This window comes from Fibrella aestuarina BUZ 2, from assembly GCF_000331105.1.
Taxonomy (GTDB): domain Bacteria; phylum Bacteroidota; class Bacteroidia; order Cytophagales; family Spirosomataceae; genus Fibrella; species Fibrella aestuarina.
Map to the genome: position 1 here is coordinate 230,687 of NC_020054.1, position 57,671 is coordinate 288,357.

Below are 57,671 nucleotides of genomic sequence, written 5' to 3' on the forward strand. Positions count from 1 at the left end.
CGGCATTGTTGATCAATAAGCCCAACCTGCCAGCCCGTTGCGGCAAAGCTAGCGGTTAGGGGCGTTGGGCAACGATACGGGTCGCCCGGAAACCTACGCCAACAGGTCTCAACTGTTACTCCGATCCTGCCGTTATAGTCCGTTGGCGGGCGAACCACAAGGAAGGCTATTCGAAAAAAAGAAGGCCATTCAGCCACTTTTTCACGTTTACTACATGAGTACAACCCGCTTGTAAGCCTATGAAGAGTCGCCTTTTTTTTGCCTGCTGGCTACTTACCCTCCTGTTTCTGAGCCAATTGCCTACCCAGGCGCAGGACACGACCAGTATCTTATCGCCCGAATCGGGCCAGCAGATTCCGGACACGCTTCTGTTCAGAATTCAGAAAGCCCAATCGATCATCACCGAAGTAAAGGCGGCAGGTCGGCGGGGGTATGGCGTGGCCCGCATCCGCGCCGGTCTGGTTGAGGTGCAGGCCAACGTCACGCCCATTCAGGATGACATTAAACGGCAAGATGCCAACGTCGACGCCAAGAGTCTGGCCAATTACCGGCTCATTCTGAACGACGCGCAAACCAAGCTGGGCGCCTGGCAAACGAGCCTTTCCAAAGCCAACAACGACCTGCAAAGCCAACTCAATCAGTTGCTCACCCTCAGCAGTGACTCGCTCCTGGTGGTGGCTGGAAACGACACCACCGAGAAAAAACTGTACAGCGATCAACTGGTTGGGCTAAAGCTGCAATTGCAGGAGGCCGGCGTACGGACAACCGCACAACTCGACACGGTCAGTCGGCTGCTGGCCAACGTCTCGGGTACGTCGTTGCTCGTCAATGACCTGCAAACGACGCTGAACGAGCAGGCGCAGCAGTCGGTGGTCGACGTCTTTCAGCAGGAGGCCCCCTTCCTGTGGAATGCCCCCACCCCCACGACGGCCGACGAGTCGAAAACCCTTATCCGATCGACGTATCAGGGACAACAGAAAATCCTGACGTACTTCCTGGCCTCGACCTGGGACAACCGGTTTCTGCTGTACCTGCTGACCGCGGGCTTTTTCGTCTGGGTCTTCACCAATTACCGCAAAGCCAGGGAACTGTCGATTGACCCCGACAGCGACACCCTCCACCCCGTTCCGGTGGTGGCTTCGCTGATTGTGCTGCTGAACCTGATTCCGCTGTTCGAGCCCGGTTCGCCATCGTTCTATATTGAGTTGACCCAATTTCTGCTGCTGCTGGTGCTGACGGTTTATTTGTGGCGCCGCATACCCAAACCTGACCTGCGTCTGTGGCTCATCAACGGCGGGCTCTACGTGCTGTTGATCGTGACCAACAGCCTACTCAACGGCTCGCTCTGGTCGCGTGTCTGGCTGATCATCCTGAACCTTTCCTTTCTGTACACGGGCTATCTGTACGCCAAACACCTGCACTTTAGCTCCGTCAGCATCCGCATTATCCGGCCCGTCACGCGGTTGTATTTTGTGCTGCACCTGCTCGCCATCGTGCTGAACCTCATCGGCCGGATCAGCCTGGCCAAAACGTTCAGCATCACCGCTGTGGTGGCGTTGGTTCAGATCACGGGGCTGGTCGTTTTCATCGAAATCGTGCTCGAAGCCCTCGAACTACAGATTCGCATCAGCGCCTGCTCCAAAGGGCTGTTCTCGCGGGTCAACGTTAGCCATTCGCGGGCGTTCGTCAAAAAAGCGCTCATTCTGCTGGCCGTCGGGCTGTGGCTGATGGTTTTCTTCATCAATCTGGGCATCGACAATGATGTCTTCCGCTTTGTCGGGGGCATCCTCAGCAAACCCCGCACGTTTGGCAGCGTCACCTTCAGCCTCAGCAATATCCTGTCGTTCTCCATCATCATTTATCTGTCGAGTCTGCTTCAGCGAAACATCGGCCTGTTTTTCGGCGAAAGTCAACTCCCGCCCACCGACGGGCAGGTCGATCAGGTCAGCTCGATTCTGGCGCTCATCCGGCTGGTGATCATTGTCGGGGGCGTACTGCTGGCGGTGGTGGCGTCGGGCATTTCGATCGATAAATTCACGGTCGTGCTGGGGGCCCTCAGCGTGGGCATCGGCCTGGGGATGCAGACAATCGTTTCCAACTTCGTGTCGGGTATCATCCTGATTTTTGAAAAGCCCTTCCGCATCGGCGACTACATCGAACTGGCCGACCGCAAAGGCCGCATTCTGGACATCGGCATTCGCTCCAGCCGCATGCTGACCGGGCAGGGGTCGGAGGTCATCATTCCCAACGGCGATCTGCTGTCGAACCGGCTCGTCAACTGGTCGTCGCGGGGGACGTACCTGAAAACGGAATTCACGCTCAAGGTAGGTATCGATACGTCGGTCGATTCCCTGCGGGCCATTATCCAGGAAGAAGCAAGCCAACTCGGCGAGTCCATGCAAACCCCGGATATTATGGTCAACAGCATCGGCGGCGACGCCATTGAGTTGAAGGTCGTCATCTGGATCAAGAGCATTTCAAGCGAAGCCAGTCTGAAAAGCGAACTCCTGCAACGGCTGGTGACCCGGTTCAACGACGCCGGTATCAAGCTGCTGTAGCCGCCCCGGCCACCGGCGCTTGATTGGGAAGAAACGGAACGGTCAGCGCCACGAAATAGTCCTGATCCGACTGCTGAATGACCAGCTGATGCTGACCGGGGTAGATCAGGTCCAGCCGTTTCCTGACGTTGGCCAGCCCCACGCCCGTATTGGTGGCTTCGGGGTCATTCTGTTGCTTCGGATGCCGGGCGTTGTGCACCTTGAAATACAGCTGGGTGGCGTCGAGGGTCAGGGTGACGGTAATCCACGACGGCTGCCGCAGGCTGATGCCGTGCTTGAACGCATTCTCGACGAAGGGCGTCAGCAGCATCGGCGCGATAGACACCGGCTGTTGCGGTTCCTGAATCGTCACCCGGATGGCGATGTCGTGCGATTCGTCGATGCGTAGCCGCTGAAGCTCGATGTAGTTGCGCAGGTATTCGATCTCTTTGTCGAGCGGGATGCGGTCGCGGTTGTTTTCCTGCAACATAAACCGCATCATATCGCCCAGCTTCTGAATGCCTTCGGCGGTCTTCTCACTCTTTTCTTTCAACGCCGTCGCATACAGGCTGTTGAGCGCGTTAAACAGAAAATGCGGGTTGATCTGCGCCCGCAGGCTCGACAGCTCGGCCGCCCCCGCCGACACCTGCGTTTGCAACACCACCTTTTCCTTGTTCAGCACCTGCCGCAGGTAGGCGATGGACACCGAGCCGATAATGACCACGATCGAAAAGACGATGAGCGGATCGAACGCCCAGAAGTAGAAGTCCGTAGCGGCTCCCCACAGCGCCGTCGTCACGAGCAGGATACTCAGCAGGTACGTGGCCAGGTTGATTTGCAGGGCCGTTTCTGAGGTGCGGGGTTGGCTGAGGAGCGGGATGAGTTGAGCGTAGACATACTGCTGCAACGCCAGAATCTGCCCGCCCAGGCACAGCATGATCAACACATCGCGCAAACCGCTACCCCGGTCCCACAGGGTTTGGGGTACGTGGCCATTCAGCGCAAAGGTAAGGGCCATGAGGGCCAGCCCCCCCAGCAACAGGTAGCTCACCAGCCGGAAATGGGCAGTCAATTCGCGCGCGATCCGGTACGTCAGAAACTGGTAGTACTGAAAGGCCAGTTCATACGTACCCAGCAGGATCCCCAGCCCGATGGCATCGGCCAGCACGGTTCGTTTTCGGTAGAGTGAATACACCGCCAGCCCGATCACGTTGCCCGCGCCGTCGTGCTGGTAACGCACGTACAGTTTCAGGTAATGATAGACCAACGTAGCTGTCAGCAAGAGCCCGGCCGCTACGCCGGTCAGTAGCCACCCCTGCCGGTCATCGACCTGCTGTTGCAGCTTCGGGAAAGCCAGTTGATGAAAGACAAACCACGCCAGCAGAACCAGCAGCGCTCCACCGATAAGCGGTACGTTGGTATTGAGAATGTGGTCGTAGCCCTCCAGTTGCCGCAGGATGCCCACCGACGCACCCCGCTGACTAGCCACCGCCGACCAGTATAGCCCCTCATAATTGTTGATTTCTCCGATCAGGCGCCTGATGACGTAGATCGTAACCGTTCCGACCAGAAAGTAGGTCTCGAACCGGCGAAAGCGTGTGGTATCCTGCATGGTTTCAGTTGCTTATGGCCAAAACTAGGCAGGCCCGGCAGGCCCGTGGCCCGAATGGGACGAACCACCCCAAAAATGGGGCGAAACCGGAAGCGGCTGCGCGTTTACAGCTCACCCCCGACGAGTTGGCCCGGCTGTGTTCACGGGCAAAAAGGCGGCCTCAACGCAACCAAGTTACGCTTTGGGCGGTTAGGTAGCTGTATTCGCTGCTAGTCGGGGACGCTGTGCAAGGCCCCTGATTGAGACAATAGCCGCACTAGCAGGCGAACCCAAAGCCAGGTGACCTCGGTCGTCTGGCTTTCTTTTTTGGGCGCGGGGCCATTCCGGGACCGCTTACCCAATAACTTAGGGCTGTCAGACAACCGACTCATGAACGTCACGCTTCCATTCCTGCTTTTCCTGCTTGTTACGCCTGCCTTTGCCCAGCCCAAACCCGATCTCACGACGCCCTACGAGCGAAGTGGGGGGCTGCAAACGGCAACGTACCCAGAAATCATCGACTACTACCGGCGGCTCGACCGGCAGTTTGAGCAGGCCAAGCTGATCGAGGTAGGCCAAACTGACGTGGGCAAGCCGCTGCACCTGTTCCTGCTGGCGGCCGACCAATCGTTTACGGCCCGCCCCAACCGGGTGACGCTGCTCATCAACAACGGCATCCACCCCGGCGAGCCGGAGGGCATCGACGCCTGCATGATGCTGGCCCGTGACCTGTTGCAGGCCAACAAGCTGCCCAAAAACGTGCTGTTGGCCATCGTGCCGGTCTTCAACGTGGATGGCTGCCTCAACCGGGGCGTCTCGCGGGTGAACCAGAACGGTCCGGAGACGTACGGCTTTCGGGGCAATGCCCGCAACCTGAACCTCAACCGCGATTTTATCAAGGCCGATGCCGAGAATACGAAGGCCTTCCAGACGATGTTTCAGCAGTTGAAACCGCAGGTCTTCATCGACAACCACACCAGCGACGGGGCTGATTACCAGCACGTGGTCACGTATTTTGCCACACAGAAAGACAAGCTACACCCCGCCCTGTCGGGCTACATGACCCAGACGTTTCAGCCCGCCCTCGACAAGGCGCTGGCCGCTGGCGGTTTTCCGACGGCCCCCTACGTAAATAACCCGAAAGACAAGCCCGAAAGCGGGCTGCTCGGCTACAACGATTCGCCCCGCTACTCCACGGGCTACGCGGCGCTGTTCAACTGCTTCGGTTTTACGCTCGAAACGCACATGTGGAAAGATTACCCGGCGCGGGTGAAGGGCAGCTACGCCTTTGATGAGGCCGTGCTGCGCCTGTGCGAACGCGACGCCCCGACGATTCTGGCCAACAAACAACGCGCCGATGCCGCCGTTACGGGGCAAACGACCTTCGCGCTCAACTACCGGCTCGACCGCAGCCGGGTCGATTCAGTTACGTTTCTGGGCTACGAGGCGGCTTACAAACCCAGCGAGGTATCGGGCCTGCAACGTCTGTATTACGACCGGGCCAGGCCCTTTACCAAACGCATTCCGTACCTGAACCACTTCGTGCCCGACCTGCAACTGACCGCGCCCCGTGGGTACGTGATTCCGCAAGGCTGGCGGGAGGTGATCGCCCTGCTGAAACGCAACGGCGTCAGGATGCAGGCGTTTGCGCGAGACACGCTGCTGCCTGTTTCGGCGTATTACCTCGACGAGTACAAAACGGCCCCGCGACCCTACGAAGGGCATTACCTGCACACGGGCGTAAAGGTCAGGACCGAGACGCAGCGGCTTCCGTTTTACAAAGGCGACTACCTGATTCTGACCAATCAGCCCGCCAACCGCTACCTGATCGAAACACTGGAACCGCAGGCGCAGGACTCGTTTTTCGCCTGGAATTTCTTCGACAGCATCCTCGATCAGAAAGAGTATTTCTCGGATTATATCTTCGAGGACACTGCCGCCGAACTACTCCGTAACGACCCCGCCCTGCGCCAGAAACTGGCCGACAAGCGGGCGTCGGACAAAGTTTTCGCCGAAAGTGCCAACGCCCAGTTGGAGTTTATCTATAAACAGACGCCCTACTTCGAGAAGACCTATAATCGCTATCCGGTCTACCGGCTGGAAGGCGGTCGATAAAGAGTGGGTACGTACCCAACCCGTTACTGAAAAAACAGACCACCATGAACCCGAAGCTAACGTACCTGCTTGCCCCGCTGCTCACGCTCGTCCTGTCTTTCGTTTTCACCAGCCGGGCCATGGGGCAGTCGGGGCGCAAGCCCAACAACCAACTGGTGCGGCTCGCCCGGTTGGTCATCGATTCGACGCAGCTTAATCGGTACAATGCCCTGCTGAAGGAAGAAAGCGAAACGTCGGTGCGGGTGGAGCCGGGGGTGCTGACGTTGTACGCCGTAGCGGAGAAAAAGCGCCCCAACCACATTACGATCCTGGAGATCTACGCGGATTCGGCGGCCTACAAAGCCCACCTGCAAACGCCCCATTTCATCAAGTACAAAACGGGCACGAAAGACATGGTTCGGTCGCTCGAACTCGTCGAAACCATCCCGCTCGTGCCGGGCATGAAGATCAAATAAGCGCAACCAAACGTAGTAGCAGCATTCTACCACGGTTCTCGCTGTCGCCTACGATGTCGTATCTTCGTTGACCGGGTGATTGCCGCCCTAAACACAACTACGCATGAACTACTTCTTTTCCGCCGCCCTATTGTTCATCGGCCTCTGTGCACGGGCGCAGACGGTTTCGGTCGATACGTTTGCGACCCAACTGAAGCAAAGCCCGGCCGCCCAACTGATCGACGTGCGCACGCCCGCCGAGTTTGCCGATGGCCATCTGCCGGGCGCGGTCAACATCAACTCGCAGCGCGACGATTTTGGGCAGGCGCTGGCCTCGCTCGATAAAAGCAAGCCAGTCTTTGTGTATTGCCTGTCGGGCGGGCGGAGCAGCCGGGCCGTGACGCAACTTCGCGAGCTAGGCTACACCGACGTGCATGAACTGAAAGGTGGTTACCTGAAATGGTCGTCGCGGATGATGCCGGTGGAAGGCGTAACCCGCTCGACGGCCGCGCCGCAGTGGACCCAAGCGCGCTTCGACAGCCTCACGCAGGCGCAACCCCTGGTGTTGGTGGATGTATATGCGCCTTGGTGCGCCCCCTGCAAGAAAATGGCGCCCATCATCGACAAGCTCACGCAGGAACTGACCGGGCAGGCGACGATCATCAAGCTAAACGCGGATACGGAAAAGCCCCTGATGGCCGCCTATAAGGTTGATGAATTACCGACCTTATTGATCTTCCGCAACGGCAAGCTAGCCGATCGCCAAACCGGTTTCCGCGACGAAGCCGCGTTACGGACGATGTTGAAGTGAGCGGGGGCAGGCTGACGGGGGAGCTAATTAAACTGGCTCGAGTTAGCACCGATTGCTTGTCATCCCGACGCAGGAGGGATCTTGATGCTCCCTAACTCACTTATAAGGAAACCTCAAGATCCCTCCTGCGTCGGGATGACAAAGCGCGGCTAAGCAGGCTGTTTACCGGGCCGTTTAGTAGTAAGCTGTGCTACACCCTAGATCGCTTTCAGCAGGCCGCGCCGACGGAGCAGAGGCTTGATGTCGGGTTCGGCGCCGCGGAATTTGCGGTAGAGCGTCATGGGGTCTTCGGTGCCACCGCGTTCGAGCACGTTTTTGCGGAACGACTGCGCCGATTTGGGATCGAACAACCCCTTCTGCTTGAACACTTCGAACGCATCAGCATCGAGCACCGCCGACCAGATGTAGCTGTAGTAACCCGCCGAATAGCCACCCGAGAAGATGTGCTGGAAATAGGTGCTCCGGTAACGCGGCGGAATCTGATCGATCAGGCCGATTTTGTCCATGGCCTGTTTCTCGAAGGCCAGCACGTCGGTGGGCGTTTGGCCGGGTTTCAGCGTATGGTACGACATATCGAGCAGGGACGCGGCGAGGTATTCGCTCGTTTCGAAACCTTGGTTGAACAGGCTGCTCTGCTTGATCTTATCCACCAGCGCATCAGGAATGACGGCGCCCGTCTGGTAATGCTTGGCAAACAGTTTCAGCATCTCCGGCTCCACGGCCCAGTTTTCCATAATCTGCGAGGGCAGCTCCACAAAGTCGCGCGGCACCGACGTACCTGACTGACTGCCGTAGTGCACATTCGACAGCAAGCCGTGCAGGGCGTGGCCGAATTCGTGAAAAAACGTGCTGACCTCGTTCTGCGTCAGCAGCGCAGGTACGTTGCCGGTGGGTTTCGAGAAGTTACAGACGATGGACACGACGGGCGTGATTTTCTTACCGTTCTCGACTTCCTGCCGCCGGTAGCTGGTCATCCAGGCCCCACCGCGCTTGCTCGACCGGGGAAAGAAATCCATGTAGATCAGGCCGATATGTCGCCCGTCGGCTTCTTTCACTTCGTAGACCGTCGCCTCTTCGTGGTAGACCGGAATGTCGGTGCGGCGCTCGAACTTCAGGCCATAGAGGCGCCCGGTCAGCATGAAGATGCCTTCCCGCACGCCTTCCAGCGGGAAGTAGGGGCGCAGTTCCTGCTCATCGAGGGCGTACTTTTCTTTGCGGAGCTTTTCGGCATAATAGCGCCAGTCCCAGCTGGCCAGTTTGGCACCGCCCGCCGCCGGGTCTTTATCCATGATCGCCTGCAACTCCTTGGCTTCCTGCTTGGCCACGGGCACCGTCGCCGTCCAGAGCTGATTCAGTAGCTCGGCAACTTTGGCCGGCGTTTGGGCCATGCTTTCTTCCAGCACATAGGCCGCGTGGTTATCGTAGCCCAGCAGTTGTGCCTTTTCGGCGCGCAGGGCGACCATGTTGGCCATGATGGCTTTGTTGTCGCGCTCGTCGTTATGGTTGCCCCGTTCCAGGTACGCCCGCAGGAGTTGTTCGCGCAGCTTCCGGTTGTCGGCGTATTGCAGGAACGGCATGATGCTCGGGTTCTGGAGCGTAAATACCCACTTGCCGTCCAGCTTCCGCCTTTTGGCTTCCTCGGCGGCGGTAGCCACCACCGAAGCAGGCAGGCCGCTCAAGTCGTCCTGCTTGTCGATGACGAGCGTGTAGGCGTTGTTTTCGGCGAGCAGATTCTGACCGAATTTCAGCGTCAGTACCGACAGTTCACCGTTGATTTTCCGCAGCCGTTCCTGCTTCTCAGCCGTCAGGGCAGCCCCGTTCCGAACGAAATTCTTGTACATTTTTTCGAGCAACCGCTGCTGATCGCCCGACAGGTTGAGCTTGCTGCGTTGCTCATAAACGGCCTTTACCCGGCTGAACAAAACCGGATTCAGCATAATATCGTCGCTGTGTTTGGCCAGTTTGGGCGCGACCGTCTGGGCGATCTTCTGCAACTGATCGTTGGTGTTGGCGCCGTTGAGGTTGCCCAGCACCGTGTTCACCCGGCGGAGCAGATCGCCACTGGCTTCGAGCGCTTCGACCGTGTTGGCAAACGTGGGCGCCGCCTTCTGCTGGGTAATGGTGGCGATTTCGGCCGTTTGTTGCTTGATGCCTTCGTCAATGGCCGGCTCGAAATGCTCGGGCTTGATCTGATCGAAGGGGGGCACCCCAAAGGGCGTGGTGTAAGCGGAAAAGAATGGGTTTCCGGCCGGAGGGTCCAGGGCCGGTCGCCCCGATATGAGCGCAGTCATCACAACAGGTAACGCGAGGAGAAGAGTGACTTTCATTTGATGAAGAATCGGTTGTCTTTGGTTCGTTAAATTTACGACATACCGACCCGGTTTCCTGCTCAGGTACGTTATCAACTACCCGCTTTCTCATTCGCCAATCGACGTTATTCCGTCCGGAGGCTCTTTATTGGATTTACCAAGGCCGTTTTAACCACCTGTAGCCCAATGAGTATGGCCGTGATGAGCGCCAGCAGCAGCGCCACCCCCACGAAGGGCTGCCAGCCGATGGGGGTGTGGTAGGCGTAATCGGCCAGCCAGCCCGAGACGGCCCAGTAGGCGACCGGCCAGGCGAGCAGGTTCGCAAGCAGCAGCATCCAGACGTATTCGTTCAGGAACAATACGACGATACCGGGCACCGACGCGCCTAGTACCTTCCGAATACCGACCTCTTTGGTCCGGCGGGCAACGCTCAGCGACACCAGTCCCGCTACGCCCAGCAGCACAATCAGCAAGGCCAGTGCCGTGGCGACATACGCGGCTTTTTCCATCTGAAGCTCGGTTTTGTACAGCTTCGCCAGCGTCTGATCCATAAAGGCATAGTCGAAGGGCGCGTCGGGGAACTGTTCGCGCCAGGTTTGTTCCATCCGGTCGATGGTAGGCCGGGGGTTGCCCGTCGCCAGCCGGAACGAGAAGAACCGGTACAGGGGCCGACTTTGAAGGTGCACGATGGCTAGCGGATCGATTGCCTTGTGCAGGGTGCCAACGTGGAAATTCTGAACAACGCCGCGGATGGTGTAGCGGCGTGGATCACCCTGCATCCGGACCGCCTGCCCCAGCGCCGCCTCGGTCGTCGGGTAACCCAGCGTTTTGATGCTCGCTTCGTTGAGCACAACGCTGGTCGAATCGGAGCCGGCCCGGCCCTGATGGAAGTAGCGACCGCCTTTGAGGGTAATCTGGTAGGTTTGCGCGTACTGTTCGTCGGTGGTCATCAGCTTCACACTCACCGCCTGCGTGGAGTCGCGCCCTTCCGGGAAGAGGTTGGCGCTGTTGCCCACGTTGCCGTTCGGGATTTCGTACGACAGACTCGCCGCCTGAATACCCGGCAACCGGGCAAAGCGGTCGCGGGCGGCTTCCATCCGCGCCACCCCCTCGGGCGACCAATTGCGGGGCAGCGACGACACCGTCAGGACGGCTTCTTTCTTGAAACCTAGATCGGTGTTGAAGAAGAACGTCACCTGCCGCGAGACCACCACGGCCCCCACAAAGACAAACACGGCGATAGCAAACTGAAGCGTCACCAGCCCCCGCCGAAACAGAACGCTCTCCGAGCGGCTTTTTCCCTTGAGCGAATCAACCGACGAATAGGCCGACAGATAGAGGGCGGGGTAGCTACCCGCCAGCGCGCCTACCAGCAACACCAGCACGGGCAGCAGCCAGCCGTACCGCCATGGCAAGGCGCTCAGGGCGGGCAGCGGTTTACCCACCACCTGGTCGAACACGGGGCGCAGTGCTACGTAGAGCCCCACGGCCAGCACCGCCGCCAACCCGGTCAGCACCATCGCCTCGATCAGGAATTGGGCCGTCAGTTGCTGCCGCAGCCCGCCCAGCGCCTTCCGCACGCCAATTTCGCGCAGCCGTACCGCCGAACTGCCCGTGGCGAGGTTCACGAAGTTGACGACCGCCATCAGGAGAATGAAGACGGCCACCAGGGACAGCGTCACGATCATCTTGTGCACCAGTCCGTTGTTGCTTTGCAGGTAATAGTCGGTCAGGGGCGTGACGTAGGCCGTCAGGTTTTGAGCCAGTTCGGCGGGGGCGTTGGTGGCGATGAGTTGCGCCATCGGTTTGACCAGGTCCTGCGGCGTCACGCCCGGCTGAAGTTCGATGTAGTTGACAATGTAGGGGTTGGCCCAGACGGTCAGGTCGGCCCCGAAACTGGCCAAGCTCCCCGGCGACAGAAACACCTCGTTGGCTTCGGCCAGCAGGTTCGATACCGAATTGGGCGGCAGTTCGTCGAGCACCCCCGTCACCAGCAGTTCCTGCTTGCCGCCCTGTGGCGTTTCGATGGTCACCAGTTGGTTCAACACATCGGCCCGGCCAAACAGTTTCTGGGCTTTAGTCGCCGTCAGCACGATGGCGTTGGGCGCGGCGAGGGCCGTGCGGGGGTTTCCCTGTAGTAGCCTGAAGCCGTACATGGTCAGCAGCGTGGAGTCGCCGATCTGCATGGACTCCCGGAAGTGATTAGCTCCTTTCGAGAGGGTGGCACTGACACCGTGGAAACGGTAGTAGTTCGCTACGAGCTGTGGGTACGTCGCCCGCAAGGCCGGACCGATCGGGGCCAGCGAGGTGATGTCCATCCCCATGTTCTCCTGTTTCCAGCGACTCTGAATCAGGCATTGGCGGTCGGCGTTGCGCAGGGATTGGTTTACCTGGTATTCGCCCCAGACGTAGCTGCCAATCAGGCAAAAAAAGGTGAGGCCAACGGCCAGCCCGACGATGTTGAGGGCGGCGTAGACTTTGCGCCGGAGCAGGTTTCGCCAGGCGATCGTGATGTAGTTCTGAAGCATAACGGGTCTGTGCTTACGTGAACGCAAGGTACAGACACGCCTCGCTGACAGGCTGTTAATCTATGTTAAGGTGTGCGTGTGGCCTATTAGTGGCTACGGACATTTCTCAAACTCTTTGCGCTTATTATCGGGAAGAACAAGTGTCAGGTTTGTTGAACTGATCGAGGCCACGGGGAAACGCGCATCTTGAATTGGAAATAGTCCATTGGTAAAACCAGCATAACGAGTCACCAGCACATCGTTTTCAATCCAGTATTTGTAGGGTTGACTTTCTGCCTGCCGACAAGTTTTTACGGTATCGTTCACTATGTACAGATAGTCTTTGTCAAACGTCCAACGGCTGTATGGTCTTCCTGTCGATGACGGGGCATTCCAGGTGCCAATTAGCAGGTTGGGCTCGATAGACAAGCCCTGTTTGTCATGGCAAGCTGCTGTCAATAGCAGTAGGAATAATGCAACGTGCTTCATCTCGCTTCATACATTTCGCAGCTTGAAGACCACGTTCGATACTAAAGCGTTGGAATAGATTCGTTGCAGCCTGGTTCATTCAGCGCGAAGCCATTCTGTGTTATACGCTCCGTCACAAACCCGCACCATCCACACTTACCGTTTCGATATCGCTATGCTCGACGGTGAGGTTGACTGATCGCTCACCTTTGGGGCGGGTTCTGTGGATCCTATTTTTGGGAATTGTGACGAGTTGGCCGGGCTGCAACTCGATCGTTTCCGTTTCCAGATCGATGAGCAAAACGCCTTCGATCATGATGAACGTCTCATCCGAATTGGGGTGGTAATGCCAGTGATAGGGTTCAGTCATCACGCTCACCTTCACGACATGGTCATTGACCGCCGCCAGCGACAGGTTGGTGTACGTCGTAACCGCCTGCGTTAGGTCGCCAAGGTCAAGTACGGTAAGCGAATTGGGCTCCATAATGGGCGTGTTTCTGGCTATTGGCCATCGGCGCAGGGTTGGTTACCGCTTATAAAGCCGATTCCTTCAGCGTTACCGATAAGTTATTGTATTGCAGAAGACCCTGCCACTTCCCCGTGATGGGGTAACGTTGCCCCGTGGTTTTGTTCTCCAGCAGGCAGTCGAACGAACACGTGAGTTGATAGGCATCAATCTGACGGCTAATGTCAATTCTTGATTTTGGCGCAACGGTGATCGTCGAGGCGGCCTCCCGCTCAGGGACATACGGTTTTTGTTGCTGACTAGGGCTGAGCGAATACGTTTCGATTGATTGAACGAGCGAGCTGTTGCCGTACCACTGTTGAGGAACCCGTACCTCGAACTTGCTGAGGTCAATATCTGTCGGCAACTGGGTTGCGGAGGCAATCGTAAACCTGGACGTTTTAATCAGTTCACTGAGGTCTTCTTTCACCTGTTGCGTGACAGTAGTACTGCCCGGATTCTGCACACTTGCCCCTTTCAATTGCAAGGTTACGGTATCGATACGATCACCCGCGCTGAAGAAATACCGAACGTCGCTGAGGGCATATTGAGCGGGTATAGCCACCACCACAGGATCGACCGGTTTCGAGCAGGCTCCCAGCAAACTAACGACAACGAAGCTCAGCGCCAACAACCGGGCGCCCTGGTTCTTACTAAGCCACTTATTCATACGGATGCGTTAAGAGTAGAGCACTAATTGGTATCTATTTATCTCTTCTCAGAAGACAACCGTTGTTACGTCATACTGAATTTCAATTCTTATTATATAGATTAACTGGTATAACATAGACCACCATTGGCTTGCAACGTCATCCTGTTCCGTCGTTGAGTTGTCTCGTTGGGCGGCCTGTTCCGTCCTTACTGCTTCTTCGGTCCAGGCCATATAGTACCTGGTTTGTTCTGGCTGGTTGAATCGGCCGGTAGCGGTTTTATCTGTCCCTCGAGGCTTCGCAATGCCGTCGTCACCGCTTCTTCTGAACGGCTAGTGGGCGTCAGGGTCGGCATGGTCACGGCGTTTCCTTTTTCGGTTCGCGTGGGCATCGCAACCGCCTGCCCCTGTCCGTTGAGCACGGGCATGTTATCGACATTCCCGGATGCGTCATCCTGCTTTTTGTCGGGGCGTTGCTGCGCCCAGGCGCCTGTTGCACACAGCAGACCTACCAGCACCATCAGTCGTTTCATAACCAGTTTCTTGTGTCTGCCAGAAAGGACCCATTTTGCCGCCAAAAGGTTGCTTACAGGGCTTTTTATAATGGGCAGCAACGGGCCTACTCGCTACGCAGGCTTTTGACCGGGTTCATCTGCGCGGCCCGGTAGGTTTGGCCGCTGATGGTCAGGCTGCCGATCAGCAGCAGAACACCCAGACAGACACCCAGCGTTTCGAGGCCGAGCGTGACGTGGTAGGCAAACATGATGAGGATGGAATAGCCCGCCAGGTAACCCAACGGCAGGGCAATCGCCGCCGCCAGCGCCAGCCACTGTACAAACCCCCGCGAGAGCAGCCAGACGATCTGCGCCACGCCCGCGCCCATCACCTTCCGGATGCCGATTTCCTTCAGGCGCGTCTGGGTGGTGTAGTTCACCATGCCAAACAGCCCCAGCCCCGCAATGGAAAACGCCAGCCCGAGCAACAGGCTCATGAAATCGGTGTCTTCATCATGCCGGTGCCGCTCCCGCAGGAAGTCGTCATACCACTGGCCCGCAAAGGGATCGTAGGGATTTACCCGTTTCCAGGTACGTTGGGCCGCGGCCATCACGCTGGCTTCGGCACCGGCGGCCACCGCCACGCTCAGGTAGCGGAAATCGGCGGGCTGGGTACGTAGCAGCAGCGGCTTGATTGTCCACGAAAACGTGGTGAATCGGAAATCGCGCAGCACGCCCACGATGCGCACGTCGGTGCTGTCGTTGAGCCAGAGCGTCTGCCCCACCGCCTCGCGCGGGTCACCCAGCCTGAACGCCCGCACGGCCTCTTCGTTGAGCAGCACCTGCCGCCCCAACGAATCGGCGCTCAGCGGGGGCAGGTTCTGGCCCGCCAGCAGTTGGAGGTTCATGGCGGGCACAAACTGGTTGTCAACCGACCAGGTGAACGTCTGCATGGAATCGGGGCCGTTGCGCTGCCTCTTTACCTGATTCTGGCTACCGTATGACCCAAACAGGCCCGACGTAAACGTTACGCGCTCAACGCCCGCCCGCCGGCCCAGTTCGCCCGCGAGCCGGTTGGCCGTGCCGGCGTTGAGCGGCAGGTTCAGGATGCGGTCGCGGCGGAACCCGTAGTCGGCGGTAGCCATGTAGTCCATCTGTCGTATCATCGTCAGCAGGGCGATCATCGCCACGAGCGAAATGGAGAACTGGGCCACGATCAGCGCTTTACGCAACGAAATACCCCGGATGACCCGCAGGCCCGTATGGCTCCGTAACACCTGCGCCGGTTGGAAACCCGACAGCACCCGCGCCGGTACGAACCCGGCCAGCAGCCCCACCCCCACGCTGAAGAGCACAAATACGCCCCAGAGGGTAACGTCCCACGGCAAGGCACCCAGCATCCACTGCTGCACGAACGCCATCGGTCGCACCCATTCGAGCAGCAGGGTCGCCAGCCCGAGCGCCAGCAGCGACAAAATCACCGATTCGGCCATAAACTGCCCCAGCAATTGCCAACGTAGCGCCCCGGCCACTTTTCGGATACCCACCTCGCGGGCGCGGGCCAGCGAGCGGGCCAACGTAAGGTTGATGTAATTGAACGCCGCCATGAGCAAGGTCAGCAGCCCCACGCCCAGTTCGACCAGCAGCCCGCCGATTTGAGGTTCGTAGGTCCCCAGCATCAGCTCGTTGTAGGATGGCGATAGCCCGGTTAGCGGTTGTACCTGAAGGCTGTAGCCTTTTTCGTGCTGGAACGACAGGTTCCGCAGGACGCGGCCCGTCAGGGTGGGCAGGACAGCTTCGAGTTGGGCCGCCGTGGCACCCGGTTTCAGCAGCGCGTAGGTATACCCCGCCTGATAGGCGCGCCAGTCCTGAAAGACGCCGGGCTGTTGTGTCTGCGTCGATGGGGCCAGCGAAAACAGCAGGTCGAAGCGGAGGTGCGAAGGGGTCGGCATCTCGGCCAGAATACCCGTCACCACGGCCGGGGGCATGCCTTCCTGCGTCAGCACCTGCCCAATGGGGTTAGCCGTACCAAAAAACCGGGCGGCGGTCTGCTGCGTGATCACTACCGTGCCGGGCTGGGTGGCGGGTTGGCCCTGCGCCAGTGGGTAGCTGAAGAGGTGGAAAAAGGAAGGGTCAACGGCGTAGCTCAGCAGTTGCAGCCGCCGGGTATTGCCCGTTATCTCGCCGTAGGTACGCATCAGCCGGGCCGTTTCGTCCACCAGGCCGTAGTCGCGTTTCAGTACGTCGGCCAGCGGCATGGGCGAGGTAGCGTACGGCCATACGTCGTTGTTCTTGTCGGTTACTTCCGTTTGTAACCGCACGATCCGCGCCCGGTTGGCGTGAAACGTGTCATACGTAAACGCGCCCCGGATATGCGCCATCGCCAGCAGACACACCATCAGCCCCGACGCCAGCCCGACGATATTGATAAAGGTAAACAGCTTGTGTTTCCACAGGTTTCGCCAGGCGATCGTGATGTAGTTGCGTAGCATAGCCGGTTGCAGTCATGTCTTGCCAGCGCATCGCCCAAATTAAGTGCCGGACCAACAGGCCATCAGCAACGCACTCATTGTTAATGGACTAGCCTGTCAAACAACACAGCCCATGTCCAGAATCGGACATAGGCTGTACCCTTATGGACAATCGACGTAGCCAGTCGTCGTAAGTCAATCGGCTTATTCCGTTCGCAAACTTCGGACCGGATCCATCAGGGCGGCGCGGATACTCTGGTACGACACCGTCAGCAGGGCGATGAGCATAGCCAGCAGCCCCGCCCCGGCAAATACCCACCAGTGCAGGTCGATGCGGTAGGCGAAGCTTTGTAACCACTGGCTCATGGCCCACCAGGCGACAGGCACGGCAATGAGCACGCCGATGAGCACCAGTTTGATAAAGTCCTTGGCCAGCAGTTGAATGATCCCCAGCACACTCGCCCCCAGCACCTTGCGCACACCGATCTCGCGGGTACGTACCTGAGCGGTGTAGGTTGCCAGCCCCAGCAAACCGAGGCACGAAATAAGAATGGCCATCGAAGCAAACACGTTGAAGAGCAGCCCCGACTGTTGCTCGGCGCGGTAGAGGCTGTTGAACGAATCGTCGAGAAAGGTATAGCTGAAGGGGAAGTCGGCGTTGTATCGGGTCCACGACCGTTGCACGGCAGCAATGGCCTGCTCCGCCTGGTTGCCCGTCGTTTTTACGTAGATCGCGCCCATCTCATCCGGCTGGTAGAAGAAAATAGCTGGTTCGATCTTCTGACGCATCGACGCGAAATGAAAGTCTTTTACCACGCCCACGATGGTGCCCCAGCGTTTCCAGAGGCGAAAGCGTTTGCCGATCGGGTTGCGGATGCGGGCGGTTTTCACGGCGGTTTCGTTCAGAATCACGTGCAGCGAATCGGCGGGTGTACCGGTAAAGCTGGTACCCGCCACCAGTTTCATGTTGAAGAACGCGGTAAAGTCCTTGTCGATCGCGACGGGCCGCATGAACATGGTTTCGCCGGGCTGCTTGCCGTCCCACGCGTTATCGCCGGTCTGCCCGTCCAGATTGACGATGTTGGCGCTGGCGCGGGTCACCGCCGTAATGCCGGGTTGCTTGAGCAGATCGGCTTTGACGGCTTCGTAGTGCGCACTCATGTCGCGCATGAAGAACCCAAACACGTGCGTTTTGTCGTAGCCCAGCTCTTTCGAGCGGATGTAGTCCAGTTGATTGCTGATGATAAACGTTCCCGCAATCAGGATGACCGATACGGCAAACTGAACCACCACCAGCGCCTTCCGGAAAACCGCCTCGCTCAGCCGCCCGGCCACCCGCCCCTTTAACGCCTTCAGCGGCTCGAACGACGACAGCAACAGGGCCGGGTAAATGCTCGACGCCAGTAGCGTGCTGGTGATGGTGGCACCGATCAGCAGCCAGATCGACGAGTCGGTGAAGTCAAGCACGAGCGCCTTGCCCGACACCTCGTTGTAGAGTGGCAGCAGCGCGTAGATCAGGCCAATCGCCACGACGGCGGCCAGCGTGAAGAGCAGCGCCGTTTCGACCAGAAATTGCAGAAACAGCTGCCCACGGGCCGCACCCACAATCTTACGCATGCTGATTTCCTTCGACCGCAGCAACGCCCGCGCCGTGGCCAGGTTGACGTAGTTGATGCAGGCGATGGCCAGAATCAGGAGGGCGATGATCGAGAACATCCGCACCGTTTCGATGCCTCCCACCGAGCCGTCGGCCCGGTACAGGTGCATATCGGGCAGGGGTTGCAACAGGTACGTCAGGTCGGTATCGTCGGGCTTGTTGCGGAGGTGGATGGTCCGCAGCTTATTGGCCAGCCGCTCAACCGACGTACCGGGCTGAAGCAGCAGGTACGTCTGGTAGTTGAACGTGCGAAAATCGTTGTCTCGGGTCAGCCCGTCGGCCTGCGTCCGGTACATGGTGTCGAACCACAGGGCCATCGGCAGCACCATATCGGCCTGAATGCTTGAATTGCGGGGAAAATCCCGGATGATGCCGCTGACCCGAAAAGCGTTGGTCTTGTCGACCGTCAGCACTTTCCCGAGGGGACTTTCTGAACCGAAATACCGCCGCGCCGTACTTTCCGTGAGCACGATGGACTGGTTATCGGGAAAGGGGTTGGCCGGATTACCCTGAAGCAGCGGCAGGTCGAACACGGAAAACAGGCTCGGATCGGCAAAGGTCGTGTGTTCCTCATTGATGACCTTGTCGCGGTATTTGAACAGCGTGAAGCTGCTGTTATGCGCTAGCCGAACACCCTCTTTGATCTCGGGTAGCTCGCGTTTACCCATCTCGGCGATAGGTGCCACGGTCGTGGTCCATATTTGGCGGCTATCACCAGTGCCCGCCCAGTTTTCGAGGCGGTAGATGGCGTCGGCTTTCGGGTAGAACCGGTCGAAGCTCAGTTCATCCTGCACCCAGAGCAGAATCAGGATGCCCACGGCCAGCCCGGCGGTAAGGCCCGTCATGTTGATGAGCGAATAGAACCGGTTGCTGACCAGGCTACGCCAGGCGGTTTTCAAATAGTTTCGTAGCATAACGGGACTCAGTAAGGAGGGGGATGTATAGGCGCCGGGGTTGCGTTTAATGACGTAGGGCCTGACGAAGCCCAGCACGTCGCGCCAGTAGCGCCAGCGCGCCCGGCGTTCGCCAATGCGCTCGGCCTGCCAGGTAAACTCTTCGTGCAGGTCGCCTTGCAGCGCTTCGAGGCGGTGCGGAGCCACAAACCATTCGAGCAGGCGGTCGGCCCAGCGGGGCGGTTGGGGGGACGGGCTCATAGGCTGGTGGCGAGTTTAGGCGTGGCGGGTACGTCGTCCCACAGTTGGGCCCGTACGGTTTTGATATCCTGCAAGGTTCGGTAGCCGTAGGCCGTTACGGTAAACAGCAGCTTCCGCCGCCCGCCCCGCTCGGGTGTGGGATCGCCCAGCCGGGAAGCCACCATGCCTTTTTCTTCCAGGCGATGCAGGGCCGCGTGCACCTGACTGAGGCGCGCCGAGCGGTCGGTTTGTTCGTTTAGTTTGTGGGTAAGGCCCACGCCGTAGGCCTCGCCGTCGAACGCCGCCACCAGCAGCAACACAATCTCTTCAAACTCGCCCAGGTACGTTCGCTTCATGGCTGTCAATTACTTCCATGTTTGCTGATCAAATAGGCTGCCAACTTGAACCGATAGCCATTTCTGGCTCAGAATCGCCCTTTCTATACCCAAAAAGCGTACGCCCCTTGTCCAGAATCGGACAAGGGGCGTACGCTTTCAGCGCGAGGCGTGTTGCTAAAACTTGATTTCCTGCGTCAGGTACGTGGCCCGTTCGTCGCCGTTGATCCTTACGGTGGCGGTGAGCGGTTTCTGATTCCAGTTGACGGTGATCAGGCCGTAGTTGAGTTTGGCGACCATCTCGCCGACGCGGTGCCGGTTGGGCTCTTCGTGCGGTTTCGAGACGTGCGTCAGGCCGCTGCTCGTGATGTCGTAAAGGTCGTAGGTCAGGCCAGGTACGTTCACTTTGGCGAGTTCGGCGATGTGGCGATCACCGCTGATGAGCATGGCCCCTTTGGGTTTTGTTTTGCCCAGCAAATCGAACAGGCGCTGGCGGGACGTGGGGAAGTTGGCCCACTTTTCGTACGGATGATCTTCGGCCAGAAACTGAATGCCGCAGCCAATCACGTGCACGTCGGCATCGGAGTTAGTCAGTTGGGTTTCGAGCCAGCGCCATTGTGCGTCGCCCAGCATATCGCCCGTGGGGTCAGGTACGTTGTCTTTACCGTTTTTCTTCAACGGATCTCGGAAATAACGGCCATCAAGCAGAATCACTTTGACGCGCTGCCCTTTTGGTCCGTAGACATGCGCCGAGTACGCGCCTTCCTGGGTACGTAGCGGGCTTTGGCCGGGTACGTCCAGAAAATCGAGCATCAGTTGCTGACTCTCTTTCCGGCGCGGGTATTCCTTACCGCCGTCGTTGACGCCGTAATCATGGTCGTCCCAGACGCCGATGACCGACGCCGACTGCCGCAGTTGCCCGTAGACGGGGTTGGCTTTCTGGCGGGCGTATTTGGTCCGCAGCGTGTCCATACTTTCTGAATCGCCGTAGATGTTGTCGCCGAGCCAGATCCAGACGTCGGGTTTCTGGGCGACGATATCGTCCCAGAGCGGTTGGGGCCGCTTCTGGTCGCTACACGACCCAAACGCGATGACCGAAATGGGTTTCGCCGACGCGACTGGCGATTCGGCAGATGAGGCGGTTGAAACGGCGGGGCGTTGATTGGGTCGGTTGGTGCGGCAGCCGGTTAGGAGCGCAACCCCCAACAGACCAATGAGGAGGCGTTTTTGCATACGTGAAGCGGAACTAAGAGTCGGCAAAAGTAAGGATAGCGATCAGGCCGGGCTGTTATCAGATTGTGAAGGATTTTTGACCTTCTCGTTGAAGCGTGGCTACGCAATGCTAAGGTCTATTCATTCTCCAGATCTCCCCCTTAGGGTAAATAGCACTTTACGCAGAACAAGTTAAGTTTAGGCAATAAGGCGTTGGTAGGCTACTGATGCTGGGCGGCGAATTGGTAACTTGGGGCTAGTCTCTTCTCCCAACATACCAACTCGCATGAGAACCAAACAACTACTGACCGGCTTGTTTCTGAGCACCTCCCTGCTGGCCCTCGGGCAGGACGAAAAACTCGACGCGGCCACCACCGACAAAATCCGGCAGGAAGGCCTGCAACGGTCGCAGGTGATGGAAACCGCTTTCTACCTGACCGATGTCAACGGGCCGCGCATTCAGGGGCCGGGCTACATGAACGCCGCCAACTACGCCAAAGGCAAACTGGCGGGCTGGGGCCTGCAAAACGCCAAGCTGGAAGCCTGGGGCGATTGGGGCAAAGGCTGGAACGTGGAGCGCTGCTATTTCGCCATGACCGCGCCCTATTATAAGTCGATGATTGCCGTGCCCCGCGCCTGGAGCGGCAGCACCAACAAGCTACAGACGGCCGACATCCTGTTCATCACCGACTCCGACACGATGGCGCTGGAAAACTACAAGGGCAAGCTGAAAAACAAGGTCATTCTGCTCGATCAGTCGTACAAAGTGACGCCGTCCTTCAAAGCCGACGCCGACCGCTACACTGACGACGAACTGCAAAAGATGGCGAGTGCCGAAGCGCCACGGGGTGGTGGGCAGCGGATGCCCGGCGACTCGGCTATGCGCCGGATGATGCAGACGATGCGTACCCGAAACGTCTTTAACCAGAAGATGCGCAAAATGGCGAAGGCCGAAGGTGCCGTGGGCATTCTGAACAGCACCCAAAATAGCAAAGATGGTACGCTCTTCGTGAGCGGCGACTACGCCAACGCCGCCCTCGGTGCCACGCCCGACGACCTGGCCGACCTGTCGATTTCGGCAGAAGATTACATGATGCTTTGTCGCCTGATGAAAGCCAACGTACCTGTCAAGCTGGAGGTAGACGTGAAGACCAAGTTCTTTACGGACGACATCAAAGGCTACAATGTGCTGGCCGACATTCCCGGAACGGACCCCAAGCTGAAAGATGAAGTGGTGATGCTCGGCGCCCACCTCGACTCCTGGCACGCCGCCACCGGGGCTACCGACAATGCCGCGGGTAGCGCGGTGATGATGGAAGCCGCCCGCATCCTGAAAGCGATTGGCGTGAAACCCCGCCGCACGATCCGCATTGCTTTGTGGAGCGGCGAAGAGCAGGGGCTGTTCGGCTCGCGCAATTACGTGACCAACCACCTGGTCGATGCCACGACCAACAAGCTGAACAAAGAAGGCGAAAACGTAGCTGCTTACTTCAACGTCGATAATGGCACGGGCAAGATCCGGGGCATCTATTTGCAGGGCAGCGAAGCGGCGGGGCCCGTTTTCGCGCAGTGGTTGAAGCCGTTCAACGATTTGGGCGCCACTACCGTCACGATCCAGAACACGGGCGGCACCGACCACCAGTCATTCGATCGGTACGGTATTCCAGGCTTCCAGTTCATTCAGGACCGGATCGAGTACAACACCCGTACGCACCACACGAATATGGACACCTACGATCACCTGCAAGCCGACGACCTGAAGCAGGCCGCGACCGTCGTAGCCAGCTTCGTGTATAACGCCGCCATGCGCGACCAGAAAATCCCGGCCAAACCAGTCGCCATCACCCAGCAGTCAGGCCGGTAGGCGTTACTTTTCATAATTTGTTTCCATCAAAAAAGCGGTCAGATTAACGTCTGGCCGCTTTTTTCGTGCAAGAAGACTGCTACTACTTTTTGTCATTCCGACGTCAGGAGGAATCTTAAAGCTACCTGAGGCACAAGTCAGGATGCATTAAGATTCCTCCTGACGTCGGAATGACAAAAAGGCGATAGCACTACACCTAGGCGAAACCTACGGATACAGCAAATACTTCTTCCGCATCTTTTTGTAGTTGGAAAGGCCCGGCTCCCAGCTCTGACGGATCGCCTTCTCGCTCACCCCCGCGATGATCTGCTTTTTGAGGTTTTCGGTGCCTGCCAGCTTATCGAAGTTGCCGATCTCTTTGCTCTGGCTCATATCGAAAAAGCGGGCTTTGTCGGGATAGGCTTTGTAGAGTTCCATGAGCCATGTCAGGTTGAGTTGCCGGGTTTTGCGGAAGATATTAGTGTCGTAGTTCCGCAGGTCGAGGCCGTAGCATTCCTGATCCTGGTGCAGCGGGGCCTCTTTCATGCCCTTGATACTGACTGGCTTAAACGAAAACGGATAGATGCCTTTCAAGGCGGGCGCACCCAGCACCGTAAACGGGATATACGTACCCCGGCCCTGGCTGATGATGGTCCCCTCAAACAGGCATACGCTAGGGTACAGCAGAATCGACTGGGGCGTATTCAGGTTGGGTGAGGGGTTCACCGGCAGCACATAGGGCGTATCGTGCGTGTAGTTGGCAACTTTGATGATCTTCAGTTTGCACTGTGCTTTTCCCGGCAGCCAGCCTTCGCCATTGGCCATCTGGGCAAACTCGCCGATGGTCATGCCGTGGGTGATCGGGATTTTGTGCATGCCGATGCCCGAGTGCAGGTGATCGTCCAGCATGGGTCCGTCGACGATAAAGCCGTTCGGGTTGGGCCGGTCCAGAATCATCAGTTCTTTGTTGTGTTCGGCGCAGGCCTCCATCACGTGCGTCAGCGTGTTGATGTAGGTGTAGAAGCGCGCGCCCACGTCCTGAATGTCGTAGATCAGCACGTCGATCTTGTCGAGTTGCTCTTTGGTGGGTTTCTTGTTTTTGCCGTAGAGCGAGATGATGGGGATCCCCGTTTTGGCGTCGACCTCATCGGCCACTTTGGCCCCGTTGCTCGCATTCCCCCGGAAACCATGCTCCGGCCCGAACACCATCACCACGTTGACACCCAGACTTTGCAGGCTGTCGACGCTGCTCTTGCTGCCGATAATCGACGTGGGGTTGACGACCATCCCGACGCGTTTGCCTTTCAGGTAGGGCAGGTACGTGGCCACCTGATCGGCGCCCGTCACGAGCTTCGGCGCGGCAGCGACGGTTACGACAGAGGTGGTAGTCGGTTGGAAAAAGCCTGCTGACCAGGCAGCGCCCACAAGCAGCGGGACAAGCGCGAAAGAGCCGATTTTCATACAGAGTGAGCCAATAGATGCCCGGCAAATTGCTCAGAAAAGCGCAGGTGTGCAACGCCCGAACGTACCTGACTACTCAGCCTTACCGCACAGGCTCAGGCAATCGGTTGACCAGCCAAAGGCAAAAAAACGCGTTGACGATGAGCGTAAACGGAATGACAGACAGGTTTTTGAAGAATAAAATCAGCACCCATTCCGACGCCTGCCCGTCGAGAAGCTGCCGGGTTTTCAACGCAATGTAGAGGCAGGTTTCGTAGGCGATGTGGTCAATAAACGCGTTGATTACGAAGGCTATACCGGCAAAGAGGAGCACGTTGGCAATCAGAGCGGGCCAGTGCCTGCGCAACCGCTGGGCGATCAGCCGCCAGCTTTCGTTGCGGGTTGCTCCATTCGCCAAAAAACGGCGCAACCGATTCACCCCCCTGCTCATGTTGGCGGCCCCCAGCGCATACAGAAATAACGCAATCCGAACGCTTTCCACGCCGATTTCGAGCAGCAGATCCGCCGTGGGACTGATTGGACCCAGCGCCTTTAGCTGAACGGCGCGCCCAATGGCGGCTACCAGCCCCAAACTGAAAACGGGTACAACGTGTCGTTTGGCAAACTGAATACTGGATACCGTCCAGTCGAGGGATTGCAGGAGGTTGGCGGAGCGACTCATAAGCGTATAACGGCTGAATGACCGCTAAACTACGGCTTATTGGCCAGGTACGTTCTGCCGCTCATCAACGCAGGCATCCTACTGTCCAGTAAGCACTTACGCTACCGCATTCGCCAGCGTCAGCGTGTGCATGCCGTCGGCGTAGTGGTAGGTGACGGCTAGCCCGTAGGTCTCACAAATCTGCTTGACGATCGCCAGCCCCAGCCCTACTGACTCGTTGCCGTTGGCTTCTTTCCGAAACCGCCCAAACAGCGCCATCGGGTCGGCGGTGAGGTGGGGGCCGGTGTTGCTCAGTTGCAACTGATGGGCCGAGGAACGCACCTCGATGCGGCCGCCAGGTACGTTGTGCCGGATGGCGTTGCTGACCAGGTTGGTGAGCAGGCTCTCGACCAGCAGGGCCGGTAACGACGCCCGGAACGACGTACCCGGCAACAGCCCCACGCTGATGTTTTTGTGTTGCAACACCTCGTCCATATCGGTCAGTCGCTGAATCAACTCGGCCTGCAGGTCGACCGGCTGCGCATTGGGGAACTGCCCGTTTTCGATTTTCGCCAGCAACAGCAGGCCCTGATTGAGGCGCGACATGCGCCGTGAGGCCTGGTAAATGCCGTCGATCCAGTGCGTTTGGCTGGGCGTCAGTTGCTCCGACTGAATCAGCTGCTCGACTTTGGCGTTGATCAGGGCGAGCGGCGTCTGCAACTCGTGCGACGCGTTTTCGGTAAACTCCTTGAGGCTCAGGTAATCGTGCTGCATTTTGTCGGCCATCTTTTGCAGTACCTGGTTCAGCTCGCTAAACTCGGTGATGTCCGACCGCTCCAGTTGCAACGGCGTACCACTACTCAGGTTAAACCGCTTGATGCGCGACAGCGTGTCGTAGAACGGTCGCCAGAGCCGACCCGACAATTTGCCCTGAAACCAGAAGGTACCGCCCAGCAGCAGGCCCAGAAAAACCGCCATCGTCAGCGAAACGGCCTCGATAAGGCGGTAGGTCTGAATGAGCGATTTCCGGATCGATACCCGGTGCATGACGCCCCCGATGGGGGTGTAGAAGGTGAGTTGCCGAAACGGAATCAGCTCATCGTTGTATCGGTTGCGGATGAGCGTGTCGGTAAAGGTTTCGGAGCGGTTGGCCACGGAGGCCGGCATGATCTCGATCTTATTCTCGATAAAATACGGGCTGGTCGACCAGGTGGGGTGCAGACGGACGTAGGTCTGAAAATCGCGCTGTTCGACCTTTAGTCGGCTTTCGACCTCGTCGTAAATCAGCAGCCGGATGATCTGGTAGAACATCACGGCCGTGAGCAGGTAAATCACCAGCGAGAAAGCGAGGTAAATCCGATTGGTTTGGCTGAGCAGTTTCAAGGTAGGCCAAATTTATAACCGATGCCGTAGATCGATCGTATGTAATCGCCAGCCCCTTTCTCGATCAGTTTGCGGCGCAGGTTTTTGATGTGCGAATACACCATATCGAGCGAATCGGCCGAGTCGATGTTGTCGCCCCAGAGGTGTTCAGCGATGGATACTTTGGTCAGCGCCACGTCGATGTTCGACAGAAAATAAAGCAGCAGATCGTATTCTTTGCGCGAAATCGGCGTATGTCGCCCGTTGACGTACACGGTGCGCGACTGCGGCACGACGGTGATCGCTTCAAACCGGATTTCGGTATGCCCCGCAAACTGCCGCCGCCGCAACAGCGATTTCACCCGCGCATTCAGTTCCGACAGATGGAACGGCTTGGTCAGGTAATCGTCGGAGCCTATTTCCAGCCCTTTCAACTTGTCTTCCAGCGCATTACGCGCCGAAATAATGATAATCCCCGTGGTAGCCGCCAGCCGTTTCAGCGACTGAATCAGCTGGAAACCATCGCCGTCGGGCAGGGTCAGGTCCACAATAATGCAGTCGTACGCATACAGGTAAATGCGTTCGTCGGCTTCCCGAAACGTGGTGGCGGTTTCGCAGACATAGCCTTCTTTGGTCATGTATTCGGTGATGCTTTCCGCCAGCCCCTGTTCGTCTTCAACAACCAGAACTTTCATTCTCTCCTCAGCTACGTATCCAACGAAAGTAGCGGTCAATGTTGGAAAGATTTGGGAAATAAGTAGTCGGCCTCTACTTGGGTTATCAGCTACCTATCGCGTTGTTTTTGTCACCCCGACGGAGGAGGGATGATAAAAAAGGCGTCGTAAGCTATAGCAGTCAACTTATGAACAGTCCTAAGAACTAGCCACTCCTTTTTAGAATCTACCAGGCTGGGCCAGTTCATGAACCGGCCCGGCTCGTCGCTACGGGGTCAACTGCGTATTGGCGAAATGGATCATCGCCTTATTGAGAAAGGCCGCGAAAGCTGGGTTTTCCGGCCCGTTCTGGCTGGTAAACCGCAGGTCGTTCAGGTACAGGTCAGCCAGCCCTTTGTAGGCCTCGGCCATGTTTTTCCCGCGACAAACGGCCTCCCCCCAAAAACCGCGGATGTTGGCGTAGTGCCGGGCGATCTGCTGCTGCACAGCCGCGCTGGTGGGGTCTTGCTGCATCATACTCAGCAACGTCTGGCCGATGGCTTGCTGTTCGGCTTTCAACTGCTCGAACCCCGTTTTGTCTAGCTGGCGCAGGTGCTGTTCGCTCAACTCGACCTCCTGACCGTAGTGGGCAACGGCCTCCTGCCGGTAGGCTTTGGCTTGTTGGCCCGAAAAACCGGCATACAATTCGTCGTCTGTCATCTTGATTGATTCTCCGTTTAGTTTAGAAATGGTTTTATCAATCGTGTTTAACAACGTCGTCAGCCGGTTCTGCCGGTCGTGCAGGCGCTGGCGGTGGGTTTGCAACGCCCGTACCGCATCGAAATCTGGCTGAGCCAGCAACTGCCGAATGCTATCGAGTGAGAAATCCAGTTCCTTGTAGAACAGAATCTGCTGAAGCCGGATCAGGTCCTGCTCGCCATACAGCCGGTACTTGGCCTCGGTCCGAACCGATGGTTTGAGCAATCCCAGCCGGTCGTAGTGATGCAGTGTGCGCACACTAACACCCGCCATTCCAGCCAGTTGCTTCACCGAATACAGTCTCATCCGCGTTGTTCAGTTTGATTGACGGACCAAAGCTAGGCTATGACGTAAGGGGAGAGTCAAGCAAAATTTTCAGTTTTTTTCCGCTAACCTGCCTACCGCGACTGATAATCGTCGACGATACCCTGCATCATCCAGTTGGCCAGGGCCGATCGGTTCGAGGCCAGCAGGAATCGCCGCTGATCAAGCTGGTTCTGAATATTGCCTAATTCGATAAAAACCACGGGTGGACGACTGTTGCGGACTACATACAGTTCATTGCGGGTTGTGACATTCCCCGAGTAGGGTCGGTCGGGGCGATGACGTCGGTAGTTGGCTTTGAAGCGTTTATGAATGTGCCGGGCCAGTCGTTTCCCCGCCTTGTTGCCGCTGTGGTGGTAGAAAAACACGTCGATTTTCTCGCCCTGGCTACGGCTGTCCACGTGGATGGTGATGAACCGCTGATACGCCGCTCTGGTACGGGCATACAGCCGGTTGACGGCCGTCGTGGTCTGGTTCAGCCGGGCCAGTTGGTCGAGCGGAATGCGCTGATGGGGATAAGCTACTTCATCGCGGTCGAGCTTCAGCACGGCATCATCGCGGATACCGTCGTTCGGGTCCTGTACGATCATGTAGACCGTAGCGCCCTGTTCTTTCAGCAATTGGGCCAGCCGAACCGTCACGTCGTAGGCGTATTCGTCTTCGGGCAACAGGTGGCGGCCATACTTCCCCAACGCCCCCGGATCGGGCCCGCCATGCCCCGACGCCAGGTAAAACACCGTACCGCCGAGCGGTCGCCGTGCCACCTTCACGGCGCTCTCTTTTTTGGCCAAACGGGCCTTGGCAGCGGTCTTTTTTACAGTGGCTCGCCTTTCTGTTTTGCTGATCCGACGCTTGGGAACGGGCTTGGGCCTGGCCGCTACCCGCGCAGACCGGTGGGGCAAGCGGCGGTCAGGTACGTTGGCGAACCCGTCGGGGCGGGGCAGTTGCAGCGCCCACAGCAGCAGGAAACCGATGAGAAGACGATTTGGCAAAGCGTTGATTTACTGACGATCCAGCGATTGGTGAGGCGCTTCTGAAAGCCCGACAAAAGTAGGGGCTGGCGGCGCGGGGGCCAAGCCGCTGCCTAATCGGCCAAAGTAGACAACGGGCACTGAGCATTCCCAAATGTTTCCAGAATTGGGTTCGTGCTTTGCGACACGTATTCAGGAGAAAGCTCAAGCCTGAGTACGTTGTTGGATGAAGCACTTACGCGATAGAGTTCCCCGGCGCCGAACCCAAACCGCCTTGTTGCTACTGGGCCTGAGCGGACTGGCTGGTGGCGCCTCGGGGCAGAGCCTAACGCTCAAGCAGGTAATCGAGCAGGGCGTGCGGCAGTACCCGTTGCTGCGCGCCAAACAGGCCGACATCAGCAGCGCCGAACGCCGGCTGCAGGCCAGCCGGACCGAGTTGCTGCCGGTGGTGCTGGTGCAGGATCAGTATACCTACGCCACCAGCAACAGCCTCAACAGCTCCTTCTTTCCGAACGAAGGCACCAGCATTTCCACCTCGGGCGGGGTGCGGCCCACGGCGGTGTCGCAGGCCAGTTTCGGCTCGTACACCAGCGCCACCATCGAATGGCGGGCCATCACCTTCGGGCGGATCAAGGCGGGCGTCGCGACCAGCAAAGCTGAACTGCAACGTACCCAGGCCGACTACGAGAACGAGGTTTTCCAGCATCAGGTACGTACCATCGACGCCTACCTGCTGCTGCTGATCAACCAGAAGCTGGTGCAGATTCAGCGCAGCAACCTCGACCGGGCCGAGACCTTCAAGCGCGTGGTCGACGCGGGGGTACGTTCGGGTATGCGGGCGGGGGTCGATAGCTCACTGGCGACCGCCGAGGCCGTTCGGGCGCGGCTGCTATTGCTGGCTTCCGAGCAAAACGAGCAGGTACAACGCCTGCGCCTCTCGGAGCTGACCGGCGAGCTGACCAAAAACCTGCGCGTCGATAGCATGCGGTTCTACACGAACCTGCCCACTGCGCCGTTGCTGGCCGATTCAGTTTCGCCCAAAAACCCCACGCTCCGCCTCTTTCAGTCGCAGATCAACCTGTCGACGGCCCAGAGCCTGCTCACGCAGCGGTCGGGACTACCCAGTATATCGCTCTTGGGGGCGGGTAATGCGCGGGGCTCAGGTTTCTCCAATCAGGGCGAGTTGTTGCTGGCCAACCCCGTCAACGGCCTTGGCTATCAGGTGGGCAACTACCTGCTGGGCGTGGTGGCCCGCTGGAACCTGACTAACCTGCTCCGTACGCACCACGAGTACAACGCAAATCTGTTTCTGGTGGAGCGGTCGCGGCAGCTCTTCAACGAGCAGCGGCTGCGCATCAACCGGCAGTATCAGGAAGCGGACACGCAATATCAGGTGGCGCTCGAACAAGCGCGGCAGGCGCCCGTTCAACTCCGCGCCGCCCAACAGGCCTACAATCAGGCCCGCACCCGCTACCAGAATGGCCTCACCGATTTGCCGACGCTACTGCAAAGTGTGGTCACGCTCAACCGCGCCGAAGTCGATGGGTATGTGGCTACCAGCAACGTCTGGCGGTATCTACTACTCAAAGCCGCCGCCGAAGGCGATCTGTCTCTCTTCATGAATCAGGTATAGAAAAGGTCATTAGGCTTCGGCGTCATTGGTTGTCATTCATAGTCATTCGTCGTAAAACAATTAATGCCCATTAATGACCATGAATGACAACCAATGACGCCGAAGCCTAATGACGCCGAAGGCAAATGACAGCGCAGCCCAATGACAGCGCAGCTTAATGACATTTTTCCTATGCAACAACTCATTCGTTCTGCCCTGCGTAAGCCCATTTCGGTGGTCGTGGGCGTGGTCGCCATCCTGTTTTTCTCGGTGATGTCGCTGTTCACGATTCCGGTCGACATTTTCCCGAACCTCGATTTGCCGACGATCTACGTGGTACAACCCTACGGCGGCATGGCGCCCGATCAGATGGACGGCTTCATTGCCACGCGCTACCAGGATCACTTCCTCTACGTGTCGGGCATCCGCGACATCGACGTGAAGACTATTCAGGGGCTGTCGCTGATCAAGCTTCAGTTCTACCCCGGTACCGACATGGCGCAGGCTGCGGCCGAAGTCGCTAACAACGTGTCGCGGGCGAAGGCCTACATGCCCGACGGCACCGTGCCGCCGCAGGTAGTGCGTTTCGACGCCAGTTCGGTGCCGGTGGGGCAGCTGGTGTTTGAAAGCCCGACGCGCTCGCTCAACGAGATTCAGGATTTTGCCTCGTCGCGGGTGCGGCCCATGTTCTCCCGCATCCCCGGCGTATCCAGCCCGCCGCCCTTTGGCGGTAACCAGCGGACCATCGTGGTGCGGGTGAATCCGCAGCTGATTCGGAGTTACCAGCTCACGCCGGAAGAAATCATCAAGGCGATCGTGACCAACAACCAGCCGTCGCCAGCCGGGAACATCCGCATCGGCGAGAAAACGCTGATGACACCGGTGAACTCGCTGGTGAAAAAACCCGAAGACTTCCTCAACATCCCCATCCGCGTGGGCAGTGGCCCCACGGTGTTTGTGCGCGACGTGGGTACGGTGGAAGACGCCGCCGACGTGACGGTGAGTTATGCGCTCGTCAACGGGCGGCGGGCGGTGTACATCCCGGTGGTGAAAAAGTCGGACGCCTCTACGCTCGATGTGGTGAACAACATCCGCAAAGCCATGCCCGACCTGCAAAACGCCGTGCCCGAGGACGTGAAAATTTCGTACGAATTCGACCAGTCGGTGTACGTGACCAACGCGCTGAAAAGCTTGGTGACGGAAGGGCTGCTGGGGGCCATCCTGACAGGTCTGATGGTGTTGCTCTTCCTGCGCGACTGGCGGAGCGTGATCATCGTGGTTCTGACCATCCCGATCTCGATTCTGTCGGCGGTGATTCTGCTCAACCTGTTCGGGCAAACCATCAACATCATGACGCTGTCGGGGCTGGCACTGGCCATCGGGATTCTGGTCGATCAGGCCACGGTGAGTATCGAAAACATTCACCAGCACCTGGAGATGGGAAAGCCAAAGGCCATCGCGATCTGGGACGCCTGTAAGGAAATCGTCTTCCCCGAATTTCTGATCCTGCTGGCGATTCTGGCCGTGTTTGCGCCCGCTTTCGTCATGAGCGGCGTCCCGCGGTCGATGTTCTTGCCCTTGTCGCTGTCGGTGGGGTTTGCCATGATCGCGTCGTTTCTGCTATCGCAAACGTTTGTGCCGGTGCTGGCCAACTGGCTGCTGAAAGACCACCCGAAACACGAACCCGCCACCCACACGCTCGACGCCTCCGAACGGCAGACGATGATCCGGGAGGCCGCGCACCCCACACCCAACCCCACGGGTTTCGAAAAATTCAAGCGGCGTTATTCAACCGTGCTCGAAGGCCTTCTGAACCGGCGCGGGCTGGTGGTGGGCGGCTACCTGCTGGGCTCGCTGGCGTTGATCGGGCTGTGTTTCACCGTCATCGGCACCGACATTCTGCCCCACGCCAACAGCCATCAGTTTCAGCTCCGCCTCCGGGTGCCCGACGGCACACGCGTGGAACGCACCGAGTTGGCGACGCTGAGCGTGCTGGACATTATCAAGAAGGAAGTGGGCCCCGACAACGTCGACATTTCGTCGGCCTACGTAGGTACGGTGCCGTCCAGCTACGGCACGTCGAACATCTTCGTCTTCAACAGCGGGCCGCACGAAGCCGTGTTGCAGGTATCGCTGAACGAAGAGCACCCGGTCAAGATGGACGCGCTGAAAGAGCAGCTTCGTCAGCAAATTGCGAAGCAACTGCCCAACGCGCGGATTTCGTTCGAGCCGATTGAGCTGGTCGACAAGATCATGAGTCAGGGGTCGGCCACACCCATAGAAGTCACCGTGGCGGCCAAGAACCTCCAGGAAGCGGGCCGATTTGCCGACAAAATCAAGGCGCAGCTGAACCAGATAACGTACCTGCGCGACGTGCAGGTGGCGCAACCCCTCGCCTACCCGATCCTGAACGTAAACCTGAACCGCGAACGGGCCGGTCAGTTGGGCGTCACCTCCACGCAGATTGCCCGGTCGATGGTGGCGGCCACGTCGTCGAGCCGGTTTACGGATAAAAACCTCTGGCTTGACGAATCGAAAGGGTTGGCGTATCAGGTGCAGGTGCAGATTCCCGAATACCAGATGACCACACCCAACGACATCGGCAACATCCCGTTGCGGTCGGGCGAGATGCACCCGTTGCTGTCGGATGTGGCGACGTTTTCGGAAGGCACCACGGCGGGTGAATACGACCGCTCCGGCCCGAACCGGCTGGTGACGATCACGGCCAATTTGCAGGAAAAAGACCTTGGAACCGCCCAGAAAGACGTGTTGCAGGCGATCAAAGCGGCCGGTGAGCCACCGCGGGGCGTGATGGTCGAACTACGCGGCCAAACGCGCCTGCTGGCCGATACGCTGAGCAGCCTGCAAACGGGGCTGCTGGTAGCCATCGTGATCATCTTCCTGCTGCTGGCGGCCAACTACCAGTCGTTCAAACTGTCGCTGGTGATTCTGTCGGCGATTCCGGCGGTGGTAGCGGGTGCACTGCTGATGCTGCTGGCCTGCGGAGCAACGCTCAACCTGCAATCGTACATGGGCCTGATTATGTCGGTGGGGGTATCGGTAGCCAACGCCATTCTGATGGTGACCAACGCCGAAAACCTGCGCCTCGAAACGGGCGATACGTACCGGGCCGTCGTGATGGCCGCCAACAGCCGGATTCGGCCCATCCTGATGACGAGTATCGCCATGATTGCGGGCATGGTGCCCATGGCATCGGGAATGGGCGAAGGCGGCGATCAGATTGCCCCCCTCGGACAGGCCGTAATCGGCGGGCTGATTGCGTCCACACTCGCTGCCCTGCTGATCCTACCCTGCGTATTCACTCAATTCCAGACCAAAGCCGCGCTTCAGTCGGTGTCGCTCGACCCCGAAGACCCCGAGAGTCAATTCTTCAATCCTGTGGTGCTGGACAAGGCGGGTGTCAACGGGGTACCCGTTCACTAGCCCCTCCCCGACCAGCTATCACTCATCCAGTCTTTCGCTGATTCATTCGTTGACTATGAACTCCTTCCTGAAATTACTTGGCCCAGCCTTCCTGGCAGCGGGATTCGCGGCCTGCTCATCGGCCGTGAGCGAGACGAAGTCGGCCCAAAAAGAACCCGAGGTACAACCGGTAGCGGTATCCACCGTGCAGTCGCTGCAACCCAGCAAACGGGTGACGTTGCCGGGTGAACTGAAGCCCTGGAACCGGGTCAATATGTACGCCAAAGTGAAGGGCTACGTCCGCAGCCTGTCGGTCGATCGGGGCACGGCTGTGCGGAAAGGGCAGGTCCTGGCCCGGCTCGAAGCGCCCGAGGTGCTGGCCGAACTGAGTGGGGCGCAGGCGCAGCTACAGGCGCAGGAGGCCACGCTGGTGGAGCAAACGACCCGCGCGCGCGCCAGCCGACTGGTGTATCAGCGCCTGGTGCAAACGGCCAAAACGGAAGGTGCCGTGTCGGCTAACGAACTCGATCAGGCGCAGGCCCGCATGCAGGCCGACAGCGCGATGGTGGCCGTGGCGCGGGGCACGGTGCAGGCTGCCCGGTCCAATTTCCAGGCCAAGGGCGAGCTTCGGCAGTACCTCACCATCACGGCCCCGTTTGATGGTGTCGTGATCGAGCGGAACATCAGCCCCGGCGCGCTCGTGGGGGCGGGCGATAGCGGCAAGCCCCTGTTTGTGCTGGAAGACAGCCGGACACTCCGCCTCACGGTGGCTATTCCCGAAACGTTTGCCAACCAGTTGCCCGCCCGCAGTGCCGTGTCGTTCACCGTCAACGCCATTCCCGAGCGACGCTTTACGGCCCAACTGGCCCGAACCGGCGAAAGCCTGATCGAAACCAATCGGTCAATGATGGCCGAGTTCGACGTTAACAACGCGGGCCATGCGCTCAAGGCGGGCATGTATGCCGAAGTGACGCTGCCCGTCGAACGGTCCGCCAAAACCTTGTTTGTTCCGACCACGGCGGTCGTCAGTTCGAGCGAAAAGCAATTCGTGATCCGGGTGAGCGACGGGCGGGCGCAGTGGGTGACGGTGCAGAAAGGAAACGTCGTGGATAGCCTGGTCGAAGTGTTTGGCGACCTCAAACCAGGCGTGGCCATTGTACGGACGGCGTCGGAAGAAATCCGGGATGGGCAGGCCGTTTCGGCGCGGAAATGAGCGGGGCCGCGTGGTTAATCAGGTTAGTGAAACGCCTGCTCCATCGGTGCCAGTGGGTGGGGCTTGGTCTGTTGATAGCAAGCCCCGGTATGGCGCAAATCGACAATGGCAACCTGCCCACTGACCTTATCCGCGTGGGTATTCTGATCGAACCGCACCAACCCGAAACGCCTTATCAAGCCCACGCCCGGCTGATTCAGGAGGAGTTGATCATCGTCGGCAAAGCGCTGAACCAACTGTCGACGATCGACCCGGCGACGTATTCGAGGCTTCAGGAATCGCTGCTAACGTACCTGCGTCAGCTCAAAGCAACCAATCCTGACTACGGCGAACCAGCGGTGTACGAGTCGGCCATGCTGGTTTTGCAACGCCTTCAGGAACAGACCAACCGCAGCCTGGTGAACTGGCGACGGCAAGATAACGTACCTAGCCCCGAGCCGGTGGCCTGGACAGGAACTGGGTACGTCGTGCAGGCACATGCGCCCCTGTTCCGGCGACCCAATTTCCAGTCACGACGGCTTCGGCTCTTGGACGCGGGCGACTGGGTGAACGTTCTCCGGACCGAAGCGGGCTATTGTTACGTGCAAACACCAGCGGGCAATGGCTATTTACCACAACGCATGCTACGCCCCACAGCGCCTGTTTCCCTGAGCACGGCCCCCTAATGCGTGCGGGCAACGTACCTATTCCGACCGCAGGCTCTTCACCGGGTTCATCAACGCCGCGCGGATGCTCTGGAACGACACCGTCAGCAGGACGATGACGAGGGCAATCAGCAGGGTCAGCGCAAACACGCCTACCCCGATGGTGATGCGGTACTGGTAATCCTGAAGCCAGCGTTCCATCGCGTACCAGCCGATGGGTGCCCCAATAAGGAAGGCCAGCCCCATGAGCTGCACAAACTCTTTGGTCAAGAGTTGAATGACGCTGCCCACTGTGGCGCCCAGCACCTTACGAACCCCAATCTCTTTGGTCCGCTGCTGAGCGGTGAACGCAGCCAGACCAAATAGCCCCAGGCAGGCGATGAAGACCGTTAGCCCCGAAAACAGACCCGTCAGCGAGCCAACGCGCTGCTCGTCGGCAAACTTGGCTTTGTACGCTTCGTCGGCAAAGGCATACTCGAAGGGGTAACCGGGGTTGTGTTTCTTGACAATTGCGTCAACCAGCGCCAGGTTGGTAGCCGTTGGGTTAGCCGGATTCAACCGGATGCTCGACCAGTCGAGCGAGAGCGGACCACCGGGCCCCGCCACAATCACCGGCTTAACGGGCTCGTAGGGCGACGCGAAAATGAAATCCTTTACCACGCCCACCACATGCCAGTCGCGGCTCATAAACCGTATGCTGGCCCCGATCGGATTACCCAGGCGCATGGTTTTGACCGCCGTCTCATTGAGCAGCACCGCCGTTGAATCCGTTGGGTACGTTCGAATGTCGATCTCGCGCCCGCTGTGCAACGTGGCACCCGTCGTTTTCAGAAAATCGGCGTCGGCTCCGAAACGGTCAAACTCAATGTCTTTGTCGGCTTTGGTACTGCCCGGCCAGGCCAACCCCCATTGGCGGGTGTTGATCTCGGTCATGGGGCCCATCGATTTGGTCACCGACACGGCGGCACCGCTACGGATCAGGTCTTGTTGGAAAGTACCGTAGTGGCGTTGCAGGTCACCCGACAGGTACGTGAACAACAGATTCGACGGGTTGTAACCGCTGTCCCGGCGCTGAGCGTGGCGAATCTGCTGCTGGATGACCAACGTAGCCATGATCAGCACGATGGCAAACGTAAACTGCGTCACGACCAGCCCTTTTCGGGGCGAAAAAACACCTTTGGCTGGGCGGTACGTGCCCTTCATCACCTGAATCGGCTGAAAGCCAGCGAGGAAAAAGGCGGGGTAACTACCGGCCAGTAATCCTGTAAACAACATAAAGCCGATGGCCACGAGCCAGAATCCGGCCGAATCGATGTGGAGCGAAAGGGATTTCCCGGTAAGGGTGTTGAACGCCGGAAGGCATATCCCCAGCAACAGCAGCGCCAGCAGGCCCGCCAGGAACGCCAGCACTACCGACTCGCCGATAAACTGAATCACCAGCGACGTCTTCTTCGCACCGGCTACCTTTCGAATACCCACTTCCTTGGCGCGTTTCTCGCTACGGGCGGTGCTCAGGTTGATGAAGTTGACGGCGGCAATCAGCAGAATAAACAGGGCCACCAGCCCGAATAGCCGCACGGCCACCAGCTTTCCGGCAATCAGTTGACCCTTTTCCTGCCTAGCATACAAATGCCATTTATCCGCCGGGTGCAAAAAGAGCTGCCGGTGCGATGCGTCGTCGAGCACGCTCTTGAGCTGCGCCGCCGTAACGTCCCGAATCTTCGCCCCAACAGCCGCCGGATCGGCCTTGCTTTTTAGCGTAACGAAGGTGTAATCGTTATTGGACACCCACTCGTCGGATCCCCAGCCCAACGACACGAAATAGTCGTAAGGCAGCAGGTAGGCGAGCCCGCTAAACCGGGAGTTGTCCGGCAGACCGTCCAGTACGCCCGTCACCGAAAAGCTGTCTTTATGGTCGATCTGAACGAGCTTACCCACGGCATCGGCGGTACCGAACAGCTTTTGCGCCAGCGCCTGCGTAAGCACGATGCCACTCCTGCCAGCCAGCGCTTTTGCCGGATTGCCCGCGCGAAACGAAACGTCGAACAGGTTCAGAAACGAGGGATCGACAAAGGCCCCGTCCACGTTGAGCGACTTGTCACCGGCGGCCAGCAGCAGGGTTATGGGTCGGTACCGGGCGGCCTCCTCAATGTCGGGGTAGTTTTGTTTGAGCGTGGGGGCCAGCGGTCGCGGCGTGGTTTCCCAGGCCTGCGCTTCGCCGTTAATAACATCCCGGTTGTAGACCTGATACAGCCGTTCCGTTTTCTGGTAAAAGCGGTCGTAGGTCAATTCGCTTTGTATCCACAACACGATGAGCGCCGACGCCGCCATGCCCACGGCCAGCCCGGCCATGTTCAAAAAGGCATAGCCTTTCGCCCGCAGCAGCGTCCGTATCGTGATGGCTAAATAATTCCGCAGCATGTGTGTCAGATTAGGCGTTACTTACTCGGTTCGCAGGCTTTTCACCGGGTTCAACAGGGCGGCCTTGACGCTCTGAAAGCTCACCGTCAGCAGCGCGATCGCCACCGCCAACGTACCTGCACCCGCAAACATCCACCAGTCGAGTTGAATCTTGTAGACGAAGTCGGTCAGCCAGGTGTCCATAGCCCACCACGCGAGCGGCGAGGCAATCACGATGGCAATTACCACCAGTTTTAGAAAGTCTTTCGAGAGCAGCACCACCACACTCGCTACACTGGCACCCAATACTTTACGGATACCAATTTCTTTGGTGCGGCTTTCGGCCGTAAACGTCGCCAGCCCAAACAGGCCCAGACATGACACGAATACCGACAGGATCGAAAAGTACAGGATGATGCGCCCCGTGCGCTGCTCGGCCCGGTATTGGGCGTCCAGTTCCTGATCGACGAAACCGTAGCTGATGGGACTGTTCCGCTCGTATTGACTGTAGCGCTTCGACACATCGGCGATGGTTTTCGGCATCGAGGCCCCCGCTTTCGTTTTTACGAGCAGCGTGAAATAAGGGTTGTCGGGGCGGAAGCGGAACAGAAAGGGTTCGATGGCCACGCGCAGGGGCCGGAAGTGAAAATCCTTCAGCACGCCCACCACGATGCCCGTCGGCCCCCAGAATTTGATGCGTTTGCCAATGGCCGTGGCCGGTGTCCAGCCCATGCGCCGGGCCGCCGTTTCGTTGATCATGAAGGCACCCAGCGTGGCCGACGTATCGGATGGTATGCGCCACGAGAAATTGCGGCCGGTGGCCAGTTGCATCCCCGTCGTTTTCAGAAAATCAGCGTCGACGTTCATCTGCGTCATCAAAAATTTGTCGTCGGCGCGCTGCCCTTCCCACTCGACATCCGACGAGTTGGTAATGTCGACCAGGTTGCTGGTGGTGGCAGCGGCGCTCGCGACGCCGGGCACCTGTTCAATTTCTCGTTTGAAGGTCAGCGCCTTCGTCCGCAGATTGCCTTTCATGCGCACATACAGCAACTGCGACTTATCGAAGCCAAGCTTTTTGGTTTGCATAAACGCCAGTTGCCGGTAAATGACCACGCTGCCGATCACCAGCCCCACGGCCAGTGCAAACTGCCCCACCACCAGCGACTGCCGAAACGCCTGCCCCGATTTCACCGACAAACCCAGCGAGAGCGACGTGCTTTTCAGCACCCGCGCCGGTCGGAACGACGACAGGAAAAACGCCGGGTAGAGACCCGTCAGCAGGCTCACCAAGCCCGTCAGGCCAGCCAGCATCAGCCAGAACCGGGGTTCGTCAGCCGGGATACTCAACTGTTTGCCCGACAGGTCATTGAACAGCGGTAACAGGCTCTGCAACAGCAGCAACGCCGTCCCCACGGCCAGGCTCGTCATCAGCAGGGCCTCGCCCAGAAACTGCGCAATCAGGCTGATGCGCGTTGCCCCAACGGCCTTGCGGACACCCACCTCCCGCGCCCGCTGCGCCGCTCGTGCCGTGGCCAGGTTGATGAAGTTGACGACCGCAATCAGGAGCACGATAAGGCCCACGGCCAGGAAAATCCGTACGTAGAGGATGTCGCTCCGCTTGCCCCAGTCGGTCTGGAAATCAAACTTCGACTTGAGGTAGATGTCGCCCAGCGGTTGCAGAAACAGGGTTGTTGTGCTGTCGCCATTGTAGCGGTTAAGTTGGTGGCTCAGTTTATCGGTAAACGCGGCGAGGTTAGTCGACGTACCCACGCGGTCCGTATTGAGCAGGAGATAGGTGTGGTAGCTGTTGCTGCTCCATTTCTGACTCCATTCATCGTTTTTTTCCTCCCACGCGAGGGGCAGCAACACGTCGAACTGAAGGTGCGACCGAACCGGCGGATCTTTCACCACGCCCGACAGCGTAAAAGCCTGCTCGCCGTTGAAGGAAATGGGTTTGCCAATAATGCCCATCCGCGCCCAATTAGCGCCAAACAGCCGCGCCGCCATGCTTTCGCTGATCACCAGATCGTTGGGGCTCCGCAGCACTTGCTGCCGGTTGCCGGCTACCAGCGGGAAATCGAACAGGCTAAAAAGCGTAGGGTCGACAATCAGCGCATGCTCGGCTTCAGCCACCTGCCGCCCCTGACTGAGCACGCCTCCCCACTGTTTAATCCGCAGCGTTTGAGCCACTTCGGGGAAATCACGGCGGAGCGCGGTGGCAAGTGGTCCCGGCGTCACGACCACGTCATGCCAACCGTCGGCCTGTTTCTGGTGCTCGGCGAGGCGGTAGATGCGGTCGAAGTTGGTGTGGAAACGGTCGTAGCTCCATTCATCGACCACATAAAGCCCGATGGCGGTGCAGCAGGCCAGCCCCAGCGCCAGCCCCACGATGTTCATGCCCGAATAGACCTTGTTTTTCCACAGGTTCCGGACGGCGATTTTGAGGTAATTCCGTAGCATAGTCGTTGGGGGGAAATAGCGGGGAAAGGCAGGGATGGCGGGGAATGGCAGGGAAGCGAGGTCGTTGCGTATCCATGCCATCCTCGTCGTTTCCCCGCTATCCCCGCTTCTTAGTCGCTGCGAAGGGATTTCACGGGGTCCATCAGGGCGGCTTTGATGCTGTGGAACGAGACCGTCAGCAGGGCAATCAGCATAGCGGACAGACCAACGCCCACGAAGACCCACGGGCTTATAACGACCCGGTGGGCGTAGTTGGCCAGCCAGCTATCCATCCCGAACCAGGCGAGCGGCACGGCAATAGCCAAGGCAATGAGCACCAGTTTAACAAAGTCGCGCGAGAGTAACAACACCAGACCCGGAATACTGGCGCCCAGCACCTTACGCACCCCAATCTCTTTGGTCCGCTGCTCGATCATCAGCAGGGCAATGGCAAACAGGCCGATGCACGACAGCACGATGGCGATGCCCGCCGCCAGGCTCAATACCTGCGAGAGCTGCTCTTCATCCTGGTACCAGGCGTCGACGTTTTCGTCCAGAAACGAGCCCATGAATTCCGCCTGCGGCGCGACCTCGGCCCACGTCTTTTTCAATTTCTCCATGGCCCCCGCCAGGCTCTGCGGCGCCACCCGGACGAAGACATAGCGGATAGGTTCGTTGTTGGACAGGTACAGCATGATCGGGTTGGCGCGTTCGGCAACCGAATAGAGCCGAAAATCGGGTACCACCCCAATGATTTGCAGTTTGTCAGTATCGTCGCCGAGTAACGTACCTACGGGGTTCGCCACGCCCATTTGCCGGGCCAGGCTCTGCGTGACGATGATCCGACGCGAGGAATCGGCGGCGTAGGCGCGGTTGAAATCGCGCCCGGCCAAGATTTTTATGTTCAGGGTTTTCAGGTAGTCGTAGTCGATCAGCAACCCGTCGGTGCTGAGCGGTTTCCCCTTGTGCGTAAACCCAATCGTACTACGTGAGCTGACCCGGTCTTTGCCCCGGCCCAGATTGATACCCGTACCCGTCACGGCCAATACCGTCGGGTCGTTGGCTAGTCGGTTACGCAAACGGTTCAGCACCTGCCGGCCATCCACCTGATTACCCACCGGAATACTGATTACCTGCTCTTTATCGAACCCGAGCGGGCTACTCCGCAAATACCCTACCTGCTGGAAAGCGATAATGGTGCAGCAGGCGAGCAGGCACGATAGCGCAAACTGCGTGACGATGAGCGCATTCCGCATCGCACCGGGCCGTTGGGTGGTTAATTTGCCTTTCAGCACCTCGATGGTGTTGAACCGGGCCATTTGCCAGGCCGGATAGCCGCCCGCCACCAAGGTGACCAGCCCCACCACCGCCAGACTCATGCCGATGAAGCCGGGTTGTAGCATGGTAGCCAGCTTCAGTTTCGCCCCAAACTGCGCGTTGAAAGCGGGTAGCAGCCCATTAGCCAACACCGCACCCAACACAAAGCCCAGCAGACAAACCAGCCCCGATTCGCTCCAGATCTGAAGGAACAAACTGCCCTTGAGCGCTCCCAGCGATTTACGCACACCTACTTCCCGTGCCCGCGTAAACGACCGCGCAATGCTCAGGTTGATGAAGTTGATGGAGGCAATAGATAGGATAAAAAACGCCATGCCCATCAGCACATAAATCACGGCCACGGGCGTGCCTTTGTTGTCGCTCATTTCACGGTTGAAATGCACGTTGGCGAGAGCTTGCAGGCGAACGGCAAACAGATCGCCCTTGGCATCGGGCTGCGCCTTTTTCTTCTTCAGTTCGTCAATGTCGGTCTGAAAGTATTTCTGGGTAAAGGCTTTCAGGCGCGTTTCCAGTGTGGACTGACTCAGTTGGGGCGGCACTTTGAGGAATACCTGTAGCGACCGGTCTTCCCATTTCGTTTTGCCAGCGGCGTAGCCGGGTGCATCCTCAATCCGAACGAGCGCGTCGAAGCGCACCGAGGAGTTGTCAGGTACGTCGGCCAGAACGCCCGTTACGATAAAATCACGTTGCGCGCCATCGCTCCCAAGCCGCAGCCGCTTACCCACGGGATTAACCCCGCCAAACAGGTCGTGGGCCATGTTTTCGCTGATGACCACGCTGCCCAGTTCACGCAGAACCACATCCCGATTGCCGCTGAGCAGTGGAAAGGAAAACAGCTTCAGGAAGCCGGGATCGGTGTAGTTGATCAGCTTATCGACGTACTTGCCGTTGGCTTCAACCAGCGTTTTGCGCCCGATCTGCACCCGGGCGGTGGCGTCCAGTTCGGGAAAATCGGCGGTAAGGGCCGGCCCCATCGGCAGCGGGAACGTACCTGATTTCGTGGGCCGTTCGGGATCGTTGGCGGCGAGGTACAGTTGAAAAATCCGGTCGCCATCTTCGTGAAACGAATCGTAGGTCAGGTGTACGTAGGCTGTCAGCAGCAGGAACACGCTGATGCAGAACGCCACCCCCAGCCCGACCAGGTTAATGGCTGTGTAGCCCCGATTTTTCCAAAGGCTGCGAAGCGCGATTTTGAGGTAATTACGAAGCATATAGTGCCCGATTAACTGATTTGCCAACGGCTAATCCAAACGCCGTACCAAACAAATAAATACCTGATTATCAGCAGTATATTAATCCGAATAGACATGAATTGTCCGCAAGTGGACAGCTAAATCGCATTTGCGGACAGTGGGGGCAAGCGCCATAGACTTTCTGAGCGCCGCGTTTCTTACCCCGTCTCCTCTGCCTGTACTATTCCGCTCGTAATGAATTCGCCGGGTTTAGCAGCGCAGCACGGACGCTTTGGAAGGAGACGGTCAGTAAGGCAACAGCGATGGCCAGCGTACCGGCACCCGCAAATACCCACCACTCGACTTCGACTTTGTAGGCGAACCCCTGTAACCAGCGGTTCGTGGCCCACCAGGCCAGCGGCGAGGCGATCACGATGGCAATCAAAACCAACTGCACAAAATCTTTGGAGAGCAACGTCACGATGCTGCTTATGCTGGCGCCCAGCACCTTGCGCACGCCAATTTCTTTCGTACGCTGTTCGGCCATGAACGTTGCCAGCCCGAACAGCCCGAGACAGGCAATCAGGATAGCCAGCGCGGAGGCTACGGTAAACACCTGCCAATACTGCTGCTCGCGCTGGTACTGCTGATTGTAGCGCTCATCGACGAAGGCAAACACAAAGGGGTTACCCGGAAAAGCAGCTTTATAGCGTTGTTCGATCTCAGCCAGTTTACGCCCGATCTGGTCGGTCGTCAGTTGCACGGTCAGGTCGGCGACAGCCCGGCGGGGCAAATAAATGGTGGGCTCAATGAGTTGCTGTAACCCCTGATGATGGTAGTCTTTCACCACCCCGACCACCTCGAAGGTACCCCCCCAGCTAATCGGTTGGCCCGCCGCCTCAGCCGCCGAGATGAAACCCAGCTGCCGGGCGGCCGTTTCGTTGACCAGCACCTTCTGGCTCTTCTCCCAAGCCAGTTCGGCCTCGCGGGCGCTGAAATTCCGGCCCGCCACCAACGCTATTTCGTAGGTAGGCAAGTAGCGTTCGTCGATAACGAGCATAGCGTAGCCTTTTTTCGCGTCGTCGGGCCGGATCGGCGCCCCGTTCCCCTGCTGCTTTCTGACAATCCCGTTCGTTGTGAAATCGAGCGGATTACCGGGCGTGTTTCCCTGGCACAGCCGCTGCACGTACGGGCGTTGCACCAGTTGCTGCTCAAACAGCGCCTGCCGGGCGGCCAGTTGCGCATCGTCGCCGACCGAGGGTCGCTGAATGACCAGACGCTGATCCAGCCGGACGCCCAGCGCTTTATTCTGCATGTACGTCAGTTGCCGATACAGCACAAAGGTGGCGGCAATCAGGGCGACCGATGCGCTGAACTGAGCGACGACCAATCCCTTGCGGAGCCAGGCACCCCGGCTCGTCGGCAGCCAGCCTTTGAGCGTCTGCACCGGTTTGAAGGCCGTCAGCGTACCGGCCACGTAGGCCCCCGACGCCAGCGCGCCCGTCAGCAGCAACCCCACACCCGCCAGCCAGAACGGATCGGACCGCAGCACAGCCAGCGACAGGTTTATCCGAACAAACTGGTTGTAGCTGTCCTGCACGACAACAACCAGCAGCAACGCCAGCCCAAAGCCAAGGCCGTTGACCAACAGCGACTCGCCCAGAAACTGGCCCACGAGCTGCCGTCGCCCGGCCCCGATCACCTTCCGAACCCCCACTTCTTTACCGCGCTTGAGCGCCCCCGCCGTGGAGAGATTTACGTAGTTGAACCAGGCGATGAACACGATCAGCGTAGCCAGCGCACTGAGCAGGTATACAAAGCCCAGACTCCCGCCGGTAGGGTACGGATCGCTCAGCCTCTGCGCCAGGTGCAGATTGCCCGCCGGTTGAAGCAGCAGGCGGCTCTTATCGTTGGGATTGGCCTGCTGCTTGAAGGCGTTGAATTTGGCCTCCAGGGCGCGAGGGTCGGTCTGGGCGTTGGTTAGTTGTAAAAACGTCGTCAGGTAATTGCCGTCGAAGCCATCGAGCCGGGCCCAGTCGTTGCCGTTTAGATTGGCCGGGTTGGCCAGCGTCTGTAGCGCGAAGATGGCATCGAACCGCAGATCGGAGTTCGTGGGCATATCGGCATAGACGGCCGTGACGGTGTAGCGCATTTTGCCAAACCGGTTGTAGAGCATCAGCGACTGCCCCACAGCCTTTTCCGTACCGAAATACGTGCGTGCTTTGGTGGCCGACAGGGCTACCGTACTCGGCTCCGCAAGGGCGCTGCCAGCATTGCCCTGCACCAGTGGAAACGTGAAGAGCGAAAAGAAGCTGGCATCGGCATAGACCAGTTTCTCTTCGCGAAACGGCTGAGGCGGCCCGTTTTTTCGATCAATGGCGATAATGCCGTTGGCCGAATGTTCAGCGATCCGGCAGTAGTCGCGCACGTCGGGGAACTGCTGTTTGGCCAGCGGCGCCACCGCCGGAGCCAGATCGGTATATGTGTCGCCGTCTTCGTTTTGCCCCGTCAGCCGGTAAAGCGTGGGTAAGTTGGTATGAAACGCGTTGACGCTTCGTTCAAAGCTGACGTATTCCAGAATCAGCAGAAATGTGGCCATGCCGAGGGCCAGCCCCGCGATGTTGACAACCGAAAAAACCTTGTCGGTCCATAGTTTACGGAGGGCAATAGTGAGCGTAGCGCGGAACATAGTGGTGGTTGGTTAAGGAGTTTGGGGGGTACGTTCGGCCATGCTCAGCCCGTCTTTAGCACCCGTTACGACAAGCATCAGTTGGGCCGGGCTGGGCGCGGTGTTTCTGACGAGGGCTGCCGATCCAGCCGAAAACCGAATCGTCTGCGCGTCGCCCGGCCGGAACGTACCCAGCCAGACGACTTGCCCGTCGGCCCGGCGCTCGGCGAGCGTGACAGGTACGTTGCCAACATTGCGGGCCTGCACGGCGAAAGCACCACGCTGGTTACCGCCCAGCTCAAACTGCTTGCCCGGCTGAACGGTCAGCGCCGACTTAAGCAGGTTCATCTGGCACCCGCAACAAACCACCAGCAACAGGGCTGGCAGGGTGCGTTTCAAGGACATCATGGTACAGCGGTTAACAGAGGAAAGCGCCTGTAGACGAATTACCGTTTGGCCACGTTGATGACGGTCGCGTGGGCTGAATTCACCGCGTTCACCGTTTGCGCGTTGACCCGAACGGTGGCGTTGGCCTGCGTGACCACGTCGGCGGTTTGGGTGATCAATCCCTCAGCGCTGACGGTCCCGTTGGCGGAGCTAACCAGCTTGAACGTATCGGCCCGGCCCCGTAGCGTTACCTCGCCATTAGCTTCGTTGGCTAGCTCGAAGGTTCTGTTCTGCAAGCCGCTGACCACCACGTCGCTGTTGGTGTCGTGCGTAAGGCGGTTTAGCTGCGGCGTTTTGACCACGACCCGAAGCGAGGCCTTGCTGATCCAGAACCGCTTGTTCTGGTCCGCTTCCACAAACAGCCGGAGGGTGCCGTTTTCACTCACGATCCGCACCAGCGGTTGCAGGTTATCGTCGGCGCTCAACGTTACCGACGATTCTGACCCGCCGACCTGCACCGTGACCTCCGCCGGGAACTGCGAAATCTCGATAGCGTCGAACGCCGCCACGGTTTTGGTCGACCGAATCACCTGACCACTGCCGCGCAATTCCCTTGCCGGCTCATATTTCCCGCTTTGTGCATGGAGCCCGAGAGGCACCATCAAAGCCATCAGCATAACTGTCGTTTTCATGAATAAGGGGATTAGTCGCTCCGTAAGGATTTAACCGGGTTCATCAGCGCCGCCCGGATACTCTGGAAACTAACCGTGGCGATGGTGATCAGCAGGGCAACGAGCGCCGTCAGCACGAAAACCGACGGGCCAATCTGGATCTGGTACGCAAAATTTTCGAGCCAGCGCTGCATCACGTACCAGGCCAGTGGCGAGGCAATGACAATGGCGATGACGACCAGTTTCAGGAAATCGCCCGACAGCATCAGCACGACGTTGCCCACCGTGGCGCCCAACACTTTCCGAATCCCGATTTCTTTGGTGCGCTGCTCCACGTTGAACGACGCCAGCCCGAAAAGGCCGAGGCACGAGATCAGGATGGCGATAAACGTGAAGTAGCCCACCACGGTCGCCAGCCGGGTTTCGGCCACGTAGTTTTTCTGAAACTCATCGTCCAGAAAGCTATAGGCAAACGGTTCGCTGGGGTTGACTTTTTGCCAGGCGGCTTCCACCGACCGCAGTACGGCCTGCATATCGCCCGGCTTGGCCCGCGCTACCACGTAGTTGTAGCTGCCCCCGTTCAGCGTAAAGGCGTAGGGCGTAATGGGCAGGTGCAGGTCTTCAAAATGAAAATCCTTGACCACGCCCACGATCGTGAAGCCTTCGCGGGTGCCACTCCGCTCGGTATACGCTTTCTGGCCGATGGCTGCCTGCGGGGAGGCATACCCCAATTCGTTTACGGCCCGCTCGTTCAGGATGACGTTGCCGGTATCGGCTGGGTACGTTCGCGAAAACAACCGACCCGCCACGGGCCGAATCGCCAGGGTGTTCAGGTAGTCGAAATCGATGCGGTTGGTCCGGGTACGTTCGGCTTGCTGCACCGTCTGCCCTTCGCCATAAAACGAAGCATCTTCGGGATTAAAAATGCCCGGGTAATAGGCCGACGCCCCCACCGACGCGATCTGCACGTTGCTGGCCAGCGCATTTTTCAGGGCGGTGTAGCTGGCTTTGGCGGTGGCGCTTCGCAGCGGAATCACCAGTTGCTGCTCTTTGGCAAAACCCAGGTCCGTCGAGCGCAGGAACGTCATCTGCTGCCCAATCACCAGCGACGCGATGATCAGAATGGCCGACAGCGTAAACTGGAACACCACCAGCCCCCGACGCAGCGACACGGCGGCCAGGCCGCTGGCGCGGCCTTCGCGGCCTTTCAGCGCCAGTATGGGCCGGAACGACGACAGGTAAAAGGCGGGGTAACTTCCCGCCAGCAGACCCGTGAACAAACTGAGCCCGAAAAAGCCGCTCAGCAGTATCAGCAACTGGCCTGCTGAGAAATGAACCGTTTTACCCGACACCTGCTCGAATACCGGAATCAGTAGCCACGTAAAGCCGAGCGCCAGCCCGAAAGCGAAAACGCTGAACAGGAACGACTCGCTCAGAAACTGCCCCACCAGCGCCCCCTGCGCGGCACCCAATGCTTTCCGGATGCCCACCTCACCCGACCGTTTGGCCGAACGAGCCGTGCTCAGGTTCATGAAGTTGATGCAGGCGATCAGCAGCGTAAAGACGGCCACCGACAACAGAATGTACAGGTACGTCAGGCTGCCGTTGGGCGTTACGTTGTGGGGCAGGTCGGTATGCAGGTGAATGTCAGTCACGGCCGTCAGGAACTGCCGTTTGTCGAACCCCGCCGCCTGCAGGTCTTTGCGCATGTACTTGTCCACAAAAGCCGGGAGCTTGGCCTCTAGCTTGCGGGCATCGGTGCCGGGTTTCAGCTTCAGGTACGTGAAAAACATGTTGTTGCCAGCCATGCCCGTCTGGCCTTTCACGTATTGCTCCAGTCCGCCGCCCGCAAACGACAGGAAAAACCGGGCGTTGATGTGCGAAGGGACCGTGCCCGGCCGGAATACGCCCGTAACCGTGTAGTCGTTGTCGCCGTTGGTGTTGCTTTCCACATGCACCACCTTGTTGAGCGCCGGTTCGTTCCCAAAGAGTTTATGAGCGATTTCTTCCGACAGCACAATGGTGTGGGGGGCCACCAGGGCCGATTCGCCCCGCCCTTCTACGAACGCATAGTTGAAGAAGTTAAAAAACGTTGGGTCGGCCAGGTACCCGTCGGTTTCATAGAAAATGCGCCTGGTGTTGGCCGGCCCATCGTAGCGCAGCAACGTTTTGTCTTCCGCGAAAAGACCGACCAGCCGCGTTGTGCTGCCGATTTCGGCGTATTCCTGCTTGAGCGCGTCGGCAACGGGATACGGCGTGGCCGCGGTCTTCTTCTCACCGTCGGGCCTGACAAACACCGTCCCGATCTGGTACAGCTGCCCCACCTCGGGGTGCTGCGTATCATAGCTGAGCTCGTCGTAGACGTAAAGGCTAATGAGCAGGCAGCACGACAGACCCGCCGCCAGGCCAAGAATGTTGATGAACGAAAAGACCTTGTGCTTGACAAGATTCCGCCAGCTGATTCGGAGATAGTTTGATAGCATAGGATAGAGGGGATTGGCTAGGGGTTATGGGCAAAGGGCGGAGAAAGAGGACCTGGGAATCGTCACCCTACGCCACGCGCGCGTTGCCCCCAGCCCTGTATTATTCGGCCCGTAAACTCTTGACTGGATTCATCAAGGCGGCTTTGATGCTTTGGAAGCTCACCGTCAGCAGCGCGATCGCCACCGCCAACGTACCTGCGAGAGCAAACACCCACCACTCGATATCGATCTTGTAGGCAAAATCCTGCAACCACTGGCGCATGGCCCACCAGGCGAGCGGCGAGGCAATCACGATGGCAATCACCACCAGCTTCAGGAAGTCTTTCGAGAGCAGCGCAATTAGGCTGGGCACGCTGGCGCCCAGCACCTTCCGCACGCCAATCTCTTTGGTGCGCTGTTCGGCTGTGAACGCAGCCAGGCCAAACAAGCCCAGGCAGGCGATGAGTACGGCCAGCGCGGCGAACGTCAGCGCCAGCGTACCGATGCGCTGTTCAGCGCGGTACATGCGGTCGAAGCCGTCTTCCATAAATTCGTAGCTGAACGGCTGTTCCGGCACCAGCGCCTTCCATTTCGCCTCGATCTGACGCACCAGCGCGGGCAGGTTGGCGCTGTTCAGCCGGAAGGCCGCGCCGCCCGAGTTTGGATTGAGCACCATGCTCAGCCCACCGATGTTTTGCCGGAGCGATTCGTAATGAAAGTTCTTGATGATCCCGATAACTGTGTACGTTTTGAACGTCTTCAACTGCCCATCGGCGTAGGAAGCGATGCGTTTACCCACAATCGAGTTGCCGCCAAACAGCTTCGCAGCCGTTTCGTTGAGGATGATAGCCGACGAATCGGAGCCAAACGAGCGAGAGAAGTCACGCCCCTGTACCACCTGCATGCCAAATGTTTTGATGTAGTCGTGGTCGACCCCCCAGTTCTGCATGTTAACGGCCTTGGCCTGCTCGACCTGTCCTTCCGGGAAAAACGACGTGTTGCTTCGGTTGCTGGGCGTGGGCAGATAGCCCGACACCGACCCGCTAACGACCCCCGGCAATTGCAGCACCTCCTGTTTGAAGGTTTCAGCGCGTTTATCCAGCACGTTCACCCCGTTGACGGTCAGCACATGGTCGCGCTGGAATCCCAGGTTCTTGGTCTGGATGTAGGTGATTTGCCGGTATACGATCAACGTACCAATAATAAGCACCACCGACATCATGAACTGAAACACCACCAGCCCGCTCCGCAGGCTTACCCCCCGCCGGCTGGTGTTGGTCGAGGTAGAGCCTTTCAGCACCGCGATGGGCCGGAACGACGACAAAAACAACGCGGGATAGCTACCCGCCAGCAGACCTACCACGATGGGCAGCAGCACCAACACCAGCAGCCAGTAGGGCGACAGCAGTTGCCGGAGGCTGAGTGTTTTGGCGGCGACGTCGTTGAACAGCGGCATCAATAGAGCTACCAGCGCCAGAGCAAGCAGCATAGCCAGGCTGGTCATCAAGACCGATTCGGCCATAAACTGGGTCATGAGCTGACTTCGCTCCGACCCCAGCACTTTCCGCACGCCCACTTCTTTAGCCCGCCCGGCCGAGCGCGCCGTAGCCAGATTCATGAAGTTGATGACCGCAATGAGCAGGATAAACAACGCTACCGCCGAGAAAATATAGACGTACTGGATGTTGCCGTTAGGGGCCAGTTCAACCTGTTGGTTAGAGCGCAGGTGAATATCTTTCAGCGGCGTCATCCAGATGTGAAACCGATTGCCGGATTGCTTAAACTGGCTGAAGCTGGAGCCGATGGCCGCCTGAAACTGAGGGCCGCCGTATTTCTCGGTAACCACGTCGAGATTTTTGGCAAACACGTCGGGATCAGTGCCCGGCTTCAGCACGATGTACGTATGGTGGTTGTTGCTCAGCCACTGCCCCCAGGTGTAATCGTCGGACGCCATCGACAGGAAGAAATCGGCGTGGAAGTGCGTGTTGGCGGGCATGTCGCGCATGAGACCAGTGACCTTGTAATCCTGTTTGTCGAACACCATGGTTTGCCCCAGCGGGTCCTGATTGCCAAAGTGCCGCCGCGCGGCCGCTTCACTGATCACCACCGTATACGGCTGCGTCAGCGCCCGTTTCGGGTCACCACTGACGAGTGGTAACGTGAAAACATCAAACAGGGTAGAGTCGGCGAAGGTGATGTTGTCTTCACGCAGCGTGTTGATCGTGCCCGCGCGCTTCACGGGGTACGTTCCCCGCTGATGCAGCCGCACGTACTGTTCCACCTGCGGGTAGTCCCGCTTGAGCGTGGGCCCAACGGGGTCGGGGGTCACGGCCATGTTCATGCTGTTGCCGCCAAACTTGATATCGACGTTCAGGCGGTAGATGCGGTCGGCTTTGGTGTGGTAGCGGTCGAAGCTCCATTCATCGACCACATACAGCATAATGAGCAGGCAGCAGGCCAGGCCCAGCGCCAGCCCAAACAGGTTGATCAGCGTATACCCCCCCTGCTTGCGGAGGCTACGAAAGGCCGTTTTCAGATAGTTCGTCAACATATGCGTAGGGGTTTGGGCGTGGGGCTGGGGGCGCGGGGCTGGCAGGACAACGAATCTCCTTGCTCACGGCCCCAAGCCCTCGGCTATTCAGATCGAAGCGATTTAACGGGGTTCATGAGGGCCGCGCGCAGGCTTTGGTAACTGACCGTGACCGCCGCCACCACCACGGTAGCCAGCAGCGCAACAACGAACATAGACGGCTCTACGTCGATGCGGTATTGAAATGATTCGAGCCAGTGGGTCATTACCCACCAGGCCACCGGGGCGGCCACCACAAAGGCAACGAGGATCAGGCGGGCAAATTCCCGGCTAAACAGCCACAGAATGCTGCTCACGCTGGCGCCCAGCACCTTTCGCACCCCGATCTCCTTGGTCCGCTGATTGACCATGAACAGGATCAGGCCATATAGGCCCATGCAGCCGATCAGCAGCGCAATGGCCGCGAAGAAATTGACCAGCCGCCCCATTGTCAGCTCCTCCTGGTAGTTCTTCTGAATCTGGTCGTCGACAAATTCGTGGATGAAGTAATTGGCCGGATAGAGGCGGTTGTAGATGGCCTCTAGCTGAGCCAATACCCGCTGGTAGTTACCGGTCTGTAGTTGCAGGCTGGCACTGTAGTAGTTCGGCGAGTTAGTCGTGAAAAACGACGGGCCGATGGGGGTTTTCAGGTCGTTCTCGTTGTAATCTTTCAGCACCCCTACGATGGTCATAGGCGCGTATCCTTCCTTTCGCAGGAACTTGCCCAGCACCTGCGCCGGGTCGCGGTAGCCGAGTTTGCGCACCATCGTTTCGTTGACCAGGGCTTCGCGTATGGTATCCGACGGGGTCAGGTTGCGGCCCGCCACCAGCTTCAGGCCAAAGAGTGGCACGTACTGGTCGTCGATCCAGGTTTGCTGGGGACTGAATTTCTCTTCGTCCGGGCGCGTATCGAACCGAACGCTCGTGGTGCTACGCCAGCCCGACTGCGGCGCGCCGCTCATCGAGTAGCTGAAGCCGGTCACCTCGGGCAGCGCCGTAGCCAGGTTGCGGAAGGTGCTCATCTTGCTCAGGTCCTGGCGCTGAACGGATGGCAGCCGCACCGTCAGCAGGGCCTCTTTCCGGAAACCCAGGTCTTTCGTTTGTACGTAGTGCAATTGGCTCGCCACCACAATCAGCCCGATGATGAGCATCTGCGAGATGGCAAACTGCGTGACCACCAGCCCCCGCCGGATGGAGAAGCCGCCCGCCTGCTGCGTGGTGAGCCGGCCCGCCAGCGCCACGATGGGTTTGAACCCCGCCAGCACCAGCGCCGGATATACTCCCGACAGCAGCACGACGCCGACCATCAGCAGCAACAGCCAGCCAACAACCGAGGGCGAAAAGTAGAACGTGAACCGGAAGGCGCCGTGCAGGTACGTATGCGCCAGCGACAGGCCGTAGTTGAACACCAGCAGCGCCAGAACCATCGCCAGCCCGACAATCAGGGTTGTTTCGCCCATAAACTGCCCCAGCAACTGTTGCCGCGTGCTGCCCAGCACTTTACGCACGCCCACTTCGCGCGAGCGGTTCAGCGCCTGCGCCGTGGCCAGGTTCACGAAGTTGATGCTCGCCGTAATGACCAGAAACAACCCAATCACAAACAGCGACGCCAGCAGGTTTTTGCTTACGCCGCCAAATTCGGTGTTAAAGTGGAGGTCGCGCAGGGGGTGAAGGGGGTACGTAGTGATCGTCAGGTTGTCGGGATTGTGCTTTTTCAGGAACGCCACCATATCCCGGTTCCAGTTGGCGGGCGTATAGCGGTCGTTGAGGAGCACAAAGCAGTGTGTGCTGCTGTTCGTGTTTTTGAAATTGTCGTTGAGGGGTCGGCCCAGAAAGTCGGGCAGGGTAGCCCGTGAGCCAATGATCTCGTAGGCATAGTCGGTGTTGTCGGCATAGTCGGCGAAGACGCCCACGACCCGCGCCAGCGTATGGCCATCCAGTTTCAGTACCCGGCCCAGCGCGTCGGTGCTGCCCAGAAACTTGCGGGCCAGTTTGGCGCTGAGCACCACCGTACCCGGCTCGTTCAGGCTGGCCGGGCCGCCCGATAGCCAGGTGTAATCGAATAGCTTGAAGTAAGTGGGTGTGGTAAACGCGGCTTTGGCGTCGGCCTCCCTGAACTTCGTTTCGGCCCCGTCCTTTGTCTGGCCCGGTACCACTACCATCGGCTCCTCCCACTCTTCAATCATAGCCAGGGCTTCAATTTCCGGGTGGTCGAGTTGCAGCGCATCACCGAATCGTTCGGGCACGCCAGGCGATTGCATCTCGCCGTCCGACGTTTTGAACGACGACGTAAACTGGTAAATCCGGTCGTAGTGCTGATGGTGCGTATCGGTGCGGTAGTGATAGCGCACGAGGGCAAAGAGCAGCAGGGCACAGCCAATACCCAACCCCAGCCCCGTCACGTTGATCAGGGTATACAGCCGGTTGCGGCGAAGGGTCCGGAGGGCGATGGTCAGATACGAGCGAAGCATAGACTAAACAAGTTGAGTACAGGAAGGGAGTCAACTGTTGTGCCACGACGCAAAAAGGCCGTTTCTACTTCAGAAACGGCCTTTTTGTCCGTCAATTCTGTCCGATACTGGACAGTCATCTGTCCGATTGGGTACGGCAAAAACACACTATTCAGCGCGTAGGGAGTTGACTGGGTTCATCAGGGCGGCGCTGATGCTCTGGTAGCTGACCGTGAGCAGGGCAATCACGATCGCCAACGTACCGGCCCCGGCAAACGTCCACCACGCGATCTCGACTTTGTAGGCAAACCCGGCCAGCCATTGGGTCATGGCGTACCACCCCAACGGAACGGCGATGAGCAGGGCAATCAGCACAAGCTTCAGGAAATCTTTGCTTAACAGCGCTACAATGCCCGGCACCGTCGCCCCCAGCACCTTGCGCACGCCAATCTCTTTGGTGCGCTGTTCGGCCGTGAAGGTGGCGAGCCCAAAGAGGCCCAGACAGGCCACGAAAATGGTCAGGCCCGCAAATAGCCCCAGAATCAGGCCTATTTTCTGCTCGGCCTTGTAGGTGTTGGCGAAGCGCTCGTCGAGGAACGAATAGGTAAAGGGGGCCTCGGCGGTCAGTTGATTCCACTGGCTTTTGAGCGAAGCGAGCAACCCACTGATATCCTGCGCTTTCACCTTTACAATCGCAACGCCGCCCGTGTTGCCCAGGGTCATCACCAGCGGGGCAATCGGCTCGTGCAGCGATTTGAAATGAAAATCGTTCACCACCCCAATCACCCGGAACGTACTGACGTGTCCCTGATTGTCGGCATGGCCGATGGTGTGACCGAGCGCGTTGGTCGACCAGCCCAGTATCCTGGCGGCGGTCTCGTTCAGAATGACGCCCGATGAATCGGTACCAAAGGCGCTGGAGAAATTCCGGCCGGCGGCCAGCTTCATGCCCAGCGTTGGGATGTAGGCCTCATCGACGTCGTAACGCAGAGTTTTCACCAGCTGGGTCGAGTTGGCTTCGGGGTATACGAAGAAGTTATTGTTGCTGCTGGGGCCAGCGGGCAGAAAACGCGAGGTGCTCACGTTCACGACGCGTGAGTCCTGCCGGATTTTATCCCGGAAAACCGCCTCATTTTTGCCCAACAGCCACGTCTCGGGTAAGACCAGCACCTGCTCTTTGCTATACCCCAGCTTTTTGGTCTGGATGTAATTTAGCTGCTGATAGACAACGGCCGTACCGATGGTGAGGAGGATCGAAACGGCGAACTGAACGACAACCAGCCCACTCCGCAAGCTGATCCGGTTACGCCCACCGACCGACCTCGTGCCGCCCGCCGAGCCGCCTTTCAGCACGGCGATTGGTTTGAACGCCGACAGGAAGAAGGCCGGGTAGCTGCCCGCCAGCACGCCCACCACCAACCCAAGCAGCAGCAGGGCCGGGGCCAGCCAGGGGGTCGCTATGAAATTCAGGGTCAGGGCTTTGTCGGCTAGCTCGTTGAAGAAGGGCAGGGTTACATAGACCAGCCCCACCGCCAGCAGCAGCGAAAAGGCTGTCAGCAATAGCGATTCGACCAGAAACTGCGCCGTCAGGCTTTGCCGGGCCGAGCCAAGCACTTTCCGCACGCCCACTTCTTTGGCCCGTTTTGACGCGCCCGCCGTGCTGAGGTTCATGAAATTGATGCAGGCGATACCCAGCATCAGCAGGGCGACCACTCCAAACAGGTAGACATACTGCCGGTTGCCATTTGTGCCGAGGTCAAAAGCGAAACTCGAGTGCAGGTGAATGTCAGTCAGCGGTTGCAGGTAGAGGCCAATGTCGTTGCCTTTCTGCCGGAATTGGGACAAGCTCATCCCCATTGCCTGTTTCAACTGCGGGCCGATGTATTTCTCGACGACCTGCGGCAGTTTGGCTTCCAGCCGTTTGTAATCGTAGCCCTTGGGCAGCACCAGGTACGTGAAAAACTCGGAAGTCATCCACGAATTGGCTTTGGCTTCCGGCAGGCTCGCCATCGACAGGAAGAGGTCGAAGTGAAAGTGCGAATTGGTGGGTACGTTGTCGATCACGCCGGTTACCTGATAAGTAGCATTCCAGCTTTTGAGGCTGATGAGTTGCCCCAGCGGGTCTTTGTCACCGAAATACTTCCGGGCCAGCGCCTGCGTAATGACGGCGGTGTTGGGCCGCAACAAGGCGGTTTTGGCGTTCCCTTCCAGCAATGGCAGGGTGAACACCTGCAAGAGATTCGAGTCGGCAAAAGCAACGGCAGCCTCCCGGAAGGTCGTGTTGTTGACCGTCACGATGGGCGACCCCGCCATCCGGATGCGGGTGGCGTCTTCGACTTCCGGGTAATCGGCCTTGAGGGCCTGTGCCACGGGCGGCATCACGTGCGCCTCGTTCATGGCGCCCCCCGCCGAGCTCCCCCGGAAGATGACCCGTACGATGCGGTCGGCCTTTTCGTTGAAGCGGTCGTAGCTCAGCTCATCGAGCACAAACAGCATAATGAGCATACAGGTCGCCAGCCCCATCGCCAGCCCGATGCTGTTGATGAATGTGAAGGCTTTGTTCTTGCGCAGACTGCGCCAGGCGATTTTGATGTAGTTGGCTAGCATACGAATGTGGGGGCTACTCGGCGCGTAATGAGTTGACGGGATTCATCAGGGCCGCTTTGATACTTTGGAAACTGACCGTGGCCAGGGCGATACCAATGGCTAACGTACCGGACAGGGCAAACACCCACCATTCGATCTGGATCTTGTAGGCGAACGTACCCAGCCATTGATTCATGGCCCACCAGGCCAGCGGTGAAGCAATGAGGATGGCGATGAGGACCAGCTTGAGAAAGTCTTTGCTCAGCAGGGCCACGATGCTGCCCACGCTGGCGCCCAGCACCTTGCGCACCCCGATTTCTTTGGTGCGTTGTTCGGCCATAAAGGTGGTCAGGCCAAATAGTCCGAGGCAGGCAATCAGGATGGCTAAGCTGGTGA

The 57,671-nt window shown here is 58.6% G+C and carries 37 protein-coding genes (1 of these 37 cut by a window edge); 9 read left to right on the plus strand and 28 right to left on the minus strand.

The window, feature by feature from the left end; translation table 11 throughout:
• The first annotated feature begins 239 nt into the window (after positions 1-239).
• The gene (locus FAES_RS00905) at positions 240-2,558 is read left to right on the plus strand and encodes a mechanosensitive ion channel family protein (RefSeq protein ID WP_015329295.1); all 2,319 of its coding nucleotides are present in this window, start codon (positions 240-242) and stop codon (positions 2,556-2,558) included.
• Here FAES_RS00905 and FAES_RS00910 read toward each other — a convergent pair.
• Positions 2,545-4,149 (minus strand): sensor histidine kinase, encoded by a 1,605-nt coding sequence (locus FAES_RS00910; RefSeq protein WP_015329296.1) that lies wholly within the window; start codon positions 4,147-4,149, stop codon positions 2,545-2,547. The two genes, FAES_RS00905 and FAES_RS00910, sit on opposite strands and share 14 nt — an antisense overlap.
• A gap of 369 nt (positions 4,150-4,518) precedes the next feature.
• On the opposite strand from FAES_RS00910, the gene FAES_RS00915 reads away from it, so the two are divergent.
• The 3 genes from FAES_RS00915 (at position 4,519) to FAES_RS00925 (ending at position 7,488) form a co-directional block, all read left to right on the plus strand.
• Positions 4,519-6,243, plus strand: coding sequence for a M14 family metallopeptidase (locus FAES_RS00915; protein WP_015329297.1), 1,725 nt, complete (start codon positions 4,519-4,521; stop codon positions 6,241-6,243).
• 44 nt (positions 6,244-6,287) lie between these two features.
• Positions 6,288-6,698 (plus strand): putative quinol monooxygenase, encoded by a 411-nt coding sequence (locus FAES_RS00920; RefSeq protein ID WP_015329298.1) that lies wholly within the window; start codon positions 6,288-6,290, stop codon positions 6,696-6,698.
• Positions 6,699-6,801: 103 nt separating this feature from the next.
• Positions 6,802-7,488 (plus strand): thioredoxin domain-containing protein, encoded by a 687-nt coding sequence (locus tag FAES_RS00925; protein WP_015329299.1) that lies wholly within the window; start codon positions 6,802-6,804, stop codon positions 7,486-7,488.
• A 197-nt stretch (positions 7,489-7,685) separates the two neighbouring features.
• Here the strand turns inward: FAES_RS00925 and FAES_RS00930 are convergent, their stop codons facing one another.
• The 10 genes from FAES_RS00930 to FAES_RS00970 all read right to left on the minus strand — a co-directional run bounded on the left by FAES_RS00930 (position 7,686) and on the right by FAES_RS00970 (position 21,249).
• Positions 7,686-9,815: a M3 family metallopeptidase gene (locus FAES_RS00930; RefSeq protein WP_015329300.1), complete on the minus strand. Its 2,130-nt coding sequence runs from the start codon at positions 9,813-9,815 to the stop codon at positions 7,686-7,688.
• Between the two features lie 107 nt (positions 9,816-9,922).
• Positions 9,923-12,325, minus strand: a complete 2,403-nt coding sequence (locus FAES_RS00935) for an ABC transporter permease (protein ID WP_015329301.1) — start codon at positions 12,323-12,325, stop codon at positions 9,923-9,925.
• Between the two features lie 93 nt (positions 12,326-12,418).
• Complete coding sequence (locus tag FAES_RS29915) at positions 12,419-12,793, minus strand: hypothetical protein (RefSeq protein ID WP_148289270.1); 375 nt, start codon at positions 12,791-12,793, stop codon at positions 12,419-12,421.
• 112 nt (positions 12,794-12,905) lie between these two features.
• Complete coding sequence (locus FAES_RS00940; protein WP_015329302.1) at positions 12,906-13,256, minus strand: cupin domain-containing protein; 351 nt, start codon at positions 13,254-13,256, stop codon at positions 12,906-12,908.
• Between the two features lie 49 nt (positions 13,257-13,305).
• Positions 13,306-13,947 (minus strand): hypothetical protein, encoded by a 642-nt coding sequence (locus FAES_RS00945; protein WP_015329303.1) that lies wholly within the window; start codon positions 13,945-13,947, stop codon positions 13,306-13,308.
• A gap of 188 nt (positions 13,948-14,135) precedes the next feature.
• On the minus strand, positions 14,136-14,459 hold the full coding sequence (locus FAES_RS00950; protein ID WP_015329304.1) for a hypothetical protein: 324 nt from the start codon (positions 14,457-14,459) through the stop codon (positions 14,136-14,138).
• Positions 14,460-14,545: 86 nt separating this feature from the next.
• Positions 14,546-16,912: an ABC transporter permease gene (locus FAES_RS00955; RefSeq protein ID WP_015329305.1), complete on the minus strand. Its 2,367-nt coding sequence runs from the start codon at positions 16,910-16,912 to the stop codon at positions 14,546-14,548.
• 183 nt (positions 16,913-17,095) lie between these two features.
• A complete protein-coding gene (locus FAES_RS00960; protein WP_015329306.1) occupies positions 17,096-19,702 on the minus strand; it encodes an ABC transporter permease in 2,607 nt (868 codons plus the stop codon).
• Positions 19,699-20,037: a PadR family transcriptional regulator gene (locus FAES_RS00965; RefSeq protein WP_015329307.1), complete on the minus strand. Its 339-nt coding sequence runs from the start codon at positions 20,035-20,037 to the stop codon at positions 19,699-19,701. The genes FAES_RS00960 and FAES_RS00965 overlap by 4 nt, the downstream gene beginning before the upstream one ends.
• Before the next feature lie 156 nt (positions 20,038-20,193).
• Positions 20,194-21,249, minus strand: coding sequence for an alkaline phosphatase D family protein (locus tag FAES_RS00970; RefSeq protein ID WP_015329308.1), 1,056 nt, complete (start codon positions 21,247-21,249; stop codon positions 20,194-20,196).
• A 265-nt stretch (positions 21,250-21,514) separates the two neighbouring features.
• On the opposite strand from FAES_RS00970, the gene FAES_RS00975 reads away from it, so the two are divergent.
• Positions 21,515-23,092, plus strand: a complete 1,578-nt coding sequence (locus tag FAES_RS00975; protein ID WP_015329309.1) for a M28 family metallopeptidase — start codon at positions 21,515-21,517, stop codon at positions 23,090-23,092.
• A 207-nt stretch (positions 23,093-23,299) separates the two neighbouring features.
• Here FAES_RS00975 and FAES_RS00980 read toward each other — a convergent pair whose 3' ends face one another.
• The 6 genes from FAES_RS00980 to FAES_RS01005 all read right to left on the minus strand — a co-directional run bounded on the left by FAES_RS00980 (position 23,300) and on the right by FAES_RS01005 (position 29,262).
• On the minus strand, positions 23,300-24,532 hold the full coding sequence (locus tag FAES_RS00980) for an exo-beta-N-acetylmuramidase NamZ family protein (RefSeq protein WP_015329310.1): 1,233 nt from the start codon (positions 24,530-24,532) through the stop codon (positions 23,300-23,302).
• Positions 24,533-24,614: 82 nt separating this feature from the next.
• Positions 24,615-25,193, minus strand: a complete 579-nt coding sequence (locus FAES_RS00985; RefSeq protein WP_015329311.1) for a hypothetical protein — start codon at positions 25,191-25,193, stop codon at positions 24,615-24,617.
• Positions 25,194-25,289: 96 nt separating this feature from the next.
• Positions 25,290-26,555, minus strand: a complete 1,266-nt coding sequence (locus FAES_RS00990; protein ID WP_015329312.1) for a sensor histidine kinase — start codon at positions 26,553-26,555, stop codon at positions 25,290-25,292.
• Entirely contained in the window at positions 26,552-27,229 is a 678-nt protein-coding gene (locus tag FAES_RS00995; protein ID WP_015329313.1) for a response regulator transcription factor, read from the minus strand. The genes FAES_RS00990 and FAES_RS00995 overlap by 4 nt, the downstream gene beginning before the upstream one ends.
• Before the next feature lie 246 nt (positions 27,230-27,475).
• A complete protein-coding gene (locus tag FAES_RS01000; protein ID WP_015329314.1) occupies positions 27,476-28,252 on the minus strand; it encodes a MerR family transcriptional regulator in 777 nt (258 codons plus the stop codon).
• A 92-nt stretch (positions 28,253-28,344) separates the two neighbouring features.
• Positions 28,345-29,262 (minus strand): N-acetylmuramoyl-L-alanine amidase family protein, encoded by a 918-nt coding sequence (locus FAES_RS01005; RefSeq protein WP_015329315.1) that lies wholly within the window; start codon positions 29,260-29,262, stop codon positions 28,345-28,347.
• A gap of 205 nt (positions 29,263-29,467) precedes the next feature.
• Between FAES_RS01005 and FAES_RS01010 the strand changes: the two genes are divergently transcribed.
• The 4 genes from FAES_RS01010 to FAES_RS01025 all read left to right on the plus strand — a co-directional run bounded on the left by FAES_RS01010 (position 29,468) and on the right by FAES_RS01025 (position 36,154).
• Positions 29,468-30,874, plus strand: coding sequence for a TolC family protein (locus FAES_RS01010; RefSeq protein ID WP_015329316.1), 1,407 nt, complete (start codon positions 29,468-29,470; stop codon positions 30,872-30,874).
• A 171-nt stretch (positions 30,875-31,045) separates the two neighbouring features.
• Positions 31,046-34,297 carry an efflux RND transporter permease subunit gene (locus tag FAES_RS01015; protein ID WP_051054354.1) on the plus strand — a complete coding sequence of 1,084 codons (3,252 nt, stop codon included), beginning with the start codon at positions 31,046-31,048 and terminating at the stop codon, positions 34,295-34,297.
• Positions 34,298-34,352: 55 nt separating this feature from the next.
• Positions 34,353-35,489 (plus strand): efflux RND transporter periplasmic adaptor subunit, encoded by a 1,137-nt coding sequence (locus tag FAES_RS01020; RefSeq protein ID WP_015329318.1) that lies wholly within the window; start codon positions 34,353-34,355, stop codon positions 35,487-35,489.
• A gap of 89 nt (positions 35,490-35,578) precedes the next feature.
• Positions 35,579-36,154, plus strand: coding sequence for an SH3 domain-containing protein (locus FAES_RS01025; RefSeq protein ID WP_041257329.1), 576 nt, complete (start codon positions 35,579-35,581; stop codon positions 36,152-36,154).
• A gap of 18 nt (positions 36,155-36,172) precedes the next feature.
• Here the strand turns inward: FAES_RS01025 and FAES_RS01030 are convergent, their stop codons facing one another.
• The 11 genes from FAES_RS01030 to FAES_RS01080 all read right to left on the minus strand — a co-directional run.
• Positions 36,173-38,554 carry an ABC transporter permease gene (locus tag FAES_RS01030; protein ID WP_015329320.1) on the minus strand — a complete coding sequence of 794 codons (2,382 nt, stop codon included), beginning with the start codon at positions 38,552-38,554 and terminating at the stop codon, positions 36,173-36,175.
• Between the two features lie 21 nt (positions 38,555-38,575).
• Positions 38,576-40,993 (minus strand): ABC transporter permease, encoded by a 2,418-nt coding sequence (locus FAES_RS01035; RefSeq protein WP_041257330.1) that lies wholly within the window; start codon positions 40,991-40,993, stop codon positions 38,576-38,578.
• Between the two features lie 110 nt (positions 40,994-41,103).
• Complete coding sequence (locus FAES_RS01040; RefSeq protein WP_015329322.1) at positions 41,104-43,521, minus strand: ABC transporter permease; 2,418 nt, start codon at positions 43,519-43,521, stop codon at positions 41,104-41,106.
• Positions 43,522-43,723: 202 nt separating this feature from the next.
• Positions 43,724-46,171: an ABC transporter permease gene (locus tag FAES_RS01045; protein WP_015329323.1), complete on the minus strand. Its 2,448-nt coding sequence runs from the start codon at positions 46,169-46,171 to the stop codon at positions 43,724-43,726.
• Positions 46,172-46,183: 12 nt separating this feature from the next.
• On the minus strand, positions 46,184-46,558 hold the full coding sequence (locus FAES_RS01050) for a hypothetical protein (RefSeq protein WP_148289272.1): 375 nt from the start codon (positions 46,556-46,558) through the stop codon (positions 46,184-46,186).
• A 38-nt stretch (positions 46,559-46,596) separates the two neighbouring features.
• A complete protein-coding gene (locus FAES_RS01055; RefSeq protein ID WP_015329325.1) occupies positions 46,597-47,229 on the minus strand; it encodes a GIN domain-containing protein in 633 nt (210 codons plus the stop codon).
• Positions 47,230-47,240: 11 nt separating this feature from the next.
• Entirely contained in the window at positions 47,241-49,691 is a 2,451-nt protein-coding gene (locus tag FAES_RS01060; protein WP_015329326.1) for an ABC transporter permease, read from the minus strand.
• Positions 49,692-49,791: 100 nt separating this feature from the next.
• Positions 49,792-52,221 carry an ABC transporter permease gene (locus FAES_RS01065; protein ID WP_015329327.1) on the minus strand — a complete coding sequence of 810 codons (2,430 nt, stop codon included), beginning with the start codon at positions 52,219-52,221 and terminating at the stop codon, positions 49,792-49,794.
• A gap of 83 nt (positions 52,222-52,304) precedes the next feature.
• Complete coding sequence (locus FAES_RS01070; RefSeq protein ID WP_015329328.1) at positions 52,305-54,710, minus strand: FtsX-like permease family protein; 2,406 nt, start codon at positions 54,708-54,710, stop codon at positions 52,305-52,307.
• Positions 54,711-54,857: 147 nt separating this feature from the next.
• Positions 54,858-57,296: an ABC transporter permease gene (locus FAES_RS01075; protein WP_015329329.1), complete on the minus strand. Its 2,439-nt coding sequence runs from the start codon at positions 57,294-57,296 to the stop codon at positions 54,858-54,860.
• A gap of 13 nt (positions 57,297-57,309) precedes the next feature.
• Positions 57,310-57,671 carry the final stretch of an ABC transporter permease gene (locus FAES_RS01080; protein ID WP_015329330.1) on the minus strand. The gene runs 2,029 nt beyond the window's last position, so 362 of the gene's 2,391 nt are visible here — the last part of the coding sequence; its start codon lies beyond the right edge, outside the window — the gene reads right to left on this strand; it ends in the stop codon at positions 57,310-57,312.

What these genes read in the sequence shown, in the direction of transcription:
- FAES_RS00905 (WP_015329295.1), top strand. Translation starts at nt 240, where the DNA reads ATGAAGAGTCGCCTTTTTTTTGCCTGCTGGCTACTTACCCTCCTGTTT.
- FAES_RS00910 (WP_015329296.1), bottom strand. Translation starts at nt 4,149, where the DNA reads ATGCAGGATACCACACGCTTTCGCCGGTTCGAGACCTACTTTCTGGTC.
- FAES_RS00915 (WP_015329297.1), top strand. Translation starts at nt 4,519, where the DNA reads ATGAACGTCACGCTTCCATTCCTGCTTTTCCTGCTTGTTACGCCTGCC.
- FAES_RS00920 (WP_015329298.1), top strand. Translation starts at nt 6,288, where the DNA reads ATGAACCCGAAGCTAACGTACCTGCTTGCCCCGCTGCTCACGCTCGTC.
- FAES_RS00925 (WP_015329299.1), top strand. Translation starts at nt 6,802, where the DNA reads ATGAACTACTTCTTTTCCGCCGCCCTATTGTTCATCGGCCTCTGTGCA.
- FAES_RS00930 (WP_015329300.1), bottom strand. Translation starts at nt 9,815, where the DNA reads ATGAAAGTCACTCTTCTCCTCGCGTTACCTGTTGTGATGACTGCGCTC.
- FAES_RS00935 (WP_015329301.1), bottom strand. Translation starts at nt 12,325, where the DNA reads ATGCTTCAGAACTACATCACGATCGCCTGGCGAAACCTGCTCCGGCGC.
- FAES_RS29915 (WP_148289270.1), bottom strand. Translation starts at nt 12,793, where the DNA reads ATGAAGCACGTTGCATTATTCCTACTGCTATTGACAGCAGCTTGCCAT.
- FAES_RS00940 (WP_015329302.1), bottom strand. Translation starts at nt 13,256, where the DNA reads ATGGAGCCCAATTCGCTTACCGTACTTGACCTTGGCGACCTAACGCAG.
- FAES_RS00945 (WP_015329303.1), bottom strand. Translation starts at nt 13,947, where the DNA reads ATGAATAAGTGGCTTAGTAAGAACCAGGGCGCCCGGTTGTTGGCGCTG.
- FAES_RS00950 (WP_015329304.1), bottom strand. Translation starts at nt 14,459, where the DNA reads ATGAAACGACTGATGGTGCTGGTAGGTCTGCTGTGTGCAACAGGCGCC.
- FAES_RS00955 (WP_015329305.1), bottom strand. Translation starts at nt 16,912, where the DNA reads ATGCTACGCAACTACATCACGATCGCCTGGCGAAACCTGTGGAAACAC.
- FAES_RS00960 (WP_015329306.1), bottom strand. Translation starts at nt 19,702, where the DNA reads ATGAGCCCGTCCCCCCAACCGCCCCGCTGGGCCGACCGCCTGCTCGAA.
- FAES_RS00965 (WP_015329307.1), bottom strand. Translation starts at nt 20,037, where the DNA reads ATGAAGCGAACGTACCTGGGCGAGTTTGAAGAGATTGTGTTGCTGCTG.
- FAES_RS00970 (WP_015329308.1), bottom strand. Translation starts at nt 21,249, where the DNA reads ATGCAAAAACGCCTCCTCATTGGTCTGTTGGGGGTTGCGCTCCTAACC.
- FAES_RS00975 (WP_015329309.1), top strand. Translation starts at nt 21,515, where the DNA reads ATGAGAACCAAACAACTACTGACCGGCTTGTTTCTGAGCACCTCCCTG.
- FAES_RS00980 (WP_015329310.1), bottom strand. Translation starts at nt 24,532, where the DNA reads ATGAAAATCGGCTCTTTCGCGCTTGTCCCGCTGCTTGTGGGCGCTGCC.
- FAES_RS00985 (WP_015329311.1), bottom strand. Translation starts at nt 25,193, where the DNA reads ATGAGTCGCTCCGCCAACCTCCTGCAATCCCTCGACTGGACGGTATCC.
- FAES_RS00995 (WP_015329313.1), bottom strand. Translation starts at nt 27,229, where the DNA reads ATGAAAGTTCTGGTTGTTGAAGACGAACAGGGGCTGGCGGAAAGCATC.
- FAES_RS01000 (WP_015329314.1), bottom strand. Translation starts at nt 28,252, where the DNA reads ATGAGACTGTATTCGGTGAAGCAACTGGCTGGAATGGCGGGTGTTAGT.
- FAES_RS01010 (WP_015329316.1), top strand. Translation starts at nt 29,468, where the DNA reads ATGAAGCACTTACGCGATAGAGTTCCCCGGCGCCGAACCCAAACCGCC.
- FAES_RS01015 (WP_051054354.1), top strand. Translation starts at nt 31,046, where the DNA reads ATGCAACAACTCATTCGTTCTGCCCTGCGTAAGCCCATTTCGGTGGTC.
- FAES_RS01020 (WP_015329318.1), top strand. Translation starts at nt 34,353, where the DNA reads ATGAACTCCTTCCTGAAATTACTTGGCCCAGCCTTCCTGGCAGCGGGA.
- FAES_RS01025 (WP_041257329.1), top strand. Translation starts at nt 35,579, where the DNA reads ATGGCGCAAATCGACAATGGCAACCTGCCCACTGACCTTATCCGCGTG.
- FAES_RS01030 (WP_015329320.1), bottom strand. Translation starts at nt 38,554, where the DNA reads ATGCTGCGGAATTATTTAGCCATCACGATACGGACGCTGCTGCGGGCG.
- FAES_RS01035 (WP_041257330.1), bottom strand. Translation starts at nt 40,993, where the DNA reads ATGCTACGGAATTACCTCAAAATCGCCGTCCGGAACCTGTGGAAAAAC.
- FAES_RS01040 (WP_015329322.1), bottom strand. Translation starts at nt 43,521, where the DNA reads ATGCTTCGTAATTACCTCAAAATCGCGCTTCGCAGCCTTTGGAAAAAT.
- FAES_RS01045 (WP_015329323.1), bottom strand. Translation starts at nt 46,171, where the DNA reads ATGTTCCGCGCTACGCTCACTATTGCCCTCCGTAAACTATGGACCGAC.
- FAES_RS01050 (WP_148289272.1), bottom strand. Translation starts at nt 46,558, where the DNA reads ATGATGTCCTTGAAACGCACCCTGCCAGCCCTGTTGCTGGTGGTTTGT.
- FAES_RS01055 (WP_015329325.1), bottom strand. Translation starts at nt 47,229, where the DNA reads ATGAAAACGACAGTTATGCTGATGGCTTTGATGGTGCCTCTCGGGCTC.
- FAES_RS01060 (WP_015329326.1), bottom strand. Translation starts at nt 49,691, where the DNA reads ATGCTATCAAACTATCTCCGAATCAGCTGGCGGAATCTTGTCAAGCAC.
- FAES_RS01065 (WP_015329327.1), bottom strand. Translation starts at nt 52,221, where the DNA reads ATGTTGACGAACTATCTGAAAACGGCCTTTCGTAGCCTCCGCAAGCAG.
- FAES_RS01070 (WP_015329328.1), bottom strand. Translation starts at nt 54,710, where the DNA reads ATGCTTCGCTCGTATCTGACCATCGCCCTCCGGACCCTTCGCCGCAAC.
- FAES_RS01075 (WP_015329329.1), bottom strand. Translation starts at nt 57,296, where the DNA reads ATGCTAGCCAACTACATCAAAATCGCCTGGCGCAGTCTGCGCAAGAAC.